This is a genomic window from Cohnella sp. 56 (assembly GCF_037963805.1).
Lineage (GTDB): Bacteria > Bacillota > Bacilli > Paenibacillales > Paenibacillaceae > Cohnella.
On sequence record NZ_JAZDQE010000009.1, the window covers coordinates 230687 to 272487 of the forward strand.

A 41801-nucleotide genomic window follows, 5' to 3' on the forward strand; every position below is an offset into this window, starting at 1 on the left:
CGGACGGCAGCGATGCGTTATTGTCGGAGGCGTTTCGGAGAAGCATAATGATCGACTGAAGACGCCCCTGCAAAAATGCAGAGCAGCGCCCTTCTCCGCCGTATGTATCCGCGCATAAAACCTGGCTTGAGTGCGTCGTTGCACGGTAGTATGTGTATCTCCGTAGAAAATGTGACTGGGGAGCGTCGTTGCACGGTAGTATCGTGCATCTCCGTGGAAAACGTGACTGGGGAGCGTCGTTGCACGGTAGTATCGTGCATCTTCGTAGAAAATGTGACTGGGGAGCGTCGTTGCACGGTAGTATCGTGTATCTCCGTAGAAAACGTGTCTGAGGAGCGTCGTTGCACGGTAGTATCGTGTATCTCCGTAGAAAATGTGACTGGGGAGCGTCGTTGCACGGTAGTATCGTGTATCTCCGTAGATAACGTGACTGGGGAGCGCCGTTGCACGGTAGTGTCGTGCATCTCCGTAGAAAATGTGACTGGGGAGCGTCGTTGCACGGTAGTATCGTGCAACTCCGTAGATAACGTGACTGGGGAGCGCCGTTGCACGGTAGTATCGTGCATCTCCGTGGAAAACGTGTCTGGGGGGCGTCGTTGCACGGTAGTATCGTGTATCTCCGTAGAAAACGTGTCTGGGGAGCGTCGTTGCACGGTAGTATCGTGTATCTCCGTAGAAACCGCACCACACCTCTGAGTACTGCTGCCCTCCACAATCGAGGTTTGTCATCGCAATTTTGCGCTTAGGGCGGGGCGACAGCGGCCGATGAGACGTGCAGGCGCAAAGTTTGCGCTTCAATACGCGGAGCAGCTCCATCCCTACGAGGGACGGAGCTGCTCCGTGTTCGCGGCGGCGCGGTGGGCGCGCCCTCGGCGTTCGGCGAAGACGGCCGCCGCGACGACGAGCACGCCTGCGGCGAGCGTGACGGCGCTCGCGATTCGCAGCGCGATGCCTGCGCCGGCGGCGAAGGCGTCGACGATGGCCGCTTGCTGCGCAGGCGCGGCTGCCAAGGCTTCGGCGACCGTGCGCGGGATCGGATCGCGCTGGTGGAGGCTCGCCGGCAGATGCCGGACGAAGCCTGCCGTCAGCGCAGTACCGACGACAGCGACGCCGAGGGCGCTGCCGAGCTCCCGCGCGGCGGATTGGAGTCCGCCGGCGACGCCGGCCTGCTCGGCCGGCAGCGCGGCGGCGATCTCGGCCGTCAAGCAAGGCAGCGCGAGCGCGAAGCCGAGCCCGATGAGGACGAGCCAGGCGGCATAGGCCGGGTAGGGCTGGCGAGCGGCCAGGCTGAGGCCGAACAGGCCGAGCCCGATGGCCAGGAAGGCGGCGGACAGCGTGACGGGGATGCCGAAGCGCTTCACCAGGCCGGGAACGAAGCGCGCGCCGAGCATCATCGGGATCACCATCGGGACGATCGCGAACCCGGCTTGCAGGACGGAGTAGCCGCGGCCGTATTGAAGCAGCGAGGCGTTGAGATAGAACAGGCCGAAGCTGCCGAAAAACATCACGAGCATGCCTACGCTCGCGGTGCTGAGCAGCGGAATGCGGAACAGCCGGGGATCGAGCAGCGGATGGCGGACGCGCAGCTCGATCGCGACCCAGACGGCGCCGAGCGCTGCGCTGGCCGCGAACGCGCCGATCACGAGGGCGCTGCTCCAGCCGTGCGCCGGCCCCTCGATGATGCCGACGAGGAGCGCCACCGTCGCCGCGACGAGCAGGACGGTGCCGGCGGGATCGAGGCTGCGCGGGCTGCGGCCGCTGCGCCGGACGGCGAGCGCCGCCCAGAGCGCGCACAGCAGCGCGATCGGCACGATGGCGCCGAAGAGAACCCGCCATGACCCTACGGTCAGCAGCGCCGCGCCGAAGATGTTGCCGACGAGCCCGCCCATGCCGGTCGCCGCGCTCCAGATGGCCAGCGCCCTGCCGCGCCGCTCCGGTGCGGTCGCATGAACCAGCACGCCGACGCTGTTCGGCAGCACCAGCGCAGCCCCGATGCCCGTCAGCGCGCGGCCCAGGAGCATGACCGGCACGCTCGTCGAGGCGGCCGAGACGGCCGCGCCTGCCGCGAACGCGATGAGCCCGGAGATGAGCACGCCTTTGCGGCCGAACCTGTCTCCTGCCGCTCCGCCCGGTATGACCAGACATGCGAACACGACGACATAAGCGTCGACGATCCACAGCAGCTCGGACGAACTCGGGTGCAGTCCGCTGGCCGCGAGCTTCGGCACCGCCAGATTGATGGCGGCGACAAGACCTACGACCAGCACGGTGCACGCGCATACGCATGCCAGCACCAGCCCGGGACGGCGCGAAGCGGACTCGACACCCGGGGGCATCGGACGCGGGGCGTTCACCGCTCACCGTCCTTGGCGTACGCGCCGGCCATGATATCTTCCAGCAAGGTCGGACCGGCCGGCCTCCAGTCGAGCAGCTCGCGCGTGCGTTCGCTGGAAGCGGACATCGTCAGTCCGAAAAACCTGCCGACAAAGCCGAAATGCGAGCCTGCGTTCTCCGGTGCGATCGACACCGCCTCAATGCCGAGCGAGCGTCCGATGGCTTCGGCGATCGTCCGGGTGGGGATGACTTCCTCCGCGACCGCGTGCAGGCGCGACCCCGCGGGCGCCTGTTCGATTGCCAGCCGGATGAGACGGGCGGCGTCGGAACGGTGCACCGCGGACCACGCATGCGAGCCGTCGCCGATATAGCCGGATACGCCCTGCTTGCGCGCGGCGGCCGTCAGAAAATTGACGAAGCCCCAATCTCCCGCTCCGTGAACCGTCGGCGCGAACCGGACGATGACGGTGCGCACGCCGCGCCCGACGTAGTCCAGCGCGAGATTCTCCGCGCCGCCCCGTCTGGCGGTCGGTCCTACGGCAGGCGACGGGTCTGTCTCCAAGGCCGGCCGGTCCAATGCCAGATCCGATAGGCCGTTCGCCACCAGCAGCGGGCGGTCGCTGCCGGCCAGCGCCTCGGCGAGCGTCTCCACCGCGGCCCGCTCGGCGCGGTCCGACTCCGCCGGGTTCGCCCAGTCATGCTTGTTCGCCAGGTGGACGACAGCATCCGCCTCGCTCGCTCCGCGGCGCAGGGCGTCCAGGTCGTCGAGATCGCCGCGCAGAGCCGTCGCGCCTGTCTTCCGAAGCGACGCTTCGGCGGCATCCGACCGCGCGAGCCCGACAACCTCGTAGCCCGCCCCCAATAGTTCGTCCACGGCGGCGGACCCGATCCACCCTGTTGCTCCCGTTACAAATACGCGCATATATGATTGCCTCCTTGCAGCCCATTGTGCGGGCTGAATTTTCTGCCAAGCGCTCGCAGCGGCTGAGATCGCGCAGATTTTAACCCGACCCTTCCGCAATTACGAGACACCGTGTCTCATAATATAATAGATTCGTTACATCGTGTCCAGTAAATATTTTATTTTCTTTTTCTGCCCGCTGGCGGACGCTGTTCGAAGACATGGACAAAGAAAGCCGTCCCCTTGTATAGTGAAGGCATGGACAAAGAAAATTATGTTGTCGGCCGTCCCCGCAGCGAGCAGGCGAGGGCTGCCGTGCTGCACGCCGTCGACGACCTGTTGGTCGAGATCGGCTATGCGGAGATGACGATGAAAGGGATCGCCGAGCGTGCCGGCGTGTCCCGGCAGACGGTGTACCGGTGGTGGTCCAACAAGGCGGAGATTCTGTTCGAAGCCAGCGCGATCGATGCGAAGCTTGAGCTGGCGGTCGGCCCTGCCGACACGCCGCTGGCGGGACTCGCCGCCTACCTGGAGGCGCTCGTGCGCTTCCTGGCGCACTCGCCGGCCGGCGCCGCCTACCGGGCGCTCCTCGGCGAAGCGCAGCACGACGACGCCGTGGCGAAGCTGCTGTCCGCGAACGACCCGCTCGGCGACAGCGCCGCGGTCGCGATCGAGCGCGCTTTCGGCCAGGACGCGCTGCCGATCCCGCTCGATCAGGCCACCGCCCTGCTCATCGGACCGGCCTTCTTCTGGATTTTGAGCGGACGCGATCCCTCTCTGCTTGCTCCCCGGCGATTGGCCGAGGACTTCATCCGCGACCTGCAGGCCAGACCCGCTCCCTGACCGGAACGCCATGCCCTTCATCTGCCCAAACACGCAAACGGGACGAAGCAGGAAATATCCCTGCCTCGTCCCGTTTGGCTATCGCGAATTCACTGCAGCTTGCTCATCTGTCCGATGAGCTCATCGACGGCCTGATCCACCAGATACGGGCCGTAATTCCACTTTTCCCGGCTGACGTTGAAGATGCGGTTGTTCTTGACGGCCGGCAGCGAGCTGTACAAGGGGTCCTTGAACAGCTCCCGCAGCGTCGCCATCTCCTCGTCGTTCATCTGCGTGAAGTAATAATCCGCGGGGTTCGCCACGAATGCCTCCACCGAGATCGCCGTCCCTCCGTCCGCGAACTTCTTCAGCTGCTCGGGCATCCGGAAGCCGTAATCCTGGTAGATCAGCTTGCCGAGCGTGCCGCCTTCGCCCCCGATCAGCATCTCCTTTTCATAATAAATGAACGTCAGCGCCGTCTTGCCCGGCTCGATCTTCACGTCAATCTGATCGCTTATGCGCTGCAGCTTCTGCTCGAACGCAGAGATCCAAGCCTCCGCCTCCGTCTTGCGGTTCATAATATCTCCCATCGTGCGCAGCGTGTTGACGACGTCGGGATCTCCGCCCCAGGCCACGGCGATCGTAGGCGCGATCTTCTCGTATTTCTTGTAGCTGGCTTCGTCGTAAAAGTCCGGCACAATAATCAAGTCGGGCCCGATCGCCGCGATAGCCTCTTCTTTGCCGAGCCCTTCGCCAATATTCGGGACGCCCGCCATCTCATCGGGATACCGCGCCAGCGTATCCTGATCCGCTCCGGCAGGCATCAGCCCCAGCGGCAGCAGGTAGCCGCCGTAGGTCACGACGACCGCTCGCTCGGGCTGCACGGGAATCTCCGTCTCCCGGCCCAGCGCATCCTTGTACAGCCGCATCTCCGACGCAGCCGTCGTCTGCGAGCCGGCCGATTGCTGTGCGTCCTTCGCTTGCCCGTTCCCGTCTCCGCATGCCGCGACCAGCAGCGACAGGCCCAGCAGCAGACCGGCCGTCAGCGACGGCTTGTTGCCGACCTTCAAATCGTTCACGCTCCGTATAGATTGTAGTTGATAACAATTATCATTATCATCAACACTATAATCCGCGCTTGCCGCCGGAGCAATGAACGATTCGGGCGTATCCTTGGGACGATTTGAACCTTTGGTGCCGAGCACCTGCATTTTAAACTGAACCGGCGTCATGCCGAGCTGTTTTTTGAACAGCTTGTTGAAATAATACATATCGGCGTACCCTACGGACTCCGCGATCTCGCCGATGCCCATGCTCGTCCCGGCCAGCAGCTCCTTGGCCCGATTCATCCGCGTCCGTACCAGATACGTCATCGGACTGCAGCCGTATGCGCGTCTGAACAGCCGGGACAGGTAGTGCGCGCTGTAGTGGAACGACCCGGCAAGCTCGTCCATGGCGATCGATTGACGGTAGTGAGTGCGCAAGTAACGCGCGACCGCCTCGGCCAGATCGGGACGATACCGCTCCTCTGCGAGGCGCAGCTGGCGGAATTGCTCGTAGACGAACTGGTAAAAGAGCCCCGTCGCGAGCAGCCGCTGCAGCTCTCCGCTCTCGTTCCACGAACGATGCAGCTGCTGCGCAAGCTCCCGGAGCTGCCAGGGCTCCGGGCATCTGTAGTCGTGCGGGGGCGCCTGATGCATCGTCCCGCCCGGACCCTGCCGGAATGAGCGCGCACCCTCGGCTTTGCCGTACGGTCTGTACAGAATCATGTAATATTCGTAGGTGTCCGTGATGCATCTGATCTGCAGCACGTTCCCCTTGCCGCCATGCAGCAGCTGGTCGCGCGTATGCTCCGACGACGTGCCGTCCAGCGTCAGCAGCGCTTCCCCTTGTGCAGCAAGCAGGAACAGATGGGCCGGCAGGCGATAAGCCCGCGGCTCCTGGCCCCGCCTCGCCGTCGCGCGCCGTACATCGATCAATTGGACCGGCACTCTTCCCCATTCGCCGATCTCTTCGGACTGTGACATGTGTACGCACCCCGACATGCATTCGCAGAATTCTACCTACTATTGCTTGTTATTTGCCGCTGCCGCCATTGTCGAGACGCAGCGAGCAGGGACGCGCTCACGCCTCCCCTTGCTCCCGCAGCGCCTGCTGATGGTACAGCCGCAGCACGGCGTCCTCCATCGGCGGGTTGGACAGGCCGAACCGGATGTCGCGGAACAGCCGCTGCAGCGGATGCGTCTGGGCCAGCCCGTGCGCGCCGGCGATGCGCAGCGCCTTGTCGGCGACAGAGAGCGCCGTGCGGATCGCGAACACCTTGACCGCGCCCAGCTCGGCGATGCCTGCGGCCTCGTCCGCGACGGGCTGCTCCCACCGCGCGGCGACGCTGTACATGAAGTGCCGCGCCGCCGCCAGCTCGACGTCGATCTCGCCGATCAGCGTGCCGATATGCGGCAGATGAAGGATCGGCCGGTCGAGGGAGTTGGGCTGGTACCCAGCCGCAAAGGCAAGCGCCTCGTCGCGCGCGGCGACGGCAGCGCCAAGGTAGCAGGCGGGTACATGCAGCAGATACGGATTGGCCGAGCCGCTCCGCTTGCCGGCAGGCGCCCGGTGGACGAGCGCCTCGGCGGGCAGGACGACGTCGTCGAGCACCAGATCGTGGCTGCCCGTGCCGCGCATGCCCATCATGTTCCACACGGGATCGACGCTCACGCCCGGCGTATTCATCGGGATCAGAAAGTCGGCGGCATCCTCCGTATCCCCTTCGATCAGGGTCGTGCTCACGGCGACGAGGTCGAGCACCGGAGCGAGCGAAGTAAAGGTTTTGCGCCCCCGCACCACATATCCGTCCCCATGCCGCTGGGCCGTCGTCTGCATCTTGCCGCCGCGCGACGGACTGCCCGTCCCCTTCTCCGTCGCCGCCCGGTTCATGAGCGAGCCGCCCGCCACCGCCCGCAGGAACGGTACGAGCTTGTCCTCGTCCCAGGACTGCTTCGCCACCAGCTCGGCCACCGTGCTCACATGCCAGCCGATCGCGAGCGCCAGCGCAGGGTCGCCCATGGCGATCCGCTCCTGATAGAGCACCTGCTCGTAGAACGATATCCCCTCGCCGCCATACTCCCGTGGGACCGGCCAGCTCGTGTAGCCCGACGCGCGCAGCCTCTCCACCGAGTCGAAGGCGAAGCCGCCCTCCTGATCGACGGTCTGCGCCAAGGGCTTGAACGAATCCGCCAGCCCGCCGATCATGGCAAGGCGCTCGCGCTCCGTCTCCGTCCGCGCAAAGCTGTCCTTCATCGCGCATCCCTCCGCTTCTACATGTTGCTTTTGAGCCTAGCATGTTCTGTTGTATGGATCAAGGGTCGCAACCTTTCTGCATGTTCCCCGCGTTTGAGGGTATGAATGATAGGAGAAGCTTCGGCAAAGGGAAGGCGGGCGTGAGCGACATATGGTGCGTGTATTGGTCGTGGATGACGAGGCCGGCATCGCGGAGGCGGTGGCCTACGCGCTGAAGCGCGAGGGGTATGAGACCGAGACGGCCGCAGACGGGGCGGAAGCGTTGGAAAAGGTCGGCGTATGGCGGCCGGATGTGATGGTGCTGGACGTGATGATGCCGCGCATGAGCGGATTCGACGTCTGCCGCAGGCTGGAGGGCAAGGATCGCCCGGCCATCCTCCTGCTGACGGTCAAAAACGATATTGTGGACAAGGTGCTCGGGCTGGAGCTGGGCGCGGACGACTATATGACCAAGCCCTTCGACATCCGCGAGCTGATCGCCCGCGTGAAGGCGCTCGCCCGCAGGGTGCAGGATCACGCGCCCAGCGCGTCGGTCGATGAGGAGGCGGAGACGGTGCGGCTGGGCGCGCTCGCGATCGAGACGCTGTCGCGGACGGCCCGCGTGGACGGGCGGGCGCTCGATCTGACGCCCAAGGAGTTCGATCTGCTCCGGCTGCTGGCCGCCAATCCCGAGCGCGTCTATACTCGGGAGGCGCTATTGGAGCTGGTGTGGGATATGGACTTCGCGGGCGGTACGCGAACCGTGGACATCCATGTGCAGCGGCTGCGGCGCAAGCTCGGCGATGCGCAGCGGCTCATCCAGACGGTGTTCGGCGTCGGCTACAAGAGCGCCAGGCCGGCCGAATGAGCCGGCGGGCGCGTATCGGCCTGCGGGGCAAGCTGTCGCTGCTGCTCGCCCTGCTGCTGGCCGCCGTCGTCGCCGCGCTCAGCGCGCAGGTGCTGTCCGGCATTCGGGACGACCAGCGGGAGCGGCTCGAGCGCACCTTCGCCCGGCAGGCGGAGGCTGCGAATCTGCGCGTGCGCGAGGCATACCTGACGGGCGCGCGCGTCGATGCGAAGCCGTTCATGGAGAAAAACGGACAGCGGCTCGCCGTCGATCTGGGAGAACTGAGCGGCATGCCGGTGACGCTGTACGATACGGACGGCAATCCCGTCGGCACGTCGCTGCCGATCCGCCCGCGCGCGGATGCGCGGGACGCACTCGCATATACCGCGCAGGGCATGTCCGCATATGTGACCGAGGGCGACGCGCTGCTATACCTCGCTCCCCTGTACAACGCCGACCAGTTGCTGGGCACGGTGCAGTTCCATGCGTCGCTGGCCGAGCAGAACGCGTTCTACGGCCGCATCCGCGACCTGTTCCTGTACGCGGGCCTCGCCGTGGCGGCTGGCGGATTCCTCGTCGGCTATCTCTATGTCCGCCGCCAGGTGGGCGTCATCCGCCGGCTGAACCGGGCCGCCCAGCAGATCGGGCACGGCGAATATCTGGCGGCTCCCCCCGTGAAGCGCCGGGACGAGCTGGGCGAGCTGGCCGACGGCATCTTCGATATGAGCGGCAGCATCTCGATGTCGGTGACGCAGCTGAATGAGGAGAAGCGCAAGCTCGTGGACGCGATCGCGCGGCTCACCGAGCTCGAACGGCAGCAGAAGCAGTTCATCGGCAATATCAGCCACGAGCTCAAGACGCCGCTGACGTCGATCCGCGCCTACGCGGAGCTGCTGGAGATGTACGGCGACGACCCCGAGCTGCTCGCCAAGGCGCGGATGCGGATCGGCCTGGAAGCCTCGAGGCTGTACGAACTGGTCGAAAAGGCGCTCCAGCTGTCCGCAATGGATGTGTACGACTTCGAGACGCGGGCGCGGCGGATCGCGCTCGCCCCGCTGCTGAGGGAAGCCGCCGATCGCATCCGGGTCAAGGCCGAGACCGCAGACATCAGCCTCGAGCTGCGGCTGCAGGACGGGGAGATATGGGCGGACCCGGACAATGTGATGCATATCGTGCTGAACCTGCTGGACAATGCGGTCAAGTACAATGCGGCAGGCGGCTCCGTGCGGCTGAGCAACAGGCCAGTCGCAGGCGCGGACGGCGCTCCGCGCATGCTCGTCGAAGTCGCGGACACCGGACGCGGCATCCCGCCCGAATCGCAGGCGCGCATCTTCGATCCGTTCTACACGGTGAGCGGGGACCGCTCCCGTGCGACGGGAGGCACCGGCCTCGGTCTGTCGCTCGTCCGCAGCCTCGCCGACAAGCAGGGCGGCTCCGTGCGGCTCGCCGAGTCCGGACCGCACGGGTCCCGCTTCGAGCTTGAGCTGCCCGTCCCAGGACCGGAGACGGGGCAGGAGCTCGAGCCGGGAGCTGCGCCGGAGCCTGAGCCTGAGCCGACGCCTTGAAGCGCGCAGCGCAATGCGTACCGAATTGTTTACAACTTCGTTACATGCCGGATATGGGTTCGATATATCGCGATCTTACAATGATCTCAGACAGGGACACGACGATGCGCCGCAGCGCGGGATCGGCTCCGCGCCGCGGCTGCTCCCTGACGAGATCGACAGCAGTCAGGAGGACCTGTCATGCCTTACATGCCAAGCAAGCACGCCGCCAAGCTCGCCATCCTGCTCGTGCTTGCCGTCGAGTTGACGGCTTGCCGCAGCCATAGCGGCAGCGGCGCGGTCCCGGTGCCGCCCGGCGCTGCCGCGGGTCAGACGGGCGAAGCGGCCACTTCGCCCGCGCCGGGCGGCGGCGACCGCAAGCTGACCGTCGTCCGGGAGACGGACGCCCCCAAGTCGTCCGGCATCGCGATCGACCGCATCCACCGGATGGAGGGCGCGGCCGTCGATGCCTGGCTCTCGGACGACGTCGTTCGCATCATGACGACGAAGCTTGAGAAGCCCGCCACGGCGACAGAGGAACCCAAGTTCAGCTACGGGTACGAGACCGTCGACCTGACGGACGACACACGGCAGCCGGCCAAGCTGCCCGCGCCGAACGGCGGGACAGCGGCGCTCGTGAAGGAGACGCCCTCCCCCGACGGCAAGCACGTCTTCGTGCAGCAGTGGCAGGACAAGTACACCGCCCGCAACTTCGTCAGAGACACCGCGACCGGCAGCATGACCGAGATCGACGCGGACAACTACCTGGAGTCGGGCGGATGGCTGGACGCGGATACGTTCGTGCTGGCGACGGGTACGAAGGAAGGGAGGGGCGATGTGCTGGCGGTCAAGACGGACGGCACCGCGACCAAGCTCGCGCTCGACGATGCCGAGACGGAGACATTCGTCAGGCTGACGGCGTCCCACGGTCGAATTTACTACACGGACCAGCTGCAGAACCTGAAGACGCTGGCTTCCGGCGAATCCCGCCCGACCCGGCTCGCCACCGGCGTCCTGGACTTCGAAGCGGCGCCGGACGGTGCCACAATCGCCGTATCGGCGGCGATCGGGCGGGACGGGGCAGGCGCGCAGCTGCTCCTCTACGGTGCCGACGGCCGTACGCAGGGCGCCGCCATCGGCAAGGGGGATCTGATTCCCTACATCAGCTGGTCCGCGGATGCCGGCAAGCTCGCCTTCGCCGTATACACGGAGGATCGCAGCGGCATGAACGGCGTCTACCTGTTCGACGCGGCCTCCGGCACGGTCGCGCCGGTCGTCCCGAACGTTTTTCCCCAGTACCCGCTCAGCTGGAATCCCTCCGGCGCACGGCTCGGCGTCACATCGGCCGGCAAGGACGATCTGCCCGTTACAGAAATTATCGATTTTAAAAACCCTTGAGGAGATGATATTAATGAAAAACAATTTGCTGAAAAAGTCGGTGCTTGGCGCCATGGTAGTCGGGATGACGGTCACAGGTGCAGCGGGCGTGTATGCGGGCTCCCATCTGCAAAAAATTACGGCTTATCTGAACAGCGGCATCGGCATTCAAGTAGACGGCAAAGCCTATGCGCCGACGGACGCCAAGGGTAACAAGCTCACTCCGATCACGTATCAGGACACGACCTATCTGCCCGTCCGGGCGCTGGCCGACGCGCTGCACGTGCCGGTGACCTTCGATCCGAAGACCAGCCAGGTGATCATCGGCCAAGCGAACCCGCAAACTTCGGACCTGTCCGCCGTCACCTACAGCGATGCCCAGATCAAGAAGATCAAGGAAGCTTATGCCGAGTTCGACGGCTTCACGACGGCTTATGCCCCGACGCTGATGGCAGCCGGCGATACGTACAAACAAGTCGGCGCATCCGACGGCGTGAGCCTCGTATTCGCGCATATGATCGTCAATGTCTCTCCGCGCGACTATTCGGACGGCTATGACAGCACGCCTGTAACCCTGTCGAACGGCGTTGGGGCCAAGTGGTACCAACCGGACGACACGGCCATGCTGAGCTTCAAGCTGGACGACCGCATCGTGACGATCAGCTCCCCGGACGGCGCGCTGACCAAGGCGCAGATCGAGAAGCTCGCAGTCGGCGTCGCCAAGTTGAACTAATGTGCAGCGGGAGGAGGGCTGCGGTATGAAGGCTTCGTTCGGAAAAGATTCGCTCAGGAAAGGGGCGTTCAGACAGGCGGCCTATGGCTTCGCCCTGGCCGGCGTACTCTTCCTGGCGGCCTGCAACTCGGGGAACGGGGGTGGCGGAGCCGATGCGTCGGCTGCTACTTCTCCATCGCCTTCGGCCCCGGCCTCGGCCTCGGCTGGCGGGACGGACAACGGGGCAGGCGCATCCGCTTCCCCGTCTGCGGGTTCCGGCTCGTCTGCGGGCGAGTCGCCGTCCGTGCCGCCGAAGATCGACGCCGCGATCGCCGATCAGATCAACGAGCTGCTGACACTCGCCAAGAAGGGCCAGGCGCCCGGCATTCCCTTCGCCGCACACGATTCGCTGATCGACGACGTGGAGAAGGCATGGGGCAAGGCCGACAAGTCGGACTCCGCAGGCAAAGGCATCTATGCCGTCTACGGCAAGCATGACGCCGTATTCGGCTTCAACAAAGGCAGCCAGATCTTCGACGTGCGCTCGAGCGACGCCAAGCTGCGCAAGCTGACGCTGCTTGAGATCGAGCAGACGCTGGGCAAGCCCTCGTCCACGACCAGAAACGGCGACGATACAATCTACGTCTACCAGGCAAGCGAGGACTTCCAGCTGAAGTTCGTCATCCCGAAGTCCACGGGTACCGTCGACCACATCTCCGTCTTCGCGGAGAAGGATTCGGTCAACAATATGGCCGGCTGACGCGGTTTGTCTGGCATGAAGTGACTCAGCAATGACAGAGAGGTCTTGGATCGGCACAGCGCCGGTTCAAGACCTCTTTATTGCGTGCGCGGCTTACGAACGCCGAAGTACGCGCAGTGCGTATTCGCGTCCGAACTTCGGCGAGAGCACGCCCCAGAGCGCGCCGTTCGCGGCTTCCGCCTGCGCCATGGCGTCAGCGCTCCCCACGTCTACCGGGTCGAGGCCGAGATCGGCGGCCAATCGGGCCACCGCCGTCACGGCAGCCGGATCGTCTCCGTACAGGAAAGCCGTCGCATTGCCCGCGTCGTACGCGGGATTCGCGAGCACCTCCCAAGGCAGCGTGTGGAAGGCGCGAACGATGCGCGCGTTGCGGGCGAGACGCCGCACCTCATGGTCGGCGGATTCGCCGTCGTAGCGGTTCGTGCAGTTGATCAGGATTTTGCCGCGGAGATCCCCGGCCTCGGCCAGCACGCGCTCCACGTCTTCGGGGCGCACAGCCAGCAGGATCGCCTCGCCGAACGCGGCGGCCTCCTTGATTGTTCCGGCTTGCGCGTTCGGGCCGGCCGCCTGCAGCAGCTCATGGATCGCCGGGCTGAACGGATCGCGCGATCCGAACATGACACGATGCCCCCCGACAGCCCACCTCCTGCCCAACGTTCCGCCCATATTCCCGGACCCGATCGATGCGATTTTCATTTTCCGGCCGCCTCCTTCTGATCCAATATCCCGTTGTAAAAGTCCAGCTTCTCCTGCGTCTGCGCCATGATGTCGGCCAATGCCCGATACTGCGCCTCCATATGCGCCAGATGCCCGGACAGTATCCGCGTGCGGCTCTCGATCGTCTCCCGATCCTCATCGCTCAGCGGGAGATTGGGATTCGCGAAGCATCGCCCCTCCTGCAAAAAGGCCTTCATCTCCTCCAGCGACAGCCCCGTTCGCTTGAGACAATGCAGGGAGGACAGCAGCTTCACGTCGTCCTCGCTGTATGTCCGCGTACCCCCCGGGCCTCTCGCGGGCGGCTTCACCAAGCCGATCTTCTCGTAGTACCTGAGCGTATCGATGCTGAACCCCGTCATCTCCGCCGCTTGCCCGATCGAGTACATATCTCGTCTGCGCACCCCTTCCGTTCCCCGCTGACCCTATTCTAGATGCTGGAGCCGGCTCCAGGTCAACATACTCCTCATTGAAAATTGAAATCTGATGGCGGCTCACGAGTCGAGCGCCCGGTGCCGCTTGATGTGGGCCTTGGATATGAGCTTCAGGAGGGGATTGGCGAGGTCTGCATGGTATAGGCCTGGCACGCCGAGGCGCTAGGCGGCAGCTTGGGCACCGGGAGAACCGCACAATTATTGTGCGGTTGCGGGTTATTTTCGGGGCGGAGGCGGGATAGGCTGGACGGGCCACGCAGGCGGCAGCTCTCGCGCCGGGGAACCGCACAATTATTGTGCGGTTGCGGGTTAGCTTCGGGGCGGCGGCGGGATAGGCTGGACGGGCCACGCAGGCGGCAGCTCTCGCGACGGAGAACCGCACAATTATTGTGCGGTTGCGGGTTAGTTTCGGGGCGGCGGCGGGATAGGCAGGACGGGCCACGCAGGCGGCAGCTCTCGCGCCGGGGAACCGCACAATTATTGTGCGGTTGCGGGTTAGCTTCGGGGCGGCGGCGGGATAGGCTGGACGGGCCACGCCGGCGGCAGCTCTCGCGACGGAGAACCGCACAATTATTGTGCGGTTGCGGGTTAGCTTCGGGGCGGCGGCGGGATCGTCTGGACGGGCCACGCCGGCGGCAGCTCTCGCCCTGGAGAACCGCACAATTATTGTGCGGTTGCGGGTTAGTTTCGGGGCGGCGGCGGGATAGGCTGGACGGGCCACGCCGGCGGCACCTCTCGCGCCGGAGAACCGCACAATTATTGTGCGGTTGCGGGTTAGCTTCGGGGTGGCGGCGGGATCGTTGAGCTATGACGCGCCGCCTACCCGCTATTGCAGCGCAGACTAGACCGTCTCTTCTCGCCCCGATGCATGCGAGGCGTATATCGCGCGGACGGTCGCGACTGCATGCCGCGAATGGGCCAGCGATGCCGAGGCATCGCGCCTGCCTTCGATGCAGTCGACCAGATGCCGCAGCTGCAGCACGAACGGCGGGGCCTGCGGCTCTGTCTGGACACGCTCGTAGTCTCCCCCACGGCTGATCCACAAGCCTTTGCCGGTCTCGAGCCGCAGCATGCCCTCCGTGAATACAAGCTCCGTCTCGTTGCGGGCGCAGCCCGGATAGCCGGACAGCGCGAGCGATGCCGGGAAGCCGTTCTCCAGCTGGAGCAGCGCCATGCCGCTCCCTTCGATATCGCCCCGGTCGCCGTGGTAGCTGACCGCAGCCTTGACCTGGGACACGGCGCTGCCTGCGAACCATACGATCTTGTCGATCGAATGGGAGCCCAGGTTCATCATGATGCCGCCGCCCGCGAGCGCTTGTTGGAAAAACCATGCCGGGCGCCGCTCGCTGAAGTAGTGGACGTTGCGGACGTCACGGATCATGACCAGCTCGCCGAGAATGCCCGCGTCGACGATCCGCTTGGCCGCGAGATTCTCCGCGATGTAGTGCTGCGTGTGGCCGACGAGCAGCGCCGTGCCCGCGCGGCCCGCTGCCGCGATGATCTCGTCGCACTCCTCCACGTCGAGCGCCATCGGCTTCTCGAGCAGCACATGGCAGCCCTGCGCCAGGCAGAACAGCGCCGCTTCCTTGTGCAAATAATGCGGCAGCGTGATGATCGCGATGTCCGGCCGCTCCCGGACGATCATCTGCATGTAGTCCGTATAGGCAGCGACGCCGTACCGCTCTGCGAGCGCCTTGGCCCGCTCCGCGACTAAATCCGCTACGGCGACCGCTCGGATGCCGCGTCGGCCGACCTCCGGCACAATCCCATCCGAAGGCGCCGCCCCTCTGTCCGACCGCGCTTCATCCTCGGCGTCCGCCGCTGAATCTCCTCCTTGATCCGCTGCGTCCGCCCCTGCCTTTTCCCCTTCCTCCTCCCAAGCGCCATTTCCCACCATCGACGTCAGCGCCGCCAGATGCTCCTCCGCGATGATGCCGCCGCCGACAACCGCGACTCGATAAGTCATCTCCATCCCCCTCTCTCCTCCCGCCGCAGCTGCCTGTCAAGGTAATGTCTGCTTTTGGGAGCCGACTGTACACTTGGCGTTGCATCCGGCAGCGCGTGTGGCAATGCGTCGGGCTTTGCCTTCATCGATGCATCCGTTCATGTATCCGTCGGTGCATCCGGCACTCTGTCCGGCAGCGCGCCCGCCACACCGCTCTGCATCTTGCCCGCCTCCCCGTCCTGCAGCGCGCTCTTGCGGTATTCTCCCGGCGATACGCCGGTCATTCTTTTGAACGTGCGGATGAATGAATTGGCGTTGAGATAGCCGGTTCTGGCCGCGATCTCCTGCACGAGCAGATCCGTCTCCGCGAGCAGCTCCCTGGCTTTGCCGATCCGGTAGCCATGCAGGTACTCGACGAAGTTGACGCCTTGTTTTTTCTTGAAGTAAGTGGACAGGTACGTGCCCGTCATATTCAGCTTGTCGGCCACGATATCGAGCGACAGATCCTCCGCGTAATGCCGGGCGATATAATCGAGCGCGAGACCGATGACGGGGTCCTGCGCTTCGTCCTTTTTGCGCCGGACCATCCCCGCGGCGCCTGCGGCATAGTCCGTCAGCGCTTGCTCGATCTGCTCGTAGGTCCAGCATTCCTCGAACGCCTTCGCTTCTTTTTCCATGCCCGGATCGGGCTCGATCTGCATCGTCCGCAGCGTCTTGCGCGCCTTGTCCGCCAGATCGCGTGCGAATCCCTTGAATGCAGCTGCTGTTGCCTCTGTCCGCCGCATCGCCGCCAGATGGCGCGAGATCAGCCGGCGCAGCTCCGCCTCGTTGCCGTGCCGCAGATGCGTGTACAGCTCCTGCTCCTCGGCAGCGCCCAGCTGTACATGCCGTTCCTCCGGCGGCGGACCGCGGAGAATCTGCGTCCCGTCGCCCAGCAGCCGCCGCTCGGTCAGCGCGACCGCTTCCTCGTAAGCAGTGATCAGCTCGTAGGCCTGCCGATAGATCGAGCTCACGCCGATCGTGATGTGGCCGTAGGCCCGGTCCAGCTCGAAGGTGCGCTTGGCCTGCTCCAGCAGCGCCAGCACCTCCGCTCCGGATGTCTCGCCTTCCAGGAAGACGAGGGTGACGATCCGCGTCCGCTCGATCTGAAACGTCTGCGCATCCGCGAACCGCTCCCGGAACAACAGCTGGATGTACTCCTTGTGCAGAAAAGCCGCCCGCTCGACCTCGGCGCCCTGCAGCTCCGCGAAGGCGCGGCCGAAGCGCATCTCGTAGACGATCGCCATGAACGGCTTGTCCGCCGTCAGCGAGACGGGCAGCTCCTCCCCGCCGGTGCGGATCATCTTGAGCCGGTTGATGTAGGCGTAGTAGCGGAGCGTCGTCTCGTTCTGCTTGAGACTGAGCTGGGCGTCCGCATGGGACCGCATCAGCGAGCTCATCCGCTCTCCGATGAACTCGAACTCCGCAATCTGCGTCGCCGGCCCCTCCGTCCGCCGGCCCTTGAGCGCATCTACGATCTGCTTGAGCGGCTGGTTGACCCGCAGGCTGAACAGGACGGAGAGCCCTGCGCTGAGCAGGATGGCCGCGCCGAGCAGCCCGATCAGCACCAGATTGAGGCGGCTGATCTGCGACGAGATGTTGGCGTACGGCATCGCCAGCGCATAGGTCAGGCCGCTGTCCCCGCCTTTGTCGTAGAACAAGTAGGAACCGTCCCGCTTCAGGTAGCCCTGAGGCTGGACCGTCTCCTCCCGGCGCGGCGCCGGAACCGCAGCGGATGTCCGGTAGAGAGCCTGGCCGTCGGCGTCCAGCAGTGCGAACCGGCTGTCCGGCGGGAGGAAGGCGCGCGCCATCCGGTCTGCGTCGAGGAAAGCGATCATATACACCTGCGGCCGGCCCTTCTCCTTGATCAGCAGCGGGAACAGCGTCCCGTTGGGCTTGCCCGACGACTGGATGACCTCCCTGAACGAGGCCGCCGGGAACAGCTCGAAGCTCTCGTCCCGCTCGAACGCGGCCTGCCAGAACGGCCAGTCGTATGCATCGCTGCGGTAGAACTTGTCGAACATCTGGTCCGGCTTCACCGTGCCGTCCTTCTCGATCATCAACCCGCTGCCCGGGAAATAAAGCACGAGATTGTTCAGGTACAGCGAGTCGGATGAGAGCAGGGTGACGATGTCCTTCTGAACCTGCTGCGCCATCATATAGTCGATGTCGGACCCGTCGTTTTTGAGAATCGCCACATGATCGTTGAAGTAGAGCTGGAGCGCCGTCTTGCGGACGAAGTTCAGCTGCCGCTCGTAGTTCTCGCTGGCAAGGCTCAGATTGAGGCTGCTGTTCTTGATGATCTCGTCCTGGATCGTATGGCGGAAGAAGGTGTACGAGAACAGATTGAAAGACAGCATGAGCGCGATCAGCGCCAGAAAGCTGGCAAGCAGCTTGAAGAGCAGCGAGTTGGTCATGCCGCGCAGCGAAGCCATCCATATCCCCCCGTTCCCTCTCGATCGCCCGACTGATCTTAACTATATGACAAGCGCGCTTTCCTTCATAGAGGCGGCGCCGCGCGGGCGATATACGAATTTTCACATCGTTATCCGATCTTTGGATGCCACACGAATCGGCGACGATCTGAAGAAAGGGCGATATCTCTCCCCGGCGGAGCGGCAGTATGCTTAGGCCACGTTAAATCACGCCGAAAGGAACATCGAGATGACGCTAAGGACCAAGTGGAGCAAGGGCAAGATACTCTTCGCCATGTTCATCCCCTGCCTGCTGTACTATCTGATCTTCAAGTACCTGCCGATCTTCGGCATCGTCGTCGCCTTCAAAAACTACAGCCTGTACCGGGGCGTCTGGGCGAGCGACTGGGTGGGGCTCAAGTACTTCCGCCTGTTCTTCTCCGGCGACGACCTGTGGCTCTTGCTGCGCAACACGTTCCTGCTCGGCTTCTACAATCTGGTCTTCGGCTTCGCGGCCCCGATCGTGCTGGCGCTTCTATTGAATGAGATGCGGCTGCGCGTGTTCAAGCGCTTCGTGCAGACGGTCAGCTACCTGCCGCACTTCATCTCCAACGTCGTCGTGGCGAGCATGGTCATCGTGTTCCTGTCGCCGACGGGCGGCCTGCTGAACCGCATGCTCGAATCGCTCGGCATCGGCTCCGTCAACTTCATGGCGGACCCCAGCTGGTTCCGCAGCATCTACGTACTCTCGGAGATCTGGCAGCATGTCGGCTGGGAGTCGATCATCTATCTCGCCGCGCTGACCGCGATCGACCCGGCGCTGTACGAGGCGGCCGGCATCGACGGCGCGAACCGCTGGCAGAAGATCCGGAGCATCACCCTGCCGGGCATCTCTCCGACGATCATCATTCTGTTCATCCTGAAGGTCGGGAGCATGATCGAGATCGGCTTCGAAAAGGTGTACCTGCTGTCCAACCCGGCGACCTACGCGAGCGCGGACATTCTGAGCACGTACGTATACCGGACTGCGATGGTGAACGGCAACTTCAGCTACGGTGCGGCGATCGACCTGTTCACTGCCGTCGTCAGCTTCGTATTCATCTATTCCGCCAATCTGCTGAGCCGCAGGATTACGGGCAACAGTCTTTGGTAGAGGAGCGCCCAACTATGAACGAGAAAAAAATATCCGTCTTTTCCATCGTCAATCTGCTGCTGCTGACGGCCGTCGCGCTGGCGACGCTGTACCCGTTCATCTACATGGTCGCCGTCTCGCTGAGCGGCAGCAACTATGTGCTTAAGGGCATGGTCAGCTGGTTCCCGCGCGGCTTCAATCTGGATATGTACAAGCTGGTGCTCCAGGACCCGCGCATCATGCACGCTTATGTGAACACGATTGTATACGCTTCCGCAGGCACGCTCGTCGCGCTCGTCGTGACTGGTCTCGGCGCCTACGCGCTGTCCAAGCCGGAGATGCTGTTCGGTCGCGGCTTCACCGTGCTGATCGTCATCACGATGTTTTTCAGCGGCGGCATGATCCCGACATTTCTCGTCGTCAAAGAAATGGGCATCATGGACACGCTATGGGCGATGGTGCTGCCGGGTGCGGTCAGCACGTGGAACCTGCTCATCATGCGCACCTTTTTCGCCGGCATCCCGCGTGAGCTGGAGGAGTCCGGCAAGCTCGACGGCCTGAGCGACCTCGGCATCTTCGCGCGGATCGTCGTCCCGCTCTCCGGCGCCATCTTCGCCACGATCGGCTTGTTCTACGCCGTCGGCCTGTGGAACAACTTCCTTAACCCGCTGCTGTATTTGCGCGATCCGGACCTTTTCCCGCTCCAGGTCATCCTGCGCAACCTGCTGCTCGCCGGGCAGGCGGGTGCGGGCGATCTGACCGCCGCGAAGGGAGGTGATTCCGTGATCGTGGAGGAGTCGTACAAGTTCGCCGTCATCCTCGTCTCCACGCTCCCGATCCTGTGCGTGTATCCGTTCGTGCAACGCTTTTTTGTAAGGGGAGTTATGATCGGCGCTGTGAAGGGCTAGAGAAGTGCGTTATACTATTCGCGATTATAAAGGAGCCTGTACACGATGAGAAAAAAGAGCATATGGCTGATGGGTCTGCTGGCCCTCGTCCTCGTATTCAGCGGCTGCAGCAAAAACAACAACGGCAGCGCGGCAACCTCGCCCGCCGCTAGCGGCGCGGCGTCTACCGCCCCGGTGTCATCGTCCGCCTCGGCAAGCGCCGCGGAGACTTCGGCCAAGGTGACCGACAAGACGTTCACGATGCTGACCGACTCCAACCCGAGCTGGCCGTACAGCAAGGACTGGCCGGTGTGGAAGTGGATCGAGGAGAAGACCGGCGCCAAGTTCGACGTCCAGCTGCCGTCCGGCACGCTGTATGACGCGCTGAACCTGACATTCGCCTCGGGCACGCTGCCGGACCTGATCTTCATGCCCGACCGCACCCAGGCGATGAAGTACGGCCAGCAGGGCGCGCTCGCCAACATTTTGGACTACAAGGACAAGATGCCGAACTTCCAGAAGTGGATGGAGCAGTATCCCGACGTCGCCAAGTCGTTCCTCGCCGCCGACGGCAAGATGTATATGCTGCCGACCGAAGGCTTCGGCGAGACGAACCGCGTCGTATGGATGTACCGCGAAGATATTTTCAAGAAAAACAACCTCACGCCGCCCAAGACGTACGATGAGCTGTACGATGTCGCCAAGAAGCTCAAGGCGCTGTACCCGGACAGCTACCCGATCGTCTTCCGCAACGGCATGAACGCCATGATCAACTTCGCGTCGAACTTCGAGACGAACGCGGCCTACTACAAGAACGATGCAGGCGACGTCAAGTTCGGTCCGTCCGAAGACAACTACAAGACGATGGTCGGCTACATGAACAAGTTCTACAAGGAGAAGCTGATCCCGGCCGACTGGCTGACGCTCCAGACCAAGCAGTGGCAGGACCTGCTGTCCACCAGCCAATCGTTCATCACTGTCGACTACATCGGCCGCATCGACTTTTTCAACGCGGCGCTGCGCCAGGAGAATCCCGAGTTCACGATGGCCTTCATGCCGCCTCCGGCCGGCCTGCCGGGCGGCAAGCAGCAGAACCCGTACACCCAGATCGTCGAGAACAACCTCGCGATCGCGGCCAGCTCCAAGAACATCGACGATATCGTCAAAGTATTCGACTACTACTATAGCGAGGAAGGCCGCACGCTGCTCAGCTGGGGCAAGGAAGGCGAGACGTACACGATCGAGAACGGCCAGAAGAAGATCAAGCCTGATTATGCCGACTCGTCCGACCTGCGCAAGAAAACCGGCCTCGCCACCAACGGCACGTACACGTGGATCGACTACGACGCGCATCTGTCGCTCGCCTCCAAGGAGCTGAAGTACGCCTACGAGGAAGCGCGCAACTACGACAGCAAGTTCAATCCCAAGCCGTCCTTCACGGACAGCGAGTACGAGACGATCACCATCGCCGGCGCTGCGATCGACAAGTACCGCGACGAGCAGATCAGCAAGTTCATCCTCGGCTCGCAGAGCATGGGCGACTGGAGCAAGTATATCGACGGGCTGGGCAAGCTGGACCTGCCCAAAGTAACCGATCTGTACAAGACGGCGCTCGAGCGCACGGCGCAGATCAGCTTGAAGTAAATGAGGTAGACGAGGTAAATGAGGCGGCATAGCCAATTGAGCCGAATGAGCCGAATAGCCTAATGAAGTAATTGAGGCAAATGAGCCAGAGTAGCCGCCTCGTGGCGACTGCCGTTCCGGTGGGCCGGATGCTTGGGCTGGAACCGCACAATTCTGTGCGGTTCTGCGGGCTTCGCGGGCGCCGCAGCGGCTTGGAGCGCGCGGGTACTCGCGGCGCGGCGGATGCTTGGGCTGGAACCGCACAGTTCTGTGCGGTTCTGCGGGATTCGCGGGCGCGGCGGCGGCGTGTGGAGCGCAAGTACTCGCGGCGCTTTGGATTCGCGGGCTGTAACCGCACAATTCTGTGCGGTTCGAATGCGTGCGGACATGGCAGAGAAGAGGTGGGCGCACTCAAAAAAAGGCATTGAATCGGCGGGCGCCGATTTGATGCCTTTTTCTGGTGGGATCGAGGGATGTGGCCTTGTGCGAAAATAGAGATATTCGAACCAAACCAAACATGGTAGTATTTGGTTTAAATCTACTTATTCATGATTGCTTAGAGGAGAATGACTCAATGAAGCGGATCGGGACGGCTTGGCTGATCGTTGTTGTTATGTTCTCGTTGTTGTCCGGCACCTGCACGGCGACGGCCGCCGCGGCCGTCAAGAAGGCCCCTCAAGCCAAGCTGGCCCAGGTTGATCCGATGACTGTCACAAAAAAGCTGGGCATCAAGGACGACCGGGGCGGCGACTGGATATTAAAGAATGCCAAACAATACCGGTTGAAGTGGTCTTACGAGGATGCAAATCCATATCAGATGTTCGAGGGTGCTGTCATCAACGGCGGTAGAGGGCTGCTGGTCACTTCCTTCGACAGCGCGACCACGTTCGACCTGAGCGGGAATGTCTTGTGGTCGACGCCGGTTCAGATCGACATCAACCATACCCGGATTGTCGGCGCGGATGGGACCGTGTATTTCCTCAATGAAGGAGACGGGCATGCCGGGCTGGCGGGGGAGACGGCAGAGGGCATACAGACGTTAAGCGGCATCGAGCGGATTGACGTCCAGGGCAACCATGCCAGTATGCCGGCTGTATCCGTCCACCGTGTCACTGACCAAGGCGGGTTCGATCTCGGCTATCCGCATGCCGGAGACGCCGGCGGCAATCTGCTGCTGCTGACGACGGAGGGGCTGGTCTCGTACAAGCCCGACGGAACGGTCGGCTGGCAGTCCTCCCGGTTCGACTATGATAGCCGGAGCTATGAGGCGGCGAGTATCCGGGACATTTTCTGCGACGCCAAGGGCTACACCTATCTGCGGTTCGAGAGCGCACTGCTTCAGCTCGACCGCAAGGGTGCCGTTCAATGGTCTGCAGCCGTGCGGCCCGAGGCCGGCTACTTCATGACGGACGGCTATCTCATCTCCCATACGTTCGACATCAAGACATATACGCATACCTACAAAGCTTATTCTGTCGACCAGCGCGGCAAGCTCTCCCCGCTGACGGACCGCAAGCTGTTGTACCGATACACGTCGGATGGCCCCATCGACCAGTCCGGCGGCGTATATGCGCTCGACGACAATACGAACGAACTGACCGACAGGAACTGGGGTACAGGTCAAGTCAAATGGAGCTTCAAGCTGTCCAAGGCCGACAGAGCCAAAGGAATAGGCCTTGCCTCCTTCACGATGCGTTCGGACCGTGCGGGCAATGTATACTTCAGCGCCAACGTCGGCACCGTCTATTCGTTCGATCCGACCGGCAAACCGCGCTTCGCGGTCGCCATGAGCAACAAAACCATTGCCTACTCCGGTATCGTGCCCGTATCCGACAAGCTCACCGTCATCTTCAACGGCAATCATATCGCTTGCATCGAAAAAATAGCATAAGTCTCCTACTCCGCCCTGATCCACATGACCGGCCGAACGCCCAGCACGCTGTCCACCTTGCGATGATAGACCTGATAGTCCGATGAGACGATACGCGCTTGATCGGAGCTGTTGTAATACGGGGTGGAGAGCCAGTAGTCGGCAGGCAGAACGGACGCGGACTTGGACCTGCGGAACAGCCGCTCCGCGTCGTCCACGGACGGCAGCGTTAAACAGGCGGTGTACGTGTTCCGATAAGCGCGGTCGCTGTCCTGGGATGCGTATTTAAGAGCCGAGAACCAGTAATAGGGCCGATCGCCGCTCTCGGCCTGCTTCCAGTTCAGTTCGTTGCTGAGCGCCGGGAACGGCGCTTTTTCGATACGCGCCCGCTCGTCCGGCGTAAACCACTGATCCAGCTTGGCATCCAGACTTTGTTGGATGTCGGCTTGCGTATAATCGTTGGACTGCTCGTCGTAAGCGCTCCGGTACAGCACGTTTTTGGAGATCACCTTGACCCACGCGTCTCTCTTCTCCAGGACGTACCAATGGATGGGTTTGCCGTCCAGGCGGCCCAGCGTCAGCGTCTCGGGCTTGCCCGGTTTGCAGGCAATGACGAATAGGATCGCCAAGGAGAGCGCGCCGGCGTACCTGAACGTCCGGCTGCTAAATTCCAGACGGTCCAGCAGCAGCACGACGATCAGAAGATCCAGATGCACGTTAAACAAAAACATATGCTTCTGCAAATCCGCGTTGCCGTTGCTGACGATCGGAATCGCGAACTGCGCGGCCGCCGCGCCCAATAGCGCCAGCCTCAGCAAGATGCCGTACAAGCCGGCCTTCCTTCTGAATAAGGCAATTATATTGGCCACAGACAGCACGAGGACGAGCAGTAGAAACGTTGAAGCCGAGCCGGAGAAACTTTTGCGGACGCTCTCCCATACATTCATTCTGAAATCGAACCGCAAGTCCTCCTGTCCATCCGGCAATTGCACGTTGCTTAAGTAGGTCGGTCTAAGGGGCAGCGCCGCCTCGGCGCTCATATCCAGCTTCCCGGCCAAGAAGGAAGGATGGGTCAAATAATATTTTAAGACCTTCGTTTTGTTCATATGGTCGAAAAACATGGACCGAAAACCCGGAACCTTGCCGCTGTAGGGATTCACCGGGTCCGGGGTATAGGCGTTGACGGATTCCGAATCGGCCAGCTCCGGCGGCAATCCAAGCTCTCGCACGGCCTGCTCCGGCGCGGGATTATCGTACAAGACGCCAAAAAACACCGATTGAAACGTCGTGACCTCCTTCATCCACACAGGCGTACTCTTCACATAGCCGTACGAAGCGCCGAGCATGACGACGACTGACGCGCAGACGATCCACTTCTTGCGCCGCGCCTCGTTTTTAACAGCATAATAAACGAGCGGGACGGACAGCAGCACGGCGGACGGAAAGTTAGCCGACTTGGAGCCGGAAAATAAGAACAATGACAAAATGACCGCCGCATACACTCCATAGTTCGCTTTACCCTTTTCCAGATACAGAAGCAGGACAAACGATAAGACGAGAAAAATAAGCGTCGTCGGTTCTCCGTAAAAGGAATTGAAATAAACCAAATATCCGCAATCCAAAAATATGATGGCGAAAACCGCCTTGAGGGCGATGTCGGCGTACCGGCCGCTTCTCCACTTCTCCTTCATAAATAAAACGAGGGCGCAGGCGTAAATCGCGATATACTGAGCCGTCTGGAAATGCAGGTGAAACACCGCGGGGTCGCGATGCCATATTGCGCCGGCCAAGGCATTGAAAAATAGCCCGATCTTAACAAAAATGAATTGGGTGGAATAATACCCCGCTGGGTTGTCTGTCACGGGAAGAAAAATCCGCATAAAGTATGCCGCCGCCGTCGCCGGATCGGATATCGCGAACTGGAACTCGGCACTCATCGACTTGACGTCCGAGATAGAGGACAGCCCGAACGCTCTCATCGTCCTGTTAAAATCGGCATTGTCGGCAACCCCTATGGCATGAGGCATATAAATGAGCAGCGCAATGACAGCCGCCGCCAGAACGAAGAGAACGGATATTTTAATGGCGTTGGATCGAAGCAAAATATCACACCTTCTTGGAAAGTAGCCTCCCCTACTTTACCATAAACGAGCTGGCGCATACCGTGGCGAACACGCGAACCCTATCGTGCGACAGGAGGCTGCCGATTCGATCGGCAGTCCGGCAAGCTAGGAGCGTACCGCCCACAGCAGTTGCCGAGCGAAGACGCAAAATTTGAGCTTGCTTGGCCGGCGAGCGGAGTTGCGGAGGGTGTAGACGCAAATTTTGAGTTTAGTTGGTTGGGGAGCGGAGCTGCGGAGGGTGCAGACGCAAATTTTGAGCAGTAGCGTAACCCTCAATTACTGCTACTGCACGCTCAACCGCCACCCAAACTGCGCCAACCGTACCTTTGATCTCTGCCATCGTCCTGCGCAGCGGATGGTCCGGCATTCGCGCTTCGCCGACCCGATGCGGCGAAGCGTGTCAACGGAGCTGGCGGTTCTTCCTCTGCATGAGCTGACGGATGCCCGCCAGCTGCCAATCCAGCGCGATCGTCCCGTCCAGCGTCCAGCGCTCATCCGGGTGGTACACATGACCCGCGCGCACCGCGGGCAGCCGGCTCCAGCATTCGCCGCCGAGCAGCTCGGCGTACGTATCCCGCGCGCCGGGCATCGTGCCGCACACGACGAACAGCCTGTCCGCTGCATACTCGGCGAGCGCCGCCGGAGGGATGAACAGCCTTCGCGCCGTGCGCATCGCCTCCAGCAGCCGGGGCGGCGGCAGGAAGCCGAGCACGTCGTACAGCACCGGCATCTGCTCGGGCCGGTACAAATACAGCGCGTCGCGGACGACATGCACGAACAGCGCCGTCTCCCCGCGCGCCAGCTCCCTGCGTACCGCACCGGCGGCCTCGGCGCTGGCCTCATAGCGCTCGATCCAGGCAGCCGCCTCCCCTCGCATGCCGAGCAGGCCCGCGGTCGACCGGAGACTGTCCAGCATGCCGAGCCCCTCCTCCAGCATCACGACCGGCGCCGCGGGCCGCAGAGATTCAATCAGCCGGGCATCGGTATACCGGTTCGCCAGCACGATATCCGGGCGCAACGACGCGACCCGATCCTCGTTGCCGAGGGAGACGCGTTCGATGCCGGCCGTGTCCCCCGTGGCGAGCCAGGACAGCACCTGCGCGTCCGCGCCGACAGGAAGTACGCCGATCGCCAGCAGGTCGCCGAGGCCCGCGAGCGCGATGACGTTGCGGCGGCGGCCGGCGTCTCTGGCGTACTGCTTCGGCGTGACGCCTTCGGACTGCTTGAAGCGCCGGTTGAAGTAGTACTCGTCGGGATAGCCGGCGCTGCGGGCAACCTGGGATACCTTGTCCCGCGTCGTGAGCAGCAGCTCCTTGGACCGGTTGATGCGCAGCCGGGTCAGATAGTCGCTGGGCGTCCGGCCGGTCAGCTGCTTGAACAGCATCCGATACTGCCACACGCCCAGATTGGCCTGGCGCGCCAGGTCCTTCACCGTCAGCGGGTCATGCGGGCGGCGGCGCATCTCCTGAACCGTGCGGGCCACGGCCGCCAGCGAGGCGCTCATGTCCCCGTTCTCCCGCTGCTGTCGCGACATGTCCGTTCCCTCCCTCGCTGCCATTTCGGCGCAATTCCTTTTGAGAATCATTATCAACCATTGAATATAGCCTATTATAAAACAAAAAGACCCGCAAGGGGTCCTCTGTTGCCAAAATCGTATGGCCAAGTCGCTCGGCAGCACGGCCGTACTGCCTGCCGCACCGTCGGCAGCGCGGGCCATCCCGCCCCGCCGCCATGGCTGCTTCCATCTGCGCTTCAAGACGGCATCGCTAGACGTTAACCGCCTATCGCCGTCACGGCCTCGTTCAGCTGCTCCTTCATCGACGTCGCGTCGCCCAGGCCCCACTTGTTGGACACCTCGTAGACGCGGCCGTTTTTCACGGCAGGCAGATTGCGCCATATGCCGCTGTCCTTCAGCTGCTTCACGGTTTCCTTGGTGACGTCGGTATCGTCGTCGAGCTCGATGAAGATATGATCCGCCTGATAATCGCCGATCGCCTCGAGCGATACCGCCTCGAATCCGAAGTTAGGATCCTTGTCGATCAGCTTCTGCAGCTTGTCCGGCGCCTTGAACCCCAGCTGTGTGAACAACGTATAGCCGCCGTTGCGGATGCCCGACAGGCCCAGATCCTTGCCCGAGGCGATGAGCAGCAGCGCGGTATCGTCCGGCTGACGCTTGTCCGTGATTTTCTCCTTGGCCGACGCGACCGCCGCCTCGTAATCCGCCATCCAGGCTTTTTCCTCCGCTTCCTTGCCGAGCAGCTGCGCCACGCTATGCAGATGGGCGAACGGCTCGTTCAGCCAGAACGTCAGCGATACGGTCGGCGCGATCTTCGTCAGCTGCTCGAGCGCGGCCGCGTCATCCAGATCGTCGGTCAGGATCAGATCCGGCGCGCTGTCCAGCAGCTTCTCGGCGTTGACCGGACGATCTCCCATGCTCGCGACGCCCGCCAGCTCGGTCTTGTACGTATCGAGATAGTAGTTGGTCGTAATAAAAGGCTTGACCCCTAGCGCCAGCATATCGCCGACGTACTGGACAGCCGCGATGCGCGAAGGGTTCGCAGGAATCTCGACGGCCTTGCCGGTCGCATCCGTGAAGCTGCGCTTCGCGTCCGCGCCGGATCCGGATGGAGAGGCGGAGGCCGACGCACTTGCCGGCGGTGATGCGGATACGCTGGCGGAGGGCGAGGCGTTGTCGTTGCTGCCCGCTCCGCAGCCGGATAACGCCAGGGCGAGCGATGCGAGGACGGGAAGACCTATTTTGAGCTTGCGGAATTGTTTCATTCGATGTTGACGCTCCGTTCCGAAGATATTGATAATCATTATCACCAATTTACTTTAAAGTAGAATGCGCCTGCTGAAAATGGACAAATACGTGATTATGCCGGTAGAATTTTGTCAAAATTTAAGCGCCGCACGCGATAAACGATGGTACCATGAATAGTTAGTACTATCTGGACCGCGCACGATCCGGCACAATGGACGTAATAACAATCGCCTTACTTCACGGAAGGAGATGCACGATATGACGCAGCGCAAAGTCAAAATATGCGGCATCGGCAAATACTTGCCCGGCCGTCCGGTCACGGACGCGGAGATGGACGCGCGGCTCGGGGTCGCCTCCGGGTGGACGCGGAAGACGTCGGACGTCGCCGTCCGATACTTCGCCGATGGCGAGACCGCGGCCGGGATGGGCGCGAAGGCTGCCTATACGGCATTGGAAGACGCGGGGCTGCGCTTCTCCGACATCGACTGCCTCGTCTGCGCCAGCGGCACGCGGGAGCAGGCGCTCCCCTGCACCGCCGTCTTCATCCAGCAGGCGATGGGCCAGGAGCGCTCCGGCGTGCCCGCCTTCGACGTCGACGCGACATGCCTCAGCTTCCTGAACGCGCTGGACGTCATGTCCTGCATGATCGCGGCCGGCCGCTACCGCCGCGTGCTGATCGTGTCGACGGAGATCGCGTCGCTCGGGCTGGACTGGCGGCACAAGGAGAGCGCCGCCCTGTTCGGCGACGGCGCGGCGGCCGTCGTCCTCGGCCCCTCCGCGGACGGGGAGCCGTCCGCCGTCATCGGCGCGTCGCTGCGCACGTACGCGGACGGCGCGGCGTTGTCGGAGATCCGCGCGGGCGGCTCCAGACGCCATCCGCGCGGGCCGCAGCCTGCGGAGCCGGACGACTATCTGTTCCGGATGGACGGCCCCGCCATCTTCAAGCTGGCGGCCCGGCTGCTGCCCGGCTTCGCGGACGATCTGCTGCGGTCGACCGGCTCGCGCATGGCCGACTTCAAAGCCGTCGTGCCCCATCAGGGCAGCGCGATGGCCGTGCGCCTGCTGCGCAAGAAGCTGGGCATCTCCGAGTCCCAGCTCGTCTATATCACGCCGGATCACGGCAATACGATCGCGGCCTCCATCCCGATGGGACTGCATGACGCGATCCGCTCGGGACGGATCGTCCGGGGCGACCGGGTGCTGCTGATCGGCACCGCCGCGGGGCTGACGCTCGGAGGGCTTGTCTTTGATTATTGAGGCGCGGCCGGAGGAGCCGGGCGGGGAGACGCGGGTTGCGGGAGAAGGTGGGGCAGCGGTCCGGCAGGGGCATTCCGGGCTAGGGGCGGGCGGATTGAGAGGCTCCGGGCTAGGGACGTTCGGATTGAGAGGCCCCGGGCTAGGGGCGTTCGGGACCGGGCATAGGGAGTTCGGGGAGATCCCGCAGGGGCACTCCCGGCTCGAAGCAGCCCTGCCGGCAGCGGCGATGCCCCGCCTGTCCGTGAGCGGCGGCAGCCAGCGCGTCCTGCTCACCGGCGGCAGAGCGCCGGCCGCGCTCGAGCTGGCCCGCCTGCTGCATGCCGCCGGGCATACGGTGTTCGCGGCCGAGAGCGCGCCTTATCACCTCTGCCGCAAGTCCCGTGCCGTGGAGCGCAGCTTCGCCGTGCCCGCGCCCGCGTCCGATCCGGCAGGCTTCGCGGCGTCGCTGGCCCGGATCGCCGATGAATGCGGCGTCGATGTGATCGTCCCGACCTGCGAGGAGATCTTCCACATCTCGCGGTCGCTGGACCGGTTCGCCGATGTATGCCGGGTGATCGCCGCGCCGCTGGACATGCTGGACGCGCTGCACCACAAGGGCAGGTTCATCCGGCTGGCTGAGCAAGCCGGCCTGACAGCGCCGCCTACGGACATCGTACAATCGCCCGAGGGCTGGCTCCCGCTGCTCGCGGAGGAAGCATACGCGGACGGGCTCGTACTGAAGCCCGCATACTCGCGGTTCGCCTCGCGCGTCATCGCGGTCGAGCCGCGGGCAGGACGCTTATCCCCTACGGTCAGGGATGCGGCCGTGCGCCTTCTGTCGGACGCCGGCATCTCGCCGCAGCGCCCCTGGGTCGCCCAGCAGCTGCTGCGCGGCGAGGAGTGGTGCACGTACGGCGTCGCGCACGACGGCGTCCTGACGGCGTTCGCCGCCTACCGCAGCCGCTACCGAGCCGGCCGCGGAGCCAGCATCCACTTCGCTGCCGAAGATCAGCCTGCGCTGGCGGATTGGGTCGCGCGGTTCGTCCGGCACGCGCGGTTCAGCGGCCAGATCGCGTTCGACTTCATGGCGCTGCCGGACGGCGCGGTCTACCCGCTCGAATGCAATCCGCGGGCTACGAGCGGCATCCATCTGTTCCGCCCGGCGGACGGACTGGCGGAGGCGCTGCTCGCGCCCGAGCGGCTCCTCGCGGGCGGGACGATCGCGTCCCCCGCGCCCGGCGCGGGCGCCATGCTCTCCGCCGCGATGCTGACCTGCGGGCTCGCGCAGGCGGCCCGCGGCCGCAGGCTGGGCGAGTGGCTGCGCGCCTATGCGGGCAGCCGGGACGCGGTGTATCGCCGCGGGGACGCAGGGCCGGCCGCGGAGCAGCTGCGGCTGCTGGCCTGGCTGCGGCGAACGGCGGCACGGCAGGGGCTGACGCTGCAGGAAGCCTCGACAATCGACATCGAATGGAATGGTGAGAGATGACCAGCGCGTTAGTAACCGGCGCCACCGGCGCCCTGGGCCGAGCCGTCGCGCGCCGGCTCGCGGAGGCAGGATGGGCGGTGACCGGCGTCGGGCGCAATGTCGAGGCAGGCAGCAGGCTGGAAGCCTCGGGCATCGCGTTTCGCAGGATCGACATCGGACGGCAGCCGGAGGAGATCGCCGACGCGTGCGCGCAGCAGGACTACGTCATCCACTGTGCGGCGCTGTCTTCGCCGTGGGGACGCTACCGCGACTTCGAAGAAGCGAACGTCCTGGGCACGGCCCATGTCGCGGCCGGCTGCCTCCGGCACGGCGTGCGCAGACTCGTGCACGTATCGACGCCGAGCGTCTACTTCGACTACAGCGATCGTCTCCTCGTGCCCGAGACGGCCCCGCTGCCCCGCCGGCCGGTCAACGCCTACGCGGCGACCAAGCTGCTCGCCGAGGGCGTCGTGCGCGATGCGGGGCGCCGAGGACTGGACGCGATCATCCTGCGGCCGAGGGCGATCTTCGGTCCCGAGGACGGGGCGCTGTTCCCCCGGCTGATGCGGGTCAACGAGCGGCGCGGCATCCCGCTCGTCCGCAGCGGCGCGGCGATGCTGGATCTGACGTACGCGGACAATGTCGTCGATGCGCTCGTCCAAGCTTGCCTCGCGCCAGCGGACGCGGCCGGCCGGACTTTTAACATCTCGAACGGCGAGCCGGTCCGGCTGATCGACCTGCTGCGGCGGCTGTTCGGGCTGCTGGAGCTGCCGCTCCGCACGCGGGAAGTGCCGCTGAAGGCGGCGCTGGCTGCGGGCTCCCTGATGGAGCGCGCATACCGGATTGCTCCCTTTCTCGGCCCGGAGCCGCCCTTTACGCGCTATACGGTCGCCCTGCTCGCATACAGCCAGACGCTGGACATCGGCGCGGCGCGCCGGACGCTCGGATACGCGCCCCGCGTGAGTATCGACGAAGGCTTGCGGCGGTTCGCCGCCTGGTGGAAGGAGAGCCGATGAGCATGGACGGAACAAGCAATCCGATAGCGGCTGTACGGCCCGCCTCAGGCGCTGCGCATGGCAAGGCTGCGCACGGCGGGGCTGCGCACGGCGGGGCTGTGCACGGCGGGGCTGTGCACGGCGGGGCTGTGCACGGCGGGGCTGTGCACGGCGGGGCTGTGCACGGCGGGGCTGTGCACGGCGGGGCTGTGCACGGCGGGGCTGTGCACGGCGGGGCTGCGCATAGCGGGGCTGTGCACGGCGGGGCTGTGCACGGCGGGGCTGTGCACGGCGGGGCTGCGCACGGCGGGGCTGTGCACGGCGGGGCTGTGCACGGCGGGGCTGCGCACGGCGGAGCCGCGCATGGCGGAGCCGTGCCCGGCAGTGCGGCGCAAGACATCTCGGCCTCGTCGCGGCGAGAACGCGATCCGGCGGCCGTGCGGCCCGTCGTTCCCGTCGAGCTGCGGCTGATGGCGGCCGGCTACTGCGTCCACCCCGAATTCGTGACGATCCGGGGCGGATCGCTGAAGAGCGCCGCTTATCCGGCCGGCTTCGCCCTGATCCGCCATCCGTCGCGGGGATGGATTCTGTTCGATACCGGCTATTCCGCGCGGTTCGAGGCGCTGACGCAGCATTTGCCCTACGCGCTGTACCGCCGGCTCACGCCCGTCCGCTTCCGCGAGGAGGATGCGGCCGTGCGGCAGCTGGCCCGGCTTGGCGTGCGCGCGGAGGATGTGGCGCTCGTCATTCTCTCGCACTTCCATGCGGACCATATCGGCGGCGCGCGGGATTTCCCCCATGCGCGGTTCCTGTACCCCGAAGCCGCCTACGCGCCGCTGCGGCGCCTCGGTCCGGTCCGCGCGACGCGAGCCGGCTTCATCGCGAGCCTGCTGCCGGACGGCTTCGCGGACACCGCCTCGCCCATCGAGCGGACAGCCACATGGATGCCGCCCGGCGACGGATCGCCGATGTCCGGCGGCTGGGACCTGCTCGGCGACGGCAGCCTGATCGCCGTCAGCCTGCCCGGCCATGCCGCGGGACAGATCGGCCTGCTGCTGACCGCCACGGGCGCGGCGGACAACGCCCGGGTCGTCATGCCCGCGTCCCCGGCCGCCGTCCCCCCGGGACCGGCGACACCGCCAGCCGGCAGCACGCGCTATCTGCTGTGCGCCGACGCATCCTGGTCGAGCCGGGCGCTCCGGGAGAACCGGCCGCCGCATCCCGCCGCCGGCCTCGTCATGGACGACCGGGCGGCCTATCGCGACAGCTTCGCGCTGCTGCGCCGCTGGCAGGCCTCCGACCCTGCGCTCGTTATCGTGCCGAGCCATTGCCGGGAATTTTTTGCGATCAAGGAGGATGGACCGCGATGAAAAGAGCCGCCGGCTTCCTGCTGCATTACCTGCGTGCCCGCCGAGGCCCCCGTTGGGCCGACCGCGCTGCGTTCGAACGCTGGCGCGAAGCGCGTATTCTGCGGCACATCGCGCGCGTGCGCCGGGAAGCGCCGTTCTACCGGGAGCTGTGGACGGGCATCGCAGACTCCGATTGGCGCATATTCCCGCAGATCGACAAATCCGTCATGATGACGAACTTCGACCGTCTCAACACCGCAGGCGTCTCCAAGGCCGAGGCGTTCGCCGTAGCGGAGGCGGCCGAGCATTCGCGCGACTTCAAGCCCGCGCTGCGGGGCATCACCGTCGGCCTGTCGTCCGGTACCTCGGGCAATCGCGGCCTGTTCCTCGTGAGCCCTGAGGAGCAAGCCGCTTGGGCCGGGACGATGCTCGGCAAGCTGCTGCCGGTCTCCCTGCTCGGCCGCTGCAAGATCGCCTTCTTCCTCCGCGCCAACAGCAATCTGTACGAGTCCGTCGGCGGCAGGAGACTCTCGTTCGGCTTCTACGACCTGCTCGACCCGCTCGAGCGGCATACCGGCAGGCTCCGGGCGGAGCGGCCCGACCTGATTGCGGCACCGCCGTCGATGCTGCGGGCACTGGCCGGCGAGCTGCTCGCAGGCAGACTCGATATCCGCCCCCGCCGGATCATATCCGTCGCCGAGGTGCTCGATCCGCTCGACCGTCCGGTTATCGAGCGCGCTTTCGGGCAGGCCGTTCATCAGGTGTACCAGTGCACCGAGGGCTTCCTCGGCTGCACCTGCGCACACGGCACGCTGCATCTGAACGAGGATATCGTTTATATTGAAAAGGAATATGTACCCGGCAAGCCCGGCACCTTCGTGCCCATCGTCACGGACTTCTCCCGCCGGACGCAGCCGATCGTCCGGTATCGGCTGAACGATCTGCTCGTCGAGCGGGCCGGGCCCTGTCCGTGCGGCTCGCCCTTCACCGCCATCGAGCGGATCGAGGGGCGATGCGACGATATCTTCTACGCCTCGCCGCTGCGCCAGGGTGCCGGCCCCGTCGCCGTGTACCCCGACTTCGTGACGCGGGCGATCATCGGCGCCTCGTCCGAGATCGAGCAGTACCGGGCGGTCCAGACCGCGCCGGACCGATGGACCATCGAGCTGGACGTCCGCTGCGAAGCGCGGCCAGCCGTGGAGACTCGCATCCGACAGGCGATCGGAGCGCTGTGCGCTCGGCTCGGCGCCGCTGCGCCCACGCTCGCATTCGCACCCTACGCACCGTTGTCCGGCGGCCGCAAGCTTCGCCGCGTCGAGCGGAGGCATACGCCGTGAGCGCCGCGATCCTTTTCTACGACAATACGAATATCCTGGACTGTCCCTGGCCGGACACGGCCTACGGACAATATGCGCGGCGGTACTTGCTCCCCCTTGTGCAGGCCGGATCGGAGGCGTTCGCAGGCAACGTCCGCACCCGGCTGCTCGTGATGAGCGTGGACGGCGTACCGGTCCCGATCACCGCAAACGACGCCGAATACGACAACTCGTACGTCTGCTCGCCCTACACGCACTATGTGAGCTATGCCAGGCAGGAGCTCTCGCTGCTTCGCAGCCGTCCGCTGATCGCCGCCTTGTCCGCGCTGCTGTCCGGCATCGGCGGGCTGCTCCGCGCTTCCCGGTTCAATCGCGTCGTGCACGTCAACAACTGGCTGCTGTCCACGAACCTGTATCCGGCGCTCTCGGACCGGCAGTGGGCCGACGCGCTGGGGGCGCTCGTCCGCGCCTTTCCCGATCATGCGATCGCCTTCCGGTCGCTGTGTCCCGCGCTGAACGCCCGCGAGATGCGCCTGCTGCGTGGCCGGAGGTGCCGCTTCGTGCCCAGCAGGCAAGTGTATCTGCTGCGGACCTGCGATCCGGACTTCGGCAATGCCAAATCCCGCTGGCTGCTCAAGCGCGACCGCGCGCTGGCCTCGCGGCACGGCTATGTCGCTGTCGGCCCGGACGACATGACGGCTGCGGATATTCCGCGCATCGCGGAGCTGTACAAGCGGCTTTATCTGGACAAATATTCGCTGCACAATCCGCAGTTTACGGCGCGTTTCCTGGAGATGGCGCTGACCGAGGGCACGCTGGAGCTGCACGGCTATCGCGACGGCCGCACCGGAAGGCTCGACGCCGTCCTCGGCTTCTATGCGCGCGAGGGCGCCATGACGACGCCGCTGTTCGGCTACGATACGTCGCTGCCGCAGGAGGTCGGGTTGTACCGCATGCTCTCCGCCATGCTGATCGGCATCGCCGCCGATCGCGGTCTGCTGCTGCACGAGAGCTCCGGCGCGGCCCGCTTCAAGCGCAACCGCGGCGCCGGCGCCGCGATCGAGTACACCGCCGTGTACGACCGGCATCTGCCCGCCTGGCGGAGATGCGGCTGGTCCGCGCTGGAGCGCCTGCTCGGCGGGATCGGCGTGCCGCTGATGCGCAGGTACAAGCTGTGATGGCGGGGTGCGCGGGGTGTGCGGGGTGCGCGGAGTGGGATTGCAGGAGTACGAGCGCGGGATGTGCTGTCGATCGACAGTACTGAGGGGTCGGCGGGGCTGCCAAGATAAATATCCATAGGCCGGGGGATAGAATATGAAGAAGGAAAACGGCAAGACTGCGCTTGTGACGGGCGCTTCCAGCGGGTTTGGACTGTTGATCGCGGTTGCGCTGGCGCAGCGAGGCTACAAGGTCGCGGCGGCAATGCGGGACCCCGAGCGACAAGCGGATTTGCTGCATGCGGCCGAGCGTGTCGACGCGCATGAGAATATCGAGATCGTCAAACTCGATGTGACCGACTCGGACGAGATCGAAGCCGCGGTGTCCGGCATGCTGCGGCGGCATGGCCGAATCGACGTGCTGGTAAACAACGCGGGCATGGCTGTCGGCGGCTTCACCGAGGATGTACCGATGTCAGGCTGGCGGGCGCAGATGGAAACAAACTTTTTCGGGCTCGTCGCGATGACCCGCGCCGTCCTGCCTGTCATGCGGGCGCAGGGTGGCGGGACAATCTTGCAGATGAGCAGCGTGAGCGGCCGGTGGGGATTCCCCGGGTACGGCGCGTACGCCGCGTCCAAGTTCGCGGTCGAGGGCTTCAGCGAGAGCCTGCGCCACGAGGTTGCGCCCTACGGCATCCGCGTTGCGCTCGTGGAACCCGGCGCCTACCGTACGCCGATCTGGGCCAAGGGCTTCGCGGAGATGTACGGCGGCCCGGATTCGCCGTACGGCAGGGCGCTGGCCGCCGTGCTCGGCTACGCCAAGCGGACGGCCGAATCGGCGCCCGATCCGCGCGAGGTCGCCGAACTCGTCGTCCGCCTCGCGGAGCGGCGCAAGCTCTCCCGGCTGCGCTACCCGATCGGCCGCGGCAGCAGCCTGCTGCTGCTCGCCGGCAGGCTGCTGCCGTGGCGCATGATCGAAGCGGCCGTCGAGCGAACGATGCGGCGGCGCGGAGATGACCGCCCGCCTGGGTGAGGCAGGCGACAAGCTTCCCTGAACCGGCGGGCAGTCGCTAGGCTCATGCCGAATTACGCCGAATACCGGCTATACTTTGCGCGTTTCACGACTTTTGCGCCCGCTCCCCGCCCGATAACGGACAAAATTTCCGTTATTCCCCTCTCGCACGCTTCTCCACAGCCCGATAACGGACAAAATTTCCGTTATTCCCCTCCCGCACGCTTCTCCACGGCCGGATAACGGACAAAATTTCCGTTATTCCCTTCTCGCACGCTTCTCCACAGCCCGATAACGGCCAAAATTTCCGTTATTCCCTTCTCGCACGCTTCTCCACGGCCGGATAACAGCCAAAATTTCCGTTATTCCCCTACCGCACGCTTCTCCACAGCCCGATAACGGCCAAAATTTCCGTTATTCCCCTCTCGCACGCTTCTCCACAGCCCGATAACGGACAAAATGTCCGTTATTCCCTTCTCGCACGCTTCTCCACAGCCCGATAACGGACAAAATGTCCGTTATTCCCTTCTCGCACGCTTCTCCACAGCCCGATAACGGCCAAAATGTCCGTTATTCCCCTCCCGCACGCTTCTCCACAGCCCGATAACGGACAAAATGTCCGTTATTCCCCTCTCGCACGCTTCTCCACAGCTTCTCCACCGCCCAATCACGCGCGAAGTGTCCGCTCTCCTTCCCGCTGACCGCATTTCGAGACACCGCACGCGAGAAATCGGTTGACAAACATTTTTGATAACGATTATCATTATCGGAAATGAATGATATAGGGGGATATTCCGTTGTCTTATTTGAGAAAGTCACCGCTCTTCATCATGCTATCCGTCTTGATTCTGCTCGTCGCCGCTTGCGGCAACAGCAACAACAATAATAGCGCAGCCTCTTCATCCGCCCCGTCCGCCTCGGCTTCGGCATCGCCCGCGGCTTCGTCCGCCGACGCCGGCGGCACGCGCAACATCAAGCATGCGCTCGGCGAACTGCCGATCAAGGGCGTGCCGAAGAAGGTCGTCGTACTCGAATGGACGTACGCCGAAGAGCTGCTGACGCTGGGCGTGCAGCCGGCTGGCGTTGCGGACATCGAGAACATGAAGAAGTGGACCGCCACGCCGACGGCGCTGTCCACGGACGTGCAGGATGTGGGCACGCGCCAGGAGCCGAACCTCGAGACAATCGCGGCGCTCGAGCCCGATCTGATCATCGGCGTCAAGTTCCGCCACGAAGCTACATACGATCAGTTGAACGGCATCGCGCCGACGCTGCTGTTCGATCCGTACCCGCCGGAGGGACAAGGCGACCAGTACCAGGAGATGCTGGACACGTTCCACACGATCGCGGATGTCTTGGGCAAGCAGGCCGAAGCCGAAGCGGCGCTCGCGGATCTGCAGAAGGCGTACGACGACGGCAAGGCGAAGCTTGCGGCCGCCGGCAAGGAAGGCCGGTCGATCGCGCTGACGATGCCGTGGGTCGATCAGAATGCGGTCACGTTCCGCATCTACACCGACAACGCGCTCGCGATCAAAACGCTCGAGCATCTCGGCCTGAAGAACGCCTACAAGCCGGCCCAGTTCGAGGTCTACGGATACACCACTTCGGGCGTAGAAGCGCTGCAGTCCGTACAGGACGCCGACTATCTGCACATTACGGCGGAGGACGACGTGCTCCCGATGCTGGAGAAAAACCCCGTATGGACCGGCTTCAACTTCGTCAAGGATAAGCGTGTCTATGCGCTGGGCGGCGACACTTGGCCGTTCGGCGGACCTTATGCCGCCAAGCTGATGGCGGAGCGCGCCGTGAACGCGCTGACATCCGCCTCATGATCGCTTCGAAGGTCCGGGAGCCCGCTCCCTCTCCTTCGCGCATGGAGCCGGCCCTTCCCGCCCGAGGCGGGAGGGGCTGGCTGCCGTTCGCGATGCTGGCCGGAGGCCTCCTGCTGCTCGCCGTGCTGGCGTTCGTCAGTCTGACACAGGGCTTGACCCACATCTCGCTCGCGACTGTCGCAGACGCCCTGATCTCGCCCAAGGACACACCCGACCACCGCGTCATCCATGGCGTCCGGCTCCCGCGCACCGTGATGGCGCTGCTCTCGGGCGCCGCGCTGGCCGTATCCGGCGCGCTCATGCAGTCCGTCACGCGCAATCCGCTCGCCTCGGAGACGACACTCGGCATTAATGCCGGCGCCTTCCTCGTGGTGGCCGCCGGCACGATCTTCTGGCCCGGCCTGCTGCATCAATACGCCTTCCTGTTCGCCGTCGCGGGAGGCGCGGGCGCCGCGCTGCTCGTGTTCGGCATGGGCGGCGGCCGCAAAGGCACGCCGATCCGGATCGCGCTGTCCGGCATGATCGTCACGCTCGTGCTGTCCTCCGTGACGAGCGCGCTCATGCTGCTGTTCGAACAGAGCACCCAGGGGCTGTTCCTGTGGGGCTCGGGCTCGCTGAACCAGAACGACTGGAGCGGCGTCCGTTTCGCATGGCCCTGGGTCGCCGGCGGACTGGCCATCGTGCTGCTCGCCGTGCGCCATCTCGACCTGCTCGCGTTCGGCGAGGAGACGGCGCAGTCGCTTGGCCACCGCGTCGCGGGCACGCGCATGTTCGCTATGGGCGCCGGAATCGTGCTCGCCTGTGTCAGCGTCAGCATCGTGGGCCCGATAGGCTTTATCGGGCTGCTGGCCCCGCATATCGTCAAGCTGAGCGGCATGACCCGGCATGCCTGGCTGCTGCCGCTCAGCGCGGTCTGGGGCGCCGCGATCCTGCTCGGGGCAGACACGGTCGCGCGCAGCTTCGCGACGAGCGCGGTCGGCGAGCTGCCCGCCGGGGCGGTCACGGCGTTTATCGGCGCGCCTTGGATCATCTGGCTGGCCCTGCGCGTCTCGCGGCACGCGGCTTCAACTTCTGCCGCCGACGGCCAGGCGTCCATGCAGGTGTCCGTCTTCGCGAGGCGCGCACCCTATGTGCCGCTGGCCCTATTGTTCGCCGCTGCGCTAATCGGCATCAGCCTGGCGGCGCTCATGAGCGGCACCTTGCACCTGTCGCTGCGGGAGGTGCTCGCGACGCTGACAGGCCACGGCAAGCCTCTGCACGAAAAGGTGCTGCTCGATCTGCGGCTGCCGCGGCTGCTGACCGCCGCCGTCGTCGGCGTCGCACTGGCCGCGGGCGGCAGCCTCATGCAGAGCGCGGTGCGCAATCCGCTCGCCGACCCCCAGATCGTCGGCGTCTCGAGCGGCGCTGGCGTGGGCGCGATGCTGCTGCTGATCGCCTTCCCCGCGCTCCCGCCCGGCTGGGTGCCGGTCGGCGCCTTCGCCGGCGGCCTCGCCGCCGCAGTGATCGTATATGCGGCCGCCTGGCGGCGCGGACTGAGCCCGACCGTCCTGACGCTCGTCGGCATCGCCGTCGCCGCGTCGGGCAGCGCGCTCATCAGCATCCTCGTCGTTTACGCCAAGCTGACGCTCGCACCCGCCCTTGCCTGGCTCGCCGGCAGCACCTATGCGCGCGGTTGGGCGGATCTCGGCCGGACGCTGCCGTTCATCGCCTTGCTGCTGCCGATTGCCTGGTGGCTCGGGCGGCGCGTCGACCTGCTTTCGTTTCGCGACGAAAGCTCGACCGGTCTCGGCCTGCCCGTACGCCGGACACGCCTGCTCGTCGCGCTGCTCGCGGTGCTGCTGGCGTCCGTCTCGGTCGCTGCGGTCGGCGCCGTCGGCTTCATTGGCCTGCTCGCGCCGCATGCCGCGCGCATGCTCGTCGGCTCCAACCATCGTCGCCTCCTGCTGCTGTCCTTGCTCATCGGGGCGGTGCTGCTCGTCAGCGCGGATTGGCTCGGCCGCATCGTCCTGTCGCCCAGGGAGATTCCCTCCGGCATCGTCGTCGCGCTCATCGGCGCACCGTATCTCATATTCCTCATGTTCAGATCGCGGACTCGCTAATATGTGGTCAAGAGACTCGGCTGCGGGTCGCCGCCAGTTCCGCTAGGTCCCGCTAGGTCCCGCTAGGTCCCGCTAGGTCCCGCCACGCCCCAAAAGCCTGCATCGGTGCAGGCTTTTGGACGTTCTCGGCCTCACGCGCATCTAAAAGCCTGCGAATATGCAGGCTTTTAGGCGTTCCGGCCTCCCAATTCGCTCAATTCGCCGAAAAGGATGTACGGTTGCAGGAATTCGCTGCAAAACCGATGGTTTCGGCAAAAAAGGATGTATAGTTGCAGGTTTTCGCGAGAAGTCCCGCCACGCCCCAAAAGCCTGCATCGGTGCAGGCTTTTGGACGTTCCCGGCCTCGCGCGCATCTAAAAGCCTGCGAATATGCAGGCTTTTAGGCGTTCCAGTCACCCAATTCGCTCAATTCGCCGAAAAGGATGTACGGTTGCAGGAATTCGCTGCAAAACCGACGGTTTCGGCAAAAAAGGATGTATAGTTGCAGGTTTTTGCGAGAAGTCCCGCCACGCCCAAAAAGCCTGCATCGGTGCAGGCTTTTTGACGTTCCCGGCCTCGCGCGCATCTAAAAGCCTGCGAATATGCAGGCTTTTAGGCGTTCCGACCTCCTAATTCGCTCAATTCGCCGAAAAGGATGTACGGTTGCAGGAATTCGCTGCAAAACCGACGGTTTCGGCAAAAAAGGATGTATAGTTGCAGGTTTTTGCGGGGTTGCGGGGTTGCGGGGTTGCGGGGTTGCGGGGTTGCGGGGTTGCGGGGTTGCGGGGTTGCGGGGTTGCGGGGTTGCGGGGTTGCGGGGTTGCGGGGTTGCGGGGTTGCGGG

At 64.3% G+C, this 41801-nt stretch carries 30 protein-coding genes; 19 read left to right on the forward strand and 11 right to left on the reverse strand.

Annotated features, from left to right (window positions below; genetic code table 11):
- Positions 1–818: 818 nt before the first annotated feature.
- Complete coding sequence (locus tag VQ071_RS17250; protein WP_340515350.1) at positions 819–2354, reverse strand: MFS transporter; 1536 nt, start codon at positions 2352–2354, stop codon at positions 819–821.
- On the reverse strand, positions 2351–3256 hold the full coding sequence (locus VQ071_RS17255) for an SDR family oxidoreductase (RefSeq protein WP_340515351.1): 906 nt from the start codon (positions 3254–3256) through the stop codon (positions 2351–2353). The genes VQ071_RS17250 and VQ071_RS17255 overlap by 4 nt, the downstream gene beginning before the upstream one ends.
- Positions 3257–3478: 222 nt before the next feature.
- Between VQ071_RS17255 and VQ071_RS17260 the strand changes: the two genes are divergently transcribed.
- Positions 3479–4078: a TetR/AcrR family transcriptional regulator gene (locus VQ071_RS17260; protein ID WP_340515352.1), complete on the forward strand. Its 600-nt coding sequence runs from the start codon at positions 3479–3481 to the stop codon at positions 4076–4078.
- 89 nt (positions 4079–4167) lie between these two features.
- Here the strand turns inward: VQ071_RS17260 and VQ071_RS17265 are convergent, their stop codons facing one another.
- Together VQ071_RS17265 and VQ071_RS17270 are read right to left on the reverse strand one after the other, a co-directional pair.
- Positions 4168–6084 (reverse strand): helix-turn-helix domain-containing protein, encoded by a 1917-nt coding sequence (locus VQ071_RS17265; protein WP_340515353.1) that lies wholly within the window; start codon positions 6082–6084, stop codon positions 4168–4170.
- 97 nt (positions 6085–6181) lie between these two features.
- On the reverse strand, positions 6182–7354 hold the full coding sequence (locus VQ071_RS17270) for an acyl-CoA dehydrogenase family protein (RefSeq protein WP_340515354.1): 1173 nt from the start codon (positions 7352–7354) through the stop codon (positions 6182–6184).
- Positions 7355–7505: 151 nt separating this feature from the next.
- On the opposite strand from VQ071_RS17270, the gene VQ071_RS17275 reads away from it, so the two are divergent.
- From VQ071_RS17275 to VQ071_RS17295, 5 genes are all read left to right on the forward strand, one after another.
- Entirely contained in the window at positions 7506–8201 is a 696-nt protein-coding gene (locus VQ071_RS17275) for a response regulator transcription factor (RefSeq protein ID WP_340515355.1), read from the forward strand.
- Entirely contained in the window at positions 8198–9745 is a 1548-nt protein-coding gene (locus tag VQ071_RS17280; protein ID WP_340515356.1) for a sensor histidine kinase, read from the forward strand. The genes VQ071_RS17275 and VQ071_RS17280 overlap by 4 nt, the downstream gene beginning before the upstream one ends.
- 180 nt (positions 9746–9925) lie before the next feature.
- Positions 9926–11122 carry a hypothetical protein gene (locus VQ071_RS17285; RefSeq protein WP_340515357.1) on the forward strand — a complete coding sequence of 399 codons (1197 nt, stop codon included), beginning with the start codon at positions 9926–9928 and terminating at the stop codon, positions 11120–11122.
- Between the two features lie 13 nt (positions 11123–11135).
- A complete protein-coding gene (locus VQ071_RS17290) occupies positions 11136–11834 on the forward strand; it encodes a stalk domain-containing protein (protein WP_340515358.1) in 699 nt (232 codons plus the stop codon).
- A 25-nt stretch (positions 11835–11859) separates the two neighbouring features.
- Positions 11860–12573: a YjgB family protein gene (locus VQ071_RS17295; RefSeq protein WP_340515359.1), complete on the forward strand. Its 714-nt coding sequence runs from the start codon at positions 11860–11862 to the stop codon at positions 12571–12573.
- 93 nt (positions 12574–12666) lie between these two features.
- Here VQ071_RS17295 and VQ071_RS17300 read toward each other — a convergent pair whose 3' ends face one another.
- From VQ071_RS17300 to VQ071_RS17315, 4 genes are all read right to left on the reverse strand, one after another.
- Positions 12667–13269, reverse strand: coding sequence for an NADPH-dependent F420 reductase (locus VQ071_RS17300; RefSeq protein WP_340515360.1), 603 nt, complete (start codon positions 13267–13269; stop codon positions 12667–12669).
- Positions 13266–13691, reverse strand: a complete 426-nt coding sequence (locus VQ071_RS17305) for a MerR family transcriptional regulator (protein ID WP_340515361.1) — start codon at positions 13689–13691, stop codon at positions 13266–13268. Before VQ071_RS17305 ends, VQ071_RS17300 begins: the two co-directional genes overlap by 4 nt.
- Positions 13692–14562: 871 nt before the next feature.
- The gene (locus tag VQ071_RS17310) at positions 14563–15687 is read right to left on the reverse strand and encodes a Gfo/Idh/MocA family protein (protein WP_340515362.1); all 1125 of its coding nucleotides are present in this window, start codon (positions 15685–15687) and stop codon (positions 14563–14565) included.
- 137 nt (positions 15688–15824) lie between these two features.
- Entirely contained in the window at positions 15825–18140 is a 2316-nt protein-coding gene (locus VQ071_RS17315; protein WP_340515363.1) for a helix-turn-helix transcriptional regulator, read from the reverse strand.
- A 229-nt stretch (positions 18141–18369) separates the two neighbouring features.
- On the opposite strand from VQ071_RS17315, the gene VQ071_RS17320 reads away from it, so the two are divergent.
- The 4 genes from VQ071_RS17320 (at position 18370) to VQ071_RS17335 (ending at position 23652) form a co-directional block, all read left to right on the forward strand.
- Positions 18370–19272, forward strand: coding sequence for an ABC transporter permease (locus VQ071_RS17320; RefSeq protein ID WP_340515364.1), 903 nt, complete (start codon positions 18370–18372; stop codon positions 19270–19272).
- 14 nt (positions 19273–19286) lie between these two features.
- Complete coding sequence (locus tag VQ071_RS17325) at positions 19287–20159, forward strand: carbohydrate ABC transporter permease (RefSeq protein WP_340515365.1); 873 nt, start codon at positions 19287–19289, stop codon at positions 20157–20159.
- 45 nt (positions 20160–20204) lie between these two features.
- Positions 20205–21782, forward strand: a complete 1578-nt coding sequence (locus VQ071_RS17330; protein WP_340515366.1) for an extracellular solute-binding protein — start codon at positions 20205–20207, stop codon at positions 21780–21782.
- Positions 21783–22335: 553 nt separating this feature from the next.
- Positions 22336–23652, forward strand: coding sequence for a hypothetical protein (locus VQ071_RS17335; RefSeq protein WP_340515367.1), 1317 nt, complete (start codon positions 22336–22338; stop codon positions 23650–23652).
- Positions 23653–23657: 5 nt separating this feature from the next.
- Here VQ071_RS17335 and wsfD read toward each other — a convergent pair whose 3' ends face one another.
- The 3 genes from wsfD to VQ071_RS17350 form a co-directional block, all read right to left on the reverse strand.
- Positions 23658–25733 carry a glycan biosynthesis hexose transferase WsfD gene (gene wsfD / locus VQ071_RS17340; protein WP_340515368.1) on the reverse strand — a complete coding sequence of 692 codons (2076 nt, stop codon included), beginning with the start codon at positions 25731–25733 and terminating at the stop codon, positions 23658–23660.
- Between the two features lie 421 nt (positions 25734–26154).
- Positions 26155–27288, reverse strand: a complete 1134-nt coding sequence (locus VQ071_RS17345) for a helix-turn-helix domain-containing protein (RefSeq protein ID WP_340515369.1) — start codon at positions 27286–27288, stop codon at positions 26155–26157.
- A gap of 239 nt (positions 27289–27527) precedes the next feature.
- A complete protein-coding gene (locus tag VQ071_RS17350; protein WP_340515370.1) occupies positions 27528–28535 on the reverse strand; it encodes an ABC transporter substrate-binding protein in 1008 nt (335 codons plus the stop codon).
- A gap of 241 nt (positions 28536–28776) precedes the next feature.
- On the opposite strand from VQ071_RS17350, the gene VQ071_RS17355 reads away from it, so the two are divergent.
- From VQ071_RS17355 to fhuB, 9 genes are all read left to right on the forward strand, one after another.
- Positions 28777–29775 (forward strand): beta-ketoacyl-ACP synthase III, encoded by a 999-nt coding sequence (locus tag VQ071_RS17355; protein ID WP_340515371.1) that lies wholly within the window; start codon positions 28777–28779, stop codon positions 29773–29775.
- Positions 29765–31240 carry an ATP-grasp domain-containing protein gene (locus tag VQ071_RS17360; protein WP_340515372.1) on the forward strand — a complete coding sequence of 492 codons (1476 nt, stop codon included), beginning with the start codon at positions 29765–29767 and terminating at the stop codon, positions 31238–31240. The genes VQ071_RS17355 and VQ071_RS17360 overlap by 11 nt, the downstream gene beginning before the upstream one ends.
- A complete protein-coding gene (locus VQ071_RS17365) occupies positions 31237–32235 on the forward strand; it encodes an NAD-dependent epimerase/dehydratase family protein (RefSeq protein WP_340515373.1) in 999 nt (332 codons plus the stop codon). Before VQ071_RS17360 ends, VQ071_RS17365 begins: the two co-directional genes overlap by 4 nt.
- 2 nt (positions 32236–32237) lie before the next feature.
- Positions 32238–33584 carry an MBL fold metallo-hydrolase gene (locus VQ071_RS17370; RefSeq protein WP_340515374.1) on the forward strand — a complete coding sequence of 449 codons (1347 nt, stop codon included), beginning with the start codon at positions 32238–32240 and terminating at the stop codon, positions 33582–33584.
- Positions 33581–34900, forward strand: a complete 1320-nt coding sequence (locus VQ071_RS17375; protein ID WP_340515375.1) for a F390 synthetase-related protein — start codon at positions 33581–33583, stop codon at positions 34898–34900. The genes VQ071_RS17370 and VQ071_RS17375 overlap by 4 nt, the downstream gene beginning before the upstream one ends.
- Positions 34897–36057, forward strand: coding sequence for a GNAT family N-acetyltransferase (locus VQ071_RS17380; RefSeq protein ID WP_340515376.1), 1161 nt, complete (start codon positions 34897–34899; stop codon positions 36055–36057). The genes VQ071_RS17375 and VQ071_RS17380 overlap by 4 nt, the downstream gene beginning before the upstream one ends.
- Positions 36058–36193: 136 nt before the next feature.
- On the forward strand, positions 36194–37069 hold the full coding sequence (locus VQ071_RS17385) for an SDR family oxidoreductase (RefSeq protein ID WP_340515377.1): 876 nt from the start codon (positions 36194–36196) through the stop codon (positions 37067–37069).
- A 776-nt stretch (positions 37070–37845) separates the two neighbouring features.
- The gene (locus tag VQ071_RS17390) at positions 37846–38880 is read left to right on the forward strand and encodes an ABC transporter substrate-binding protein (protein ID WP_445293301.1); all 1035 of its coding nucleotides are present in this window, start codon (positions 37846–37848) and stop codon (positions 38878–38880) included.
- Positions 38877–40979, forward strand: a complete 2103-nt coding sequence (gene fhuB, locus VQ071_RS17395; RefSeq protein ID WP_445293302.1) for a Fe(3+)-hydroxamate ABC transporter permease FhuB — start codon at positions 38877–38879, stop codon at positions 40977–40979. Before VQ071_RS17390 ends, fhuB begins: the two co-directional genes overlap by 4 nt.
- The last annotated feature ends 822 nt before the right edge of the window (positions 40980–41801 follow it).

Excerpts from the sequence above, each read along its gene's own strand:
- VQ071_RS17325 (WP_340515365.1), top strand. The coding sequence starts at position 19,287 with ATGAACGAGAAAAAAATATCCGTCTTTTCCATCGTCAATCTGCTGCTG.
- VQ071_RS17345 (WP_340515369.1), bottom strand. The coding sequence starts at position 27,288 with ATGTCGCGACAGCAGCGGGAGAACGGGGACATGAGCGCCTCGCTGGCG.
- VQ071_RS17375 (WP_340515375.1), top strand. The coding sequence starts at position 33,581 with ATGAAAAGAGCCGCCGGCTTCCTGCTGCATTACCTGCGTGCCCGCCGA.
- VQ071_RS17355 (WP_340515371.1), top strand. The coding sequence starts at position 28,777 with ATGACGCAGCGCAAAGTCAAAATATGCGGCATCGGCAAATACTTGCCC.
- VQ071_RS17300 (WP_340515360.1), bottom strand. The coding sequence starts at position 13,269 with ATGAAAATCGCATCGATCGGGTCCGGGAATATGGGCGGAACGTTGGGC.
- VQ071_RS17270 (WP_340515354.1), bottom strand. The coding sequence starts at position 7,354 with ATGAAGGACAGCTTTGCGCGGACGGAGACGGAGCGCGAGCGCCTTGCC.
- VQ071_RS17285 (WP_340515357.1), top strand. The coding sequence starts at position 9,926 with ATGCCTTACATGCCAAGCAAGCACGCCGCCAAGCTCGCCATCCTGCTC.
- VQ071_RS17385 (WP_340515377.1), top strand. The coding sequence starts at position 36,194 with ATGAAGAAGGAAAACGGCAAGACTGCGCTTGTGACGGGCGCTTCCAGC.
- VQ071_RS17370 (WP_340515374.1), top strand. The coding sequence starts at position 32,238 with ATGGACGGAACAAGCAATCCGATAGCGGCTGTACGGCCCGCCTCAGGC.
- VQ071_RS17280 (WP_340515356.1), top strand. The coding sequence starts at position 8,198 with ATGAGCCGGCGGGCGCGTATCGGCCTGCGGGGCAAGCTGTCGCTGCTG.
- VQ071_RS17350 (WP_340515370.1), bottom strand. The coding sequence starts at position 28,535 with ATGAAACAATTCCGCAAGCTCAAAATAGGTCTTCCCGTCCTCGCATCG.
- VQ071_RS17330 (WP_340515366.1), top strand. The coding sequence starts at position 20,205 with ATGAGAAAAAAGAGCATATGGCTGATGGGTCTGCTGGCCCTCGTCCTC.
- VQ071_RS17275 (WP_340515355.1), top strand. The coding sequence starts at position 7,506 with ATGGTGCGTGTATTGGTCGTGGATGACGAGGCCGGCATCGCGGAGGCG.
- VQ071_RS17265 (WP_340515353.1), bottom strand. The coding sequence starts at position 6,084 with ATGTCACAGTCCGAAGAGATCGGCGAATGGGGAAGAGTGCCGGTCCAA.
- VQ071_RS17335 (WP_340515367.1), top strand. The coding sequence starts at position 22,336 with ATGAAGCGGATCGGGACGGCTTGGCTGATCGTTGTTGTTATGTTCTCG.
- VQ071_RS17320 (WP_340515364.1), top strand. The coding sequence starts at position 18,370 with ATGACGCTAAGGACCAAGTGGAGCAAGGGCAAGATACTCTTCGCCATG.
- fhuB (WP_445293302.1), top strand. The coding sequence starts at position 38,877 with ATGATCGCTTCGAAGGTCCGGGAGCCCGCTCCCTCTCCTTCGCGCATG.
- VQ071_RS17310 (WP_340515362.1), bottom strand. The coding sequence starts at position 15,687 with ATGACTTATCGAGTCGCGGTTGTCGGCGGCGGCATCATCGCGGAGGAG.
- VQ071_RS17255 (WP_340515351.1), bottom strand. The coding sequence starts at position 3,256 with ATGCGCGTATTTGTAACGGGAGCAACAGGGTGGATCGGGTCCGCCGCC.
- VQ071_RS17365 (WP_340515373.1), top strand. The coding sequence starts at position 31,237 with ATGACCAGCGCGTTAGTAACCGGCGCCACCGGCGCCCTGGGCCGAGCC.
- VQ071_RS17315 (WP_340515363.1), bottom strand. The coding sequence starts at position 18,140 with ATGGCTTCGCTGCGCGGCATGACCAACTCGCTGCTCTTCAAGCTGCTT.
- VQ071_RS17295 (WP_340515359.1), top strand. The coding sequence starts at position 11,860 with ATGAAGGCTTCGTTCGGAAAAGATTCGCTCAGGAAAGGGGCGTTCAGA.
- VQ071_RS17290 (WP_340515358.1), top strand. The coding sequence starts at position 11,136 with ATGAAAAACAATTTGCTGAAAAAGTCGGTGCTTGGCGCCATGGTAGTC.